Origin of the sequence: Paraburkholderia sp. J76 (assembly GCF_905220295.1) — a bacterium.
Taxonomy (GTDB): domain Bacteria; phylum Pseudomonadota; class Gammaproteobacteria; order Burkholderiales; family Burkholderiaceae; genus Paraburkholderia.
Genome location: NZ_CAJMZJ010000011.1, coordinates 169,484 through 227,154 on the forward strand (window position 1 = coordinate 169,484; position 57,671 = coordinate 227,154).

Below are 57,671 nucleotides of genomic sequence, written 5' to 3' on the forward strand. Positions count from 1 at the left end.
CGGCGTTTCGGGCAACTGGCCGTACTTCTTCTGCCAGACGGCGCGGGCGCGCGTGAGTTCGGTCTCGCGCAGTTGCGTGTTCACTTCTTCGATGAGTGCGTCGCCCACCGCGTGCCGCTTGAGTTCGCTGACGATACGCCCTGCCCCCACGCGCGCCGCGCGCCGGTGCACGACGCTTTCGGCAAAGCGCGCGTCGGAAAGCCAGCCTTCGCGCTCGAGCGAATCGAGCAGCGCTTCGAGTGCGCCAGCGTCTTCGGTGTACGGCACGAGCTTGCGCGAGAGTTCGGCGCGGCTGTATTCGCGGCGCGAAAGATAGCCGAGCGCGCGGCCCTTGAGGGAGCGCTCGGGGCGCTGCTTCGCGGCGGACGATTGTTCGCGCGCGCTGGCGCGCGCGGCGCGGGTGGCCGAACTGCGCTCGTATTGGTCGGCGTGCGGTGAGCCGGATTCGCGCGTTGCTTCTGCGGGCGCGCGCGATGTGGATAAAGACGAACGCTTGAACGATGTTTCGAACGACGGCTCCGGCGGCGCGTTTGCCGTTTCATCGTCTGCGCTGAAGAAGGCTTCGAACGGCACTTCGAAGACCGCGCCGCCATCGTCGCTGAGATCGGCGGGCGAAGAATATGCCGCGCCGGAAGGCGCAAAGCCGCGATCGCCCGCCTGGGCGTCGCGGCTTGAACGGTTCCGTGAGTCGGCAGGCTTCATGGCAGGACGCCGCTCGGCGCCCCTTTCCATGGTTGAGCCCGCAGGCGAACCCGCACGCGAGTTAGCCTGCTCGCCGGAAGGCGAGGACGTAGATGACTCGCCCTTGCGCATCAGCTTGCCTTATCTACGAGAGCCCGAAGGGCTTACTCTTCGTCAGCGACTTCGACTTCGCCGGAATCTTTGACGCCGTCCGGCATCGTGCTTACGCCGAGCGATTCGCGGATGCGGTTTTCAATCTCACGAGCGATATCCGCGTTTTCGCGCAGGAATTCGCGTGCATTGTCCTTGCCCTGGCCAATGCGCTCGCCGTTATAGCTGTACCACGCACCCGCCTTGTCGACGATCTTGGCCTGCACGCCGAGGTCGACGATTTCGCCCTGACGCGAAATGCCCTCGCCGTAGAGAATGTCGAACACGGCTTCGCGGAACGGCGGCGAGACCTTGTTCTTCACGACCTTCACGCGCGTTTCGCTGCCGATCACTTCGTCGTTCTTCTTGATCGAACCGATACGGCGAATGTCCAGGCGCACCGACGAGTAGAACTTGAGCGCGTTGCCGCCCGTGGTGGTTTCCGGGTTGCCGAACATCACCCCGATCTTCATGCGGATCTGGTTGATGAAGATCACCATGCAGTTCGTCTTCTTGATCGTGCCGGTGAGCTTGCGCAGCGCCTGCGACATCAGACGCGCCTGCAAACCCGGCAGCGAGTCGCCCATTTCGCCTTCGATTTCGGCCTTCGGCACGAGCGCCGCGACCGAGTCGATGACGATCATGTCGATCGAGCCCGAGCGCACCAGCGCGTCGGTGATTTCGAGCGCCTGCTCGCCCGTGTCCGGCTGCGAGATAAGCAGCTCCGGCACGTTCACGCCGAGCTTGGCGGCGTATTGCACGTCGAGCGCGTGTTCCGCGTCGATGAACGCCGCCGTGCCGCCGAGCTTCTGCATTTCGGCGATGACCTGCAGCGTGAGCGTGGTCTTGCCCGACGATTCCGGACCGTAGATCTCGACCACCCGGCCGCGCGGCAAACCGCCGACGCCGAGCGCGATGTCGAGGCCGAGCGAGCCAGTGGAGACTACCTGGATGTCCTCGACCGCTTCGCCGTCGCCGAGTCGCATGATCGACCCCTTGCCGAACTGCTTTTCGATCTGCGCGAGCGCGGCGGCCAGCGCCTTGCTCTTTTCAGCAGTCAGCCCAGCCGAGCCTTTCTTGCTATCTTCCATGAATCGTCCTTTGCTATGATGAACGGCGTCTCGTGACCATGTGCACGCCTCATTCGGGCTAATGCACACGAACGCAGACACTGTATAAAAAAACAGTGGTTTTGGCAAGCCTTTCTGGCTTTCCAGAACCGCGAATTTCGGGAGACCGCCGCGCGTCGCCCGGCCGCGCCTTCAAGGACGCGGCGCGGCGCGGGTGTTACGAGTTCAAAAGCGAGGCCCAGACACCTCGAAGGCGACGCCGGCGCAACATGCGAATCCTCATTGCCGAAGACGACAGCATACTCGCGGACGGGCTCGTAAGATCACTCCGCCAATCGGGCTATGCCGTTGATCACGTGCGTAACGGCGTGGACGCCGATACCGCCTTGTCGATGCAGTCGTTCGACCTCTTGATCCTCGATCTGGGCCTGCCGAAAATGCCGGGCCTCGAAGTGCTGCGCCGTTTGCGCGCGCGCAATTCCAGTCTGCCCGTGCTGATCCTCACCGCCGCCGACAGCGTGGACGAGCGCGTGAAAGGCCTCGACCTCGGCGCCGACGACTACATGGCCAAGCCCTTCGCGCTCAACGAACTCGAAGCGCGCGTGCGCGCGCTTACGCGGCGCGGCGCGGGCGGCGGCCCGACCGTCGTGCGTCACGGCGCGCTCGCGTTCGACCAGGTGGGGCGCATCGCGCGCATCAACGACCAGGTGCTCGATCTTTCGGCGCGCGAACTGGGTGTGCTCGAAGTGCTGCTGCAGCGCCTGGGGCGCCTCGTCTCGAAGGAACAGCTCGTCGATCACCTGTGCGAATGGGGCGAGGAAGTCAGCAACAACGCCATCGAGGTCTACGTGCACCGGCTGCGCAAGAAGCTCGAAGCGGGCGGCGTGCGCATCGTGACGGTGCGCGGACTCGGCTACTGCCTCGAAAAGGAGGCAAAGGAAACGCAGACCGGCGCCAGCCAGCCGAACGCCCGGACCGAGGCCGGCGCGCCCGGCGCCGCGCCGACGATGCCCGCCAGCCACTACTTCAAGTAGGCGGGGTCGACGATGGCCGGGCGTCCCTCCATCGCGCGCGCCGTGCCGCCCAAGGGCGCCGCGGGCGCGGGCGGCCGGCCCGGCGACACCGCCCCGGGCGCGTCGACATTCGCGGCCGACGCCCTCGACGACGACGCGCGCGACGCCCGCTACGCCAACCCGTTCGCCCCGCCCGACGAAGCCGAAGCCGCCGCCGAGGCGCGCCCGCGCTCGCTCTTCGGCGAGATTCTCGACTGGATGCTCGCGCCCTTGCTGCTGCTCTGGCCGATGAGCATCGCGGTCACGTATCTCGTGGCGAAGTCGATCGCCAACGGCCCCTTCGACCGCGCGCTCGAAACCGACGCCTATGTGCTCGCGCGCCAGATCCAGCCCGTGAACGGCGTGGCGGAGCTGACGCTCCCGGCCTCCACGCGCGACTTCCTGCGCGCCGACAACGTCGACAGCGTGTTCTACCAGGTGCTCGGCAGCCGCGGCGAGCTGATCGGCGGCGATCGCGACATGCCGCTGCCGCACGACGACGACCGCCCGCCACCGGGTCTCGTCGAATTCCGCGACGACACGCTGCGCGGCATCGACATCCGCGTCGCCTATACGACGGTCGAGCCCACGCATCTCAGCGCCGGCGACCGCCAGGGTCAGCCCGTGCTCGTGCAGGTCGCGGAAACGCTCGACAAGCGCCGCCAGCTCGCCAACGACATCATCAAGGGCGTAATCCTGCCGCAGTTCGTGATCTTGCCGCTCGCGATCCTGCTCGTCTGGTTCGGTCTCTCGCGCGGCCTCGCTCCCTTGCACGCGCTGCAATCGAACATCCGCATGCGCCGCCCCGACGACCTTTCGCCGCTCGAAGCGCGCCGCGCGCCGCCCGAAATCGAGCCGCTCGTCACCTCGTTCAACGATCTGCTCACGCGGCTCGAACAGAACATGGAGCTGCAAAAGCGCTTCATCGCCGACGCCGCGCATCAGATGAAGACCCCGCTCGCGGGCCTGCGCACCCAAGCCGAACTCGCGCTGCGCCAGGACGCGCCAGCCGAAGTGCACCGCTCGCTCGAACAGATCGCGACGAGTTCCGAACACGCGGCGCGGCTCGTCACGCAGTTACTCGCGCTCGCGCGCGCGGAAAACCGCATGTCGGGGCAAATTTTCACGCCGGTCGATGTGGCGGACGTGGCGCGTCACGCCGTGCGCGACTGGGTGCAGCCGGCGCTCGCCAAACAGATGGATCTCGGCTACGAAGGCCCCGAAACGGCCTACGCGAGCGACGAGGACGACGGCGATGCGGCGGCGCGCGTGGAAGTGGACGGCAACCCCGTGATGCTGCGCGAAATGCTCTCGAACCTCATCGACAACGCTATCCGCTATACGCCCGCGGGCGGCCGCATCACCGTGCGCGTGCGGCCGGAGCCCGCGGCGGGCGTGGTTCATCTCGAAGTGGAAGACACGGGCATGGGCATTCCGCCCGCCGAGCGCGAACGCGTCATCGAGCGCTTCTACCGCATTCTCGGACGCGATGGCGAAGGCAGCGGACTCGGCCTCGCGATCGTGCGCGAGATCGCCACGATGCATGGCGGCACGCTCGCCATCGCAGATCACGTTTATCAGGACGCGCCGCGCCTGGCCGGGACGCTCGTGCGCGTGACGCTGCGTCTGCGCGGGCAAGGACAAGGGCAAGCTTGAGCGGCATGTCAATGCCCGTGCGTCGAAACCGCCGTGAAACTGACGGAGGCGCTTCAGAAAGCGGGATGGGACTTACCCTTATCCGCAACCCAATACGGGATGCCGAATTCGCTCGTTAGGAGATATTAGAGGATCGATAAGATATTTTCGCACCATATTCGGCGAATTTAACCCATCAAACCCCACTCCGATACGTCGCTCAGAAACCCACACGCGCGTCAGAAGCCCGTAAGTTTCCATTCCAATAATGCTCCCCAGGACCGCGGGTGTCTGCCTCCCCTGCCCGACGGACCACACGCATATCAATACTGGAGACATATATGGCAACCGTTGGCGGACAAGTCTCGCACGCGCCGATGACCAGCGACGAAAAACGCGTGATCTTCGCGTCGTCGCTCGGCACCGTGTTCGAGTGGTACGACTTTTACCTGGCCGGATCGCTCGCGGCCTTCATTAGCAAGAGCTTCTTTTCAGGCGTCAATCCCACGGCCGGCTTCATCTTCACGCTGCTCGGCTTCGCCGCCGGCTTTGCGGTGCGTCCGTTCGGCGCGATCGTGTTCGGCCGCCTCGGCGACCTCGTGGGCCGCAAGCACACGTTCCTCGTCACGATCGTCATCATGGGCGTCTCGACCTTCGTGGTCGGCTTCCTGCCAGGCTACGCGGCGATCGGCATTGCGTCGCCCGTGATCTTCATCGGCATGCGCCTGCTGCAAGGTCTCGCGCTCGGCGGCGAGTATGGCGGCGCCGCGACCTATGTTGCGGAACACGCGCCGCCCGGACGCCGCGGCTTCTATACCTCGTGGATCCAGACGACCGCCACGCTTGGCCTGTTCCTCTCGCTGCTCGTGATCCTCGGCGTGCGCACCTTCGTCGGCGAAGAACAGTTCGCCGCATGGGCCTGGCGCATTCCGTTCATCGCGTCGATCCTGCTGCTCGCCGTGTCGGTGTGGATCCGCCTGCAACTCGACGAATCGCCGGCATTCAAGCGCATCAAGGCGGAGGGCAAGGTCTCGAAGGCGCCGATCAAGGAAGCGTTCGGCCAGTGGAAGAACCTCAAGGTCGTGCTGCTCGCCCTCTTCGGCCTCACGGCCGGCCAGGCCGTGGTCTGGTACACGGGCCAGTTCTACGCGCTCTTTTTCCTCACGCAGACGCTCAAGGTGGACGGTTCGAGCGCCAACATCCTGATCGCGCTGGCACTCCTGATCGGCACGCCGTTCTTCCTGTTCTTCGGCGCGCTTTCGGACAAGATCGGCCGCAAGCCCATCATCATGGCGGGCTGCCTGATCGCAGCGCTCACCTACTTCCCGATCTTCAAGGCGATCACGCACTACGCGAACCCGGCGCTCGAAGCCGCGACCGCGCGCGCGCCGATCGTCGTGATCGCGAACCCGGCCGAGTGCTCGTTCCAGTTCAACCCGGTCGGCACCTCCAAGTTCACGAGTTCGTGCGACATCGCCAAGAGCGCGCTTTCGAAGGCGGGCCTGAACTACGAGAACGTGGCGGCTCCCGCTGGCACGCTCGCGCAGATCAAGGTGGGCGACACGACCATCGACACCTTCGACGGCCGCGCGCCGGGCGCGAAGGAAGCCGGTGCGCTGTTCGAGAAGACGCTCGCGGCGACGCTCAAAGCAGCGGGCTACCCGCTCAAGGCCGACCCGGCGCAGCTCAACTGGCCGATGACCGTGGTGATGCTGACGATCCTCGTGATCTTCGTGACCATGGTGTACGGGCCGATCGCGGCGATGCTGGTGGAGATGTTCCCGACGCGCATCCGCTACACGTCGATGTCGCTGCCCTATCACATCGGCAACGGCTGGTTCGGCGGCTTCCTGCCGGCGACGGCCTTCGCGATCGTCGCGGCGCGGGGCGATATCTACTCGGGCCTCTGGTATCCGATCATCATCGCGCTGGCCACTTTCGTGATTGGCATGCTGTTCGTGAGGGAAACCAAGGACTCGGATATCTACGCGCAGGATTGAGTCTGCGAGCGCCGCCGGGCGGGACCTTCGGCCCGGCGGCGAACTTCCCCTCAAAAAAAGATGACGAAGGGAGTTGACAGACTCGGCCTGCACCGCGATAATTCTTTTCTTCGGCGAATTAGCTCAGCCGGTTAGAGCGACGGAATCATAATCCGCAGGTCCGGGGTTCGAATCCCTGATTCGCCACCAGTTGCAAAAGAAAGCCGCTGTCCCACAAGGACAGCGGCTTTTTTCATTTCCGCGCTCCGCGTTCGCGCGCGACGAACCACGTTCAACCCTCGCGTTCACCCCTCGATACGCTCTCGCGTCACCCGCAACAGCGCGGCCATCGCGCGACTCGCCGCATAGGCGTCGCGGTTCGCGATCGCGTCGTACACAAGCGTGTGGTCGGGCAGCGCCGCGTTGAACACGTCGGCGCGCTTCGCGTTCACGCGCAACTGGCCTTCGAGCGTGCGCTCGATCAGCGTGCCGAGCGGCACCAGCAACTCGTTGCGACAGGCGCCCAGGACCGCGAGATGAAAGCGCAGGTCCGCGCGCACCCATTCGTCCACGTTGCGCGCCTCGACCATGGCTTCGTGCGCGGCGGCGAGCGACGCGAGCGCATCGGCGTCGCGCGCGTTCGCGGCGAGTCCTGCCGCGAACGGCTCGATCATTTCGCGCATTTCCTGGAGCTTGAGCGCGAACCCGAGCGGCGGCGCCACGCGCGCGTACCAGTCGAGCACGTCGGCATCGAGCAGGTTCCACGCTTCGCGCGCACGCACGCGCGTACCCACGCGCGGGCGCGACTCCACGAGCCCTTTCGAGGTGAGCGTGCGCAGCGCCTCGCGCAGCACCGTGCGGCTCACCTCGAACGTCGCCATCAGTTCGGCCTCGCGCGGCAGAACCGTCGAAGGCGGGTAGTCGCCGCGCAGGATCGCGCTGCCTAGTTCGTAGGCCACCGTGCCGTGCAGATCGCGTTGTATCGCCGTTCTCCTGGATATTGGGAAGCGTCCGGAAATAATACTATTAATAGCACTTAAAGGCGAATTTTGCAGTAGCATGTGCGGTTGAAGACGTTGCCGCTCGCGCGTGGCGCGAGCGCCGCCCTACCGCTCAAGGTCATGGAGACACCGCATGAAAATCACCAGGCTCGAAACCTTCGTCGTCCCGCCGCGCTGGCTCTTTCTGAAGATCGAAACGGACGAAGGGATCATCGGCTGGGGCGAGCCCATCGTCGAAGGCCGGGCACACACGGTAGCCGCGGCCGTCGATGAACTCGCCGACTACCTGATCGGCAAGGACCCGCTCCTCATCGAAGATCACTGGCAGGTGATGTATCGCGCGGGTTTCTACCGCGGCGGCCCGATCACGATGAGCGCGATTGCCGGCGTCGACCAGGCGCTGTGGGACATCAAGGGCAAGCATCATGGCGTGCCCGTTCACGCGCTGCTCGGCGGCCAGGTGCGCGACAAGATCAAGGTGTATTCGTGGATCGGCGGCGACCGTCCGAGCGATGTCGCCAACAACGCGCGCGCCGTGGTCGAGCGCGGCTTCAAGGCCGTGAAGATGAACGGCTCGGAAGAACTGCAGATCATCGACACCTTCGACAAGGTGCAAGGCGTCATCAACAACGTCGCCGCCGTGCGCGAGGCCGTAGGCCCGAACGTCGGCATCGGCGTGGACTTCCATGGCCGCGTGCACAAGCCCATGGCCAAGGTGCTAGCGAAGGAACTCGATCCGTTCAAGCTCATGTTCATCGAAGAGCCGGTGCTCTCCGAGAACGTCGAGGCGCTGCGCGACATCGTCAACCAGACCAGCACGCCTATCGCGCTGGGCGAGCGTCTTTATTCGCGCTGGGATTTCAAGCACATTCTCGCGGGCGGCTACGTCGACATCATCCAGCCCGACGCCTCGCACGCGGGCGGCATCACCGAGTGCCGCAAGATCGCCGCGATGGCAGAAGCCTATGACGTCGCGCTCGCGCTGCATTGCCCGCTCGGGCCGATTGCGCTCGCCACCTGCCTGCAGATCGACGCGGTGAGCTACAACGCGTTCATCCAGGAGCAGAGCCTCGGCATCCATTACAACAAGGGCAACGATCTGCTCGACTACATCCGCAATCCGGAAGTGTTCAAATACGAGGACGGCTTCGTCTCGATTCCGCAGGGCCCGGGTCTTGGCATCGACGTGAACGAGGAGAAGGTGCGCGAGATGGCGAAGACCGGTCACCGCTGGCGCAATCCGGTGTGGCGTCACGAAGATGGCAGCGTCGCCGAGTGGTGATGCAAAACTGAACGCCAAACGCGCGGCGCGCAACGTAACGTGACACACGCAATGCCGCGCGTTTCGGCGACGTAACATTTCTCGCGGCTTTGCGCGCCCCGGCGCGCTCGCTCGCAATCCGCGCGACCGGCTTATGTCGCTTGCGCACACAGCCAGTTCATGAAAAGCCGCGCCGTTCAAGGCACGACATAGTCGAGCGCGCGCTTCGCGAGCAAACGCCGCCCGCTGGCCCGCGCCTTGCTGATTCCTTTGCAACCCAACCTTGGTCTTGCAAAGGGACTCCATGGACGCGTCGCTCCCCGACTACCTCATCCGCGAACAGGCCGCCGTGGGCGCGCTCGTCGCCTTCGGCTTCATGCGCGTGCTCGCGGGCGCCATCGCCTTCATGCGCGGATGGCGCATCGGCTGGGTGGAGTACGCCGGGATCGGCGCCGCGGTGTTGTGGTGCGCGCCGCAACTGTTCGCGCTGATCGCGAATCCTGCGTCCGTGCCCGCGCTCGCCGAACTCGAGGGCAACGTCATGGGCTGCGCCGCCGCCCTCTTTTGCGCACCGATCCTCAGTCACCGGCTCGGCTACGAGTAAGTTCCGCGGACGACGTTTCAGCCCTGCAACACGTAGCCCGGCACGCTGTGCGCGAGCGCGGCCGCCGTCACGAGGATGCCGATCATCACGATCGCTTCGAGATGGATCACGTTGACGAAGCGGCGCGCGGCCGCGGTCGACGCCGCGCGCCGCAACTCGGGCATCGCGACGAGCCGGTTGAAGCCGCCCATCGCCAGTGCGAGCACGACGAGCGCGATCTTGAGCAGCAGTACGCGGCCCCAGGTGCTGTCCACGATGGCGTCGAGCGAACCGCCGCTGCCGCGCAGGGCGTTGAACACGCCCGTCGCGATCACGAAGCCCACCGCGAAGAACGCCACGTTCGAGACCTGACCCGCTGTACGGATCAACACGCCGCGCGCCGTCGATGCGCCGAGCGCCGGCAGAACCGCCAGTCCGCCCGCCATGACGATGCCGCTCCATGCGCTGGCGCTCAGCACGTGCAAGGTATGGAGGCCGAGCGCGGCCGACGCGAAGCCCGCATCGGCGGCATGCCCGAGGCCCGCGCGCCCCGCCGCGACGGCGACGAGCGCGAGCCACAGCACGCCGTCACGCACCACGCTCGCCGCGGCGAACGCGCAGCCGGCTAGCACGAGCGCGCCCGCGAACGCGACCGACCACGCGTGGCCAACGTGCGTTTGCGAGAGCACCGTGCCGACCACGCCGAACGCGCCGGGCAACGACTCGCCGCTAACCGACGCGCTTTCGTAAAGCATCCACATGAGAAGCGCCGCGATGAGCACCACCGCCGAGGCGCGCAGCGAGCGTTGCGCGCGCAGCCATGCGAGGCGCGCGGGCGCGATGGCCGTGCGGCCGTCTTTGTCGAGCCACGCGCCATAGAACGCCGAGCCGAGCGCGAAGGCGTAAGCCACGTTGACGATGGCCGCCATGGCGACCTGTCCGATCCAGAGCCAGTCAGCTTTCATCGGACCTCGCCCTCCCGCGTGTCGCGAGTCGCGCGGGCCTCGCGCGAAGGGGAACGGTCGGCTTGATGCAACGATAGGGAAAGTGCAATTGGAGTCATCGAGACAAGTGGCAAGGAAACAACATGAAAACAGCTACGGCAGGACGCCGGCGCATTACATCGCAGCGCGCTGCGCGTCCGCAAGGGTGCCTGCTTCGATAGCCGCCGCGCAGATCAGTTCAATGCAGCGTTGATGCGGCTTCGATGCGGCTTTCATGCGGATTCGACGCAGGTTCGACGCGCGTTCCATGCACGAGCGTCGAGCCAGCGCACGAAACACGATACGGCTGCGCCATGCGCCCGGCATGAAGCGATGCATCGACCCGGCAACGAGCGGCTCGCCGAGTGTGGCGCGGGTGCGGGACAACCCCGTGTCACCGATCGGCGAACAGGTGCAGAATCATAACCGGCACCGCCGCGACCATCAGCCGCAAGCACGTCGCGATGGCGCCTCGAAGGCGTCGGTGGGCTTTCGTGACGCATGTGGCAAATGGTCACTACCCGTTCCCGATGCTAGAATCTGCTGCGTCGCCGCAGCGCGCACGGTCTTCTGCTTTCATCGCGCGCAGCCTAAAAGCCGGGCCGTTCGAAGCCTGGTCAGGTCCACGATAAAGATGGAGTTACGCGTGTCCCCAAGACGTATCTTCCGACCGCTCATTCCGCTCGTCGCGCCTCTGGCAGCAGCACTTTTGCTCGGGACGACCGGCGTTCTCAGCGCTGCACACGCCCAGACAGCCGCTTCGGCGCCGCAGGCCGCCGCCCCCGATACGATCGCCGCTCGCGTGCAGGGCTGTACCGCATGCCACGGCTCGCATGGCCAGGGCACCGACAACGACTACTTCCCGCGTCTCGCCGGCAAACCGGCCGAGTACCTGTTCAACCAGCTAATGAATTTCCGCGAGGGTCGCCGCAAGTACCCTCCGATGAATTATCTGGTCACCTATCTCTCCGACGACTACCTGCACGAGATCGCGACGTTCTTCTCGCAGCAGCGGCCGCCCTACCCGCCGCCCGCGAAGCCCGCGGTCAGCAGCGACACGCTCGCGCGCGGCCAGCAGATCGTGCTGCACGGCGACACGGCCAGGCAGGTGCCCGCCTGCGCGGCCTGCCACGGCGCGAAGCTCACCGGCATGGAGCCGGCCATTCCGGGTCTCGTCGGTCTGCACAGGGATTACATCAGCGCGCAGATCGGCGCCTGGCGCTCGGGCTCGCGGCATGCGAAAGCGCCCGACTGCATGCATGAGATCGCCACGCGCCTCACCGACGAAGACGTGAACGCGGTCGCGGCCTGGCTCTCGACGCAGAGCGCGCCGCAGAACCCCGTGCCGGCGCCGGCTGGCTCACTCAAGACGCCGCTTGCCTGCGGCAGCGAACCGCAATAAGGCGCCGGGGGAGACAGCCAATATGAACCGCAAGTCCCTGTTCGCACTTTCCGCCGTCGTGGTGGCCGCCGCCGCGGCCCTCGTCCCGGTGCTCTGGTCGGGCACCCACTATCTGCAAAATGGCGCAGCGCTTGCCGCCACGCCCGTGGACCAGAACGATCTCATCAAGAGGGGCGAGTACCTCGCGCGCGCCGGCGACTGCATTGCCTGCCACACCGTGCGCGGCGGCCAGATGTTCGCGGGCGGCCTGCCCATGGCAACGCCCTTCGGCACGCTCTACACGCCCAACATCACGCCCGACGACCAGTACGGCATCGGCAAGTGGAGCGCCGACGACTTCTATCGCGCCATGCACACGGGCCGCTCGAAGGACGGCAGCCTGCTCTATCCGGCATTCCCGTTCGCGAGCTACACGAAGGTCACGCGCGCCGACGCCGACGCGATCTTCGCCTATCTGCGCTCGGTGCCGCCGGCCAACGTGCCCAGCCGTCCGCACGAACTCAAGTTCCCGTTCAACAACCGCAACCTGCTGATCGGCTGGCGTACGCTGTTCTTTCGCGAAGGCGAGTACAAGCCCGATCCGACCAAGTCGGTCGAATGGAACCGCGGCGCGTATCTCGTGGAAGGCCTCGGCCACTGCGGCATGTGCCACACGTCCATCAACGCGGTGGGCGGCCCGGTCAACTCGGCGGCTTTCGCGGGCGGCCTGATCCCGCTGCAGAACTGGTACGCGCCGTCGCTCACGGGCAGCGAAGGCGGCCTCGGCGACTGGGACGTCAGGGACATCGCGAGCCTCCTGAAGACCGGCGTTTCCCAGCGCGGCGCCGTGTTCGGCCCGATGGCGGACGTGATCCACAACAGCCTGCAATACCTCTCGGACGACGACATCCACGCGATGGCCTCGTACCTGAAGACCATCCCGCAGAAGAAGGAAGCGCCCGAAACGATGCAGATGGAGACTTCGGAGGCGTTCGGTGGCGAACTCTTGCAGCAAGGTCAGAAGATCTACCATGACCAGTGTGCGAAGTGCCACGCGGAGAACGGTCTGGGCATGCCGCCGAACTTCCCGCCGCTTGCGAACAACCAGTCGATCCAGATGCATTCGGCCGTGAACCCGATCCGCATGGTGCTCAACGGCGGCTATCCGCCGAGCACGGTGGGCAACCCGCGTCCGTACGGCATGCCGCCGTTCGCGCAGGCGCTCTCGAACCAGGAAGTCGCGGCGGTGGTGACGTTCATCCGCATGTCCTGGGGCAACAAGGGCACGCCGGTGTCCCCGCAGCAGGTCGCCGACCTGCGCTCGTCTCCGCTCGACTGAGGGCCGTGTCGACCGGAGTTAGCGCTTTAGCGCTTACTCCGGTCCCATGCAGAGCACTCCGGTCCCATGCATAGCCCGCCACCGCCGATAGGGCTTCCGCCCTTACGGCGGTCCCACGCAAGTGGTTACTGCTATAGTGATGGTTGCCTGATAAGGGCGCAGTCTGCGAAGAGCGGGCTGCGCCCTTCGCTATTTGGCGCCGGGCCGTGCGGTGAAGGCGGTTCCGTGGCCCGTCAGGCCTGGTTTTGAACGCTGCGGTCGAGCACCGCGCCGCATGGGGTGGAACATTGTTCCACCTGCGCGCGTTGCGCTCAAGAAGAACAAGGAGTGGTCGTCATGCACGCCGGTGAGCGTCTGAACAGCATTACTCACCTCGTGGGCGCGATGTTGTCGATAGCGGGCCTCGTCTCGCTCGTGACGCTCGCGGCGCTGGATCACGACGCTTACAAGGTCGTGAGCTTCGCGGTTTACGGGGCGATGTTGTGCGCGCTGTACACGATCTCGACGCTGTATCACGGCGTGCGCGGCCTGCGGCTGAAGGCGGTGCTGCAAAAGTGCGACCACGCGGCGATCTATCTGCTCATCGCGGGAAGCTATACTCCGTTCACGCTCGTGACGCTGCGCGGGCCGTGGGGCTGGTCGCTCTTCGGCGTGAGCTGGGGGCTCGCGGCTCTCGGCATCGTGCAGGAACTCACGCTCGGGCGCCGCACGAGAGTGCTTTCGATGGTGCTCTACGTGGTGATGGGCTGGCTCGCGGTGGTGGCGGTTCGCCCGCTCGTCGAAGCCCTGCCGCCCGCGGGCACGGCGTGGCTGCTGGCCGGCGGCGTCATATACAGCGTCGGCATTTATTTTTTCGTCAATGACGAGCGCATCCGGCACGGACATGGAATCTGGCATCTGTTCGTGCTCGCCGGGAGCGTCTGTCAATTCGTGAGCGTCGCGCGCTACGTTGCGTGACGCGTCAATGCGAAGACATCGTACGGCCGCCGCAGTGTCCGCGGCCGCACGATGCAACTTGACGCCAGACGACGTGTCTTGATTGACGCGTGCGTTCCATGAAGAAAAAACGCGGCGTGCGCACTGGCGCGCCGTCCGAACAACGCGAAAAGGCGGCTTCGCCGGGCGCCTTCGAACCCGGCAACACTGCTTTGGCCGCGCTGCGCGCCCTCGGGCCGCGAAGCAACGCCCGCGCTACTGCAATACAACAGGTGTTTATGTCTTTCGATTCTCTCGGCTTGTCCGAACCGCTGGTCCGCGCAGTCAACGAACTTGGGTACAGCACGCCCACGCCCATCCAGGCGCAGGCAATTCCCGCCGTGCTCGGCGGCGGCGACCTGCTCGCCGGGGCGCAAACCGGCACCGGCAAGACCGCCGGCTTCACCCTGCCCATCCTGCAACGCCTCACGGACATGCCGCCCGCGGCTACGGCGAAGCGCGTGGTGCGCGCGCTCATCCTCACGCCCACACGCGAGCTGGCCGCGCAGGTCGAAGAGAGCGTGCGCGCCTACGGCAAGTATCTGAAGCTCAAGTCCACGGTGATGTTCGGCGGCGTGGGCATCAATCCGCAAATCGACGCGCTGCGCCGGGGCGTGGATATCGTCGTGGCAACGCCGGGCCGCCTGCTCGACCACATGCAGCAGAAGACGATCGACCTGTCGCAGCTCGAGATTCTCGTGCTCGACGAAGCCGACCGCATGCTCGACATGGGCTTCATCCACGACATCAAGCGCGTGCTCGCGAAGCTGCCGCCCAAGCGCCAGAACCTGCTCTTCTCGGCGACTTTCGCCGACGAGATCAAGGCGCTCGCCGACAGCCTGCTCGACTCGCCCGCGCTCATCGAAGTCGCGCGCCGCAACACCACGGCGGAAACCGTGGCACAGAAGATCTATCCCGTCGACCGGGACCGTAAGCGCGATCTGCTCACGCACCTGATCCGCCAGCACAACTGGTTTCAGGTGCTCGTGTTCACGCGCACGAAGCACGGCGCGAACCGGCTTGCCGAACAGCTCACGAAGGACGGCATCAGCGCGCTCGCGATTCACGGCAACAAGAGCCAGTCGGCGCGCACACGCGCCTTGAGCGAGTTCAAGGACGGCACGCTGCAGGTGCTCGTGGCCACGGACATCGCCGCGCGCGGCATCGATATCGACCAGCTTCCGCACGTGGTCAACTACGATCTGCCGAACGTGCCCGAGGACTACGTGCACCGCATTGGCCGCACGGGGCGCGCGGGCGCGACCGGCGAAGCGGTGTCGCTCGTATGCGTAGACGAGCATCAATTGCTCAAGGACATCGAGAAGCTCATCAAGCGCACGGTGCCCCAGGAAGTCATTCCGGGCTTCGAGCCGGACCCGCACGCGAAGCCCGAGCCGATCCAGCGCCGCAGCCAGCCGCAAGGCCGCTCGCCGCGCCAGGGGCAAGGCCAGGGCCGAGGTGCATCGAATGGCGCGAATGCCGCGAACGGCGGACGCCCCGCGCAGACGCGTGAAGCGCGCGAACCGCGTGAATCGCGTGAATCGCGTGAACCGCGCGGCGGTAATCGCGAAGGCGCACGCGAGGGTGGCCGTGACAGCGGTCGCGAAAACAACCGCGCTCATGCAGCCAATAGCAGCGGTAAAAGTGGTAATGGCGGCAACGGCGGCCAGCGCCCGGCCAAGCCCGCCTCGAAAGGCGGCGGCATCCGCACCACCCAGCCCGTGAAACAGCAAGGCGCGAATCACGGCGCACAGGGCGCGCGCGGCGAGCATACGCGTCGTGAAAGCCAGCGCGGCGTTTCGCACGAAAGCGCACTGGGACGCCCCCAGCAACGCAAGCCGCAAGGCAATCCGGGCGCGCTGCTCGGCGGCCGGCCAGGCGGCAACTCGCGCCGCGACGGCAACGGCCAGCGCGATCGCTGATCTTCGCCTCCATAAGCAAAAAGCCCGCTCCAGCAGCGGGCTTTTTCGTTTTCGCGCGCGGGCGCCGACGCCTTAGCGGAAGAAGACGTGTTGCGTGATCTTCGCGAGCGGATAGTGCACGCCGGGGCGGATCTTCGCGGGCAGGTTGAGCGGCTTGAGCAGCATCTTCACGCACATGTCGGCGGAAAGATTGTGCCGCACCAGCTTGTTCACGCGCGCGGTGAGTTCGCGGCTATACGCCTCGTCGCGCACGCGGTCGGGGTAGCGGCCCGCGTACACATGGCGCAATGCGATCTCCGAGTCCTCGTTCTTGATCTCCATCACGCGGCGCATGAGCGCGCCGAGCACGGCGAGACGCCCGTGCCCTTCAATCTGGTTGTACTTCTTGAAATAGTTGAAAAAGTGCTTGTAGTGGCGCACTTCGTCGCTGCGAATGTTGTCGGTGATTTCCTTGAGGACGGGCTCGTCCGAGTACTCGCCGATCGCGCGGTAGAGCGTGGCGGTGCCCGTTTCGACCACGCAGCGCGCAACCATTTCGAGCGCTCGCGTTTTCTCGAATTCCTCGAACGAGCAGGTCTTCGAATACTCTTCGATGAAGCTCTGAAAGGCCGCGTCCCAGTCGAACTCGGGCCACACGTACTGGATATACGTCTTCAAGGCGCGCCCGTGCTGAAGCTCCTCGGGCTCCCATTCGCGATTGAGCCATTCGGAGACCTCGGGGTCGCCGTTGAAGAAGACATTCAGGTTGCTGGTGTAAAGGTCGGAACCGCTTTCGATGAACGATGAAGCGGCGAGAAGCAACATCAGGTCTTCATTCGCGGCGGCGCGTTGACGGTCGATGCGGGTGAGATCGATGTCTTCGATGCGCCAGGGCATGACGTGGCGAGGCTCATTTTCGTTGCGCATTGTGTCCTACTCCCGAAGCGGCGTTTTACGCCCGCAACGCGTGGCACCTGACCGGAAGCCCCGAGGCCCGGCGAGCGGCGCCAGTCACGCGTAGCGAGCATTACTGGCCATCCCTGTTTCAATCTTAGCGGTAGTTTCGTGTATCTGCAGTCACAAAGCACAGACCGGGCCCGGCCCTCACAGTTCCGGAAACAGACGACTTCCAGGCATTACGTCATGTGACGCTCAGCCGCGACGGCGCAAACGGAATACCCACGCGGGATACCCGGTTGATGCGCAGCGGATCGAGGCCGGACCGCTCACTCAGTGCCGCGGTGCGGTAAGAACTTCAAGTAAATTCGTGAATCGGGACGGCTCCCGCCACCGCTGCGCGCGGGCTCGAATGTCAAAGGGAATATTTTTGGGGTGTGGTTTGTACAACGCAGTGACGTTGACTACACTCCAGTTCCCCGAGGTAGATCCCCGGCTGGATGCCGTTTTGGCCGCGCGCAAGCGGGCGAGGCGGCCGGTCCCTCCGGCCAGTCGATCTGCACGGTCGCAGGCTTTCGCTCATACCACCGCATTCCTGTCGCTGCGCCGCCCTGCGGGCCGCAACCGGCGACCTCTGATGCGGCAACACGGAGAGAACGATGCTGAGTCCGCATGAATTCGCCACCCTGCTGCTAGTACAGGACGCCCCCAACCAGCTCGACATGGAGCGAGAAGAACTGGACGCCTTGCTCGAACGACAGCTCGTCCAACTGGAGCGCCTTGCATCCGGCCTTCAGCAATGGCGACTAACCGAAATCGGCGACTCTGCGTTGCGCGCCATCAAACGGTGTTCGTAGCCTGCCGACCGGGCGCTAACACGGCCGCAGGCTCCTTTAGCTTTTATCGATTCGCGCGGGCGCATGGGTCGTCCGCCAGCCCGCCTTGTCGGGCACGTCCCCGATGCAGGCGCACGGCAGTAGACGTCCGCGCCTGCAGTGCATGGTCACGCGGACCCGCGCGCTTCATGCCCGCGTGACCATTTTTTTACGCTTTCGTATTTTCTTGCGCCTCGCGAGCGTCGGCTCGCGCCCGCGCGTTCTTTCTCGTTCGCGCGCCCCTACCCCGCGCGCAGCGTGGGGTCCGCCGCCGCCCGCCAGCTCAGCGCCTGCGCGCGCTGTGTATTGAGGAAGTTCACCCACTCGCCTCGCGCCTGCGCATCGCCGCTCGTGCCGAGCGTGGCGTATTGCTGAGCGAGTTGTGCCTGGAAGCCGCAGAACTGGTCTTGAGGCAACCTGCCGCGCCGATTGGCAACCCAGGCGTCGAACATGGCCGCGTAGACGCCCGGTGCATACGCCCCGAAATCGACCACCTGCGGCCCGCACATCTGCTGCAAAGCCGCGAGCGACGGCGCGCGCGCGCCGCCTTCCGGGCCCGGCGGCGCGCCCACGCACCCCGCAAGCAGCACGGCCGCGCCGAACATCGCAATTCCACGCATGAGATTGCCTCGATATCGTTTTCGACTGTTTGGGACTGACAGGAACGACCGCATCCCGACCCGGTCATTGTCGCACCGAGCCGCGCGAGCGACACCCTGGCCGTTCGGCCTGTTCGAGCGCCACGACGCGACAGACAACTTCTGAACGCCGTGGCCCGCGAGTGCGCGGCGTCCAGGAAAGCAAAAGCACGTATGATTGGGGGTTTCCACCTTCCCGCCTGCCTGGCAGGTGCACGCAAGGCGCACGCACGGGCCCCGCGTCCTGCGCCGCCCGGCCTCTCGTTTCACGCATGATCGACCATCTCATCTGCGACTGTGACGGCGTGCTCGTCGACAGCGAAGTCATCGCCGACCGCGTTCTCTTCGATACGCTCAGCAGCACTTTTCCCGGCATCGATTTTCACGCCGCCGTGAACGCGGCGTTTGGCCAGCAGACCTCGCGCTTTCTCGCCGACATCGCAGCTCGCTTCGACCTCACGCTGCCCGAGCACTTTCTCGAGACCATCGAGCATCGTTGCGAAGCAGCCATTGCCGAGTCGGTGAGCCCGATCAACGGCGTGCGCGACGCCTTGCGCCGGGTCACGCTGCCCGCCGCCGTCGTTTCGAACAGCCGTCTCACGCGCGTGCACGCTTCGGTTCGGCGCGCCGGGCTCGATACGATCTTCGGCGAGTGCATCTTCAGCGCCGAGCAGGTCGCGCGGCCCAAGCCTTATCCGGACGTCTATCTGCACGCCGCGAAGCAGCTCGGCGTGGAGCCGGCGCGATGCATCGTCGTCGAGGACAGCATTTCGGGTTTGAACGCCGCGCGCGCGGCGGGCATGAAGACGATTGCGTTCGTGGGCGCGAGCCACATCCCTTCGGGCTACGCCGACGTGCTGCGCGAGATGGGCATCACGCGCATCATGACGCACATGAAAGAACTGCCGGCACTCGTCGAGGCCGGCATGCGCGGCGAATTCGGCGACGTGCAGTCGTAACGCCACGCCCGCGCCAATCACACGCGCCGGAATGAAAACGGGACGCGGCGCCCCTCGGCGCCGCGTCCCTTAGTGCGTTCCTGGCGCGTTATTCCGCGCCTCAGGCCGGCTCGGCGCAACGCTCGCGCGCCACGGCAAGCGACTCGCGAAACGCCACGAGTTCGGCAATCGAGAGTATCGGCAGGTTGTGCAGCTTCGCGAAGTCGTCGACCTGCTTGCCGCGCGCCATCGTGCCATCGGGGTTCATCAGTTCACACAGCACGCCGGCGGGCGCAAGGCCCGCGAGCACCGCCAGATCGACGGTGCCTTCGGTATGGCCGCGGCGCGCCAGCACGCCGCCCTGCTGCGCGCGCAGCGGGAACACGTGGCCGGGGCGCACGATATCGTCGGGCCTCGCGTTCGGGGCGATCGCGGCGCGGATAGTCGTCACGCGGTCGGCCGCCGAAACGCCCGTGCTGACGCCCTCGCGCGCTTCGATCGAGACCGTGAACGCGGTACGGTTGCGGCTTTCGTTATGGGCCACCATCGGCGGCAATTCGAGCGCGCGCACTTTCTCCTCGGAGAGGCACAGGCACACGATACCGCTGCATTCGCGGATGAAAAGCGCCATCGTTTCGGGCGTGAGGCGTTCGGCGGCGACGATCAGGTCGGCTTCGTCCTCGCGGTCGTGGTCGTCCTGCAGCACGACCGGGCGGCCTTCGCGCATGGCTTGCAACGCGGCGGCAATGCGCGGCGGCACCGGCTCGGAATCGATGAACGGGAGATCGGCGGCGGCGTCGAGCGGCGCGCCCTGGGATGAAGCGAGAGTGGTACTGGCAGTAAAGGACATGTGAAACGCTCCTCGCGGAAGTTAGGCGAAAAACGTTTCAGGGCATTGCAAACAGACAGGAATTCCCGGCACGCTTCGATTGGCAGGCGTGCGGCACGCCCCGAAAATGGGGACGCACGCACATCGGCCAAAACGCTGCGGCAAACGGGCAGACATGACCATCTGCACATCTTCTTTCATCCGGACTCTAACCGTCGGCTCTGGCTTCGCACCAGATCTGCTGACCCTGCGCACGACACAATAAGGCTCGCGCAGGCGCTCGCGGGCTCGTCGGCCTGGCCTTTCGGCGCGGCCGGCATACCGCCGGTGGGGAATTTCACCCCGCCCTGAAGACGCACTGATTACCGGATCAACCGGCGGGCAAAGGATACAACAGAGTGCGCCACCGTGCAGCGCGAAAAAGTACGACTAGACAATTTTCTCAAAATGGGTTTTGTGCGGCGCCGCATCGCTGGCAGCCGGCGCGGCCGGCACGTCCCAGCGCGGCGGCGTCTCGGCGTTGAGCGTTACGCGAAAGACGCGCGCCTCGGTGTCGCCGGGATTGCGCAGGCTGTGCGGCTGGTCGGCGTCGAAAAGAATCGCGTCGCCCGTGGCGAGCAGTTGGCGCCGATCGTGCACGCTCACTTCGAGCGTGCCCTCGCTCACGACGAGGTTCACCGTTGTGCCGGGCGGACGGCGCACGCCGGGCTCCGTGTGCAGCGGCGCGATGCGCAACTCGTGAAACTCGGCGGCGGCGGGCTCCCCTTCCGGATAGAGCGCGCGCGCCGAATAGCGGCCGTCGGCGGAAACGAGGCGCGGCGCACGCTCGGCGGGCAAATGCTCGAAGCCGTTCACGGCATGACGCCGCAGGAACGCCGAAACCGAGACCTTGAGCGCCGCGGCGACCTTGCACAGCACCTTGATCGACGGCACGCTGCGGGCCGATTCGACCTGGGCGAGCATCGCGCGCGAGACGCCCGAGGCGCGTGCGAGCGCGTCGAGCGAAAGCTGGCGTTCGGCGCGCAGGCGGGCGAGGTTCACGCCCACGAGATGTTCGAGCGCCTCGTAAGATCCTTCGGTGTGCGCAATATCGGGCTGCGTATTGAGCTGTGAGTCGTGCTGTGATTCGCGCACGAGCGCGAGGGGTGAATGCATGGTTGCCTCCAGGTGCGCCGCTACGCTGCGGCGCATGAGCATGAATGGAGGCAAGACTAGCATCGCGATTTGCCGCGCCCAACGAAGTTATCTTCACACTGTTATCAGCATTGCAGAGCGCGAATCCGGGATTGCTTTCGCGCGCCGCGCATAAGGCGCTCACAGGTTCTGGCGCACGGCCACGCTCGCATTGCGCACCGGTGCGCGGCGCGCGTCGAGCCGCGCGGCCGCCCATGTAAGCACGAGCGCCGCCACCGAAACAGCCGCGGCCACCCACGGCAGCGAGTCGAGCGCCACGCCGTGCGCAATGGCGAGACCGCCCATCCACGCACCCATCGCATTGCCCACATTGAACGCGCCGATGTTCAGCGTCGAAGCGAGATTCGGCGCGGCCGCGGCCTTCGCGACCACGCGCATCTGCAACGGCGGCACGGTCGCGAACGCGGCGACGCCCCACACGAACACCGTGATCGCGGCAGGCCACGTGGCGTGGCTCGTCTTCGTGAAAACGGCCATGACCACGGCAAGCATCACGAGAATGCCCATGAGCGAAGGCATCAGCGCGCGGTCCGCGAGCTTGCCGCCCAGCGTGTTGCCGAGCGTGAGGCCTACGCCGAACAGCACGAGCATCAGCGTCACGCCGCGCGGCGAGAAGCCGCCCACCTGTTCGAGAATCGGCGCGATGTAGGTGAACACGACGAACACGCCGCCAAAGCCCAGCACGGTCATGCCGAGCGCGAGCCACACTTGCGGGTCGCGCAGCACGCGCACTTCGTGGCCGAGTCCGGCCGGGCCGCTGTCGTGATGATCAGGAACGAGCGCGGTCACGCCGATCAGCGAAATCACGCCAAAGCCGCTCACGATCCAGAACGCCACGCGCCAGCCGAACTGCTGCCCGATGGCCGTGCCGAACGGCACGCCCAGCACGGTCGCGAGCGTGAGGCCCGTGAACATCAACGCGATGGCGCTCGCGCGCTTTTCCTGCGGCACGAGCGAGGCCGCCACCACGGCTCCGATGCCGAAGAACGAGCCGTGCGCGAACGAAGCGACGACGCGCGCGAGCATCAGCAACGAATAGTTCGACGCGACGGCGCACATCACGTTGCCGACGACGAACACGCCCATCAGCAGTTGCAGCGCGCGCTTGCGCGGCATGCGGCTCGTGAGCGCGGCGAGCAGCGGCGCGCCGGCCGCCACGCCGAGCGCATAGCCGGTCACGAGCAGACCGGCGGCGGGAATCGACACGTTCAGATCGCGCGCGACGTCGGGCAACAGGCCCATGATGAGGAACTCGGTGGTGCCGATGGCAAAGGCGCTGATGGCTAGCGCGAGCAAGGGGATAGGCATCGAAATCTCCGAAAATCAGCCTGGATTGAAGCGGGATCAGTTCGCCGCGCCAGCGGGCATCGACGTCACGAACTCCACGGCCACGCCCGGCGCGAGCGCAACGAACAACTGCACTTGCGCGCTTGCGGGTACGTCAGCGAGTTCGTACGGCACGCGGTGCGCGGCCAGTCGCTCGACCAGTGCGCGCCACGCTTCGCCGGGCGCCACGCGAAACGCCACGTGATCGATGCGCGGCGCCGCGAGCGCGGACGAGCCGCCGCCCATGCGAGCGGGCGCGGTTGCATCGACCAGATGGACGACCGCGCGGCCGTTCGCGTAGAGCCAGTGACCGTCCACGCGAAACGGCGGACGCGGGCCGTCTTCAAAGCCGACGATGTCGCGAAAGAAGCGGCATGTGCCTTCGAGGTCGGGCGTGACGAGGGTGACGTGATCGAGTTGCATGGCGCGGCGGTTGTTCTGAAAACACGCGCATTGTCGCGGCTACAATCAAATTTGATAATTGGCGTAGCATTTGAATCATTTTCAATGACTTTCTAATAATCGTGCGATGGACAACCTCGGTGACGTGCGCCTTTTCGTGGAGGCAACCCGCCTCGGCAGCCTTTCCGCGGCGGGCCGCAAGCTCGGCCTCACGCCCGCGGCGGCCAGCGCCCGGCTCGCGCGGCTCGAAGCCGAACTGAGCGCGCGTCTATTCGATCGCACCACGCGCCAGTTGCGCCTGACCGACGAAGGCCGCCTTTACCTCACTTGCAGCGAGCACGCGCTGCGCGCGCTCGACGACGCCAAGGCGGCCTTGCAGGAGGGCCAGAACGCGGTACGCGGCAAGGTGCGCATTTCGGCGACGTCGGATTTCGGCCGCAATCTGCTGATGACATGGCTCGACGAATTCCGCGCTCTGTACCCCGACGTGCGCTTCGCGCTGAGGCTGACCGACACGCTCTCGAACCTCGTGCTCGAAGACATCGATCTGGCGATCCGTTTCGGCACGCCGCAGGACAGCTCGCTCGTGGCGCGCTGGCTCGCGCCGAACCGCCGCGTGCTGTGCGCCTCGCCCGCTTACCTCGCGCGCTGCGGCGAACCGCATGAGCCCAACGATCTGGCGCGCTTCGACTGCATCGTGATCGGCTCGGCGGCGGGGCCGGTGAATGAATGGCGCTTCACGCGCGGCGACGAAACGCAAACCTACACGGTGCCGCTCGACGGCGCGCTCGAATCCACGGATGGCGAAGTGGTGCGCCAGTGGGCGCTATGCGGCTATGGACTCGCGGTGAAGTCGATCTGGGACGTCGCCGACGATCTGCGCGCCGGGCGGCTCCGGACGGTGATGCCCGAGTGGCGCTACCCCGACGCCCCATTGCACGCGCTCTATCACCGCAACCGCTTTCTCGCGCCGCGCGTGCGGGCGCTGCTCGATTTCCTCACCGAGCGGTTCGCCCAGACTTCGGGCGAACTGGAGGCGCTCGTGCCCTGCCCCGATCCAGCCGCTGCGACGCAAAGCCGAAGACGCAAACGGATATAATGCTGGATTGCGCGGAAAGCGACCCGCAAACGCGCGAGGCAAAGGCGGCGTCGGCAAAAAGAAGCGAAAAGCAAAGCTGAACGTCCCACGTCGCCAAACGTCGCCCCACGCGCAATGCCAGAAACAGGATGCCAACGCCGGTCACATCGCCCGACTTCCCGCACCCCGATTCAGCCCCATAAAACACCGTAGTCCTGACGTGCAGACCGTGCATTACGCGCGTGCATCAAGCGGACAACGCCCCCAGGTCAACCACTGCGAACGGCGAAACCCGATGACCAAGAAAGTTTATGTAAAGACCTTTGGCTGCCAGATGAACGAGTACGACTCCGACAAGATGGTCGACGTACTCGGCGCCGCCGAAGGCCTGGTGAAGACCGACACACCCGAAGACGCGGACGTCATTCTCTTCAACACCTGCTCGGTGCGCGAAAAGGCGCAGGAGAAGGTCTTCTCCGACCTCGGCCGCGTGCGCGAGCTGAAGGAAGCGAACCCGAACCTGCTGATCGGCGTGGGCGGTTGCGTGGCGAGCCAGGAAGGCGCGGCGATCGTCGCGCGCGCCCCGTACGTGGATCTGGTGTTCGGCCCGCAAACGCTGCACCGCCTGCCGCAGATGATCGACGCGCGCCGCGCCTCGGGCCGCGCGCAGGTGGACATCAGCTTCCCCGAAATCGAAAAGTTCGACCATCTGCCGCCCGCGCGCGTGGAAGGCCCGAGCGCGTTCGTCTCGATCATGGAAGGCTGCTCGAAATACTGCAGCTACTGCGTCGTGCCCTACACGCGCGGCGAAGAAGTCTCGCGCCCGCTCGATGACGTGCTCACGGAAATCGCCGGCCTCGCCGACCAGGGCGTGCGCGAAGTCACGCTGCTCGGCCAGAACGTGAATGCCTACCGCGGCGCACTCACCAACGGCTCGCACGACGTGGCCGACTTCGCCACGCTCATCGAATACGTCGCGGAAATCCCCGGCATCGAGCGCATTCGCTATACGACCTCGCATCCCAAGGAATTCACGCAGCGCCTGATCGACACCTACGCGAAGGTGCCCAAGCTCGTGAGCCATCTGCATCTGCCGGTGCAGCACGGCTCGGACCGCGTGCTCATGGCGATGAAGCGCGGCTACACCGTGCTCGAATACAAGTCGATCATCCGCAAGCTGCGCGCGATCCGTGCGGACCTGTCGCTCTCCACGGACTTCATCGTCGGCTTCCCCGGCGAGACCGAAGAGGACTTCCAGAAGATGATGGCGCTCGTCGACGAGATGAGCTACGACACGAGTTTCTCGTTCATCTACAGCCCGCGTCCGGGCACGCCCGCAGCCAATCTCGAAGACGACACGCCGCGCGAAGTGAAGCTCAAGCGTCTGCAACACCTGCAGGCCACGATCGAAGAGAACGTGGCGCGCATCAGCCAGTCGATGGTCGGCCGGGTCGAGCGCATTCTCGTCGAAGGCCCTTCGCGCAAGGATCCGGGCGAACTGTCGGGCCGCACGCAGAACAATCGCGTGGTGAACTTCCCGGCGCCGCTCGCTTCGCACGCGCGCCTGATCGGCCAGATGATCGACGTGAAGATCAACCACGCGTACCCGCACTCGCTGCGCGGCGAACTCGTGCTCGCGCACGAAGACGCCTCGACGCTTGCGCATTAATTGACGCATTAATCGCGTACCCAGCCAGGAATTCAGGAGTTCAGAGACACCTTGAAGCCCAATCAGCAGCATCTGGAATTCACCGCGCCGCGCGACGACAACGCGCGGCTCGCCAACCTCTGCGGCCCGCTCGACGAAAACCTGCGGCAGATCGAGCAAGCGCTCGACGTGACGCTCGCGCGGCGCGGCCATCGCATCGCGATTCGCGGACGCGGCGCCAGGCTCGCACTCGCCGCGCTCGAAAACTTCTACAACCAGGCGCGCGATCCGCTTTCCGTCGACGACATTCAGCTCGCGCTCGTCGAAGCACGTCATCCGGCGAACTTCGGCGGCAATTCGGCGAACGACCCGCGCGGCAATGGCAACGGCGGCGTGCGCGGTAACGCGGGTGGCGCCAACGGCGGCAACGACGCCAGCGAGATCGATCCGCGCTTTCGCGGCGACCCCGATCATCCGTTCGACGAACCCGCGCGCGAAGGCGTCGATGTCGAAGAACTCGGCCCGAAGCTCTACACGCGCCGCGCCGACCTGCGCGGCCGCACGCCCGCGCAGCGCGAATACCTCAAGCAGATCATCTCGCACGACGTGACGTTCGGCATCGGGCCCGCGGGTACGGGCAAGACCTATCTCGCAGTGGCGTGCGCCGTGGACGCGCTCGAACGCGATCAGGTCAAGCGCATCGTGCTCACGCGTCCGGCCGTGGAAGCGGGCGAGCGTCTCGGTTTCCTGCCGGGCGATCTTTCGCAGAAGGTCGATCCGTATCTGCGCCCGCTGTACGACGCGCTCTACGATCTGCTCGGCTTCGACAAGACGGCGAAGATGTTCGAGCGCCAGATGATCGAAATCGCGCCGCTCGCGTACATGCGCGGACGCACGCTCAATCACGCGTTCATCATTCTCGACGAGGCGCAGAACACCACGCCCGAGCAGATGAAGATGTTCCTCACGCGGATCGGCTTCGGCTCGAAGGCGGTCGTGACCGGCGACACCACGCAGATCGACTTGCCGCGCGGCCACAAGAGCGGCCTGATCGAGGCGCAGCATGTGCTGAAGGACGTGCGCGGCATCGCCGTCACGCACTTCACGAGTGCGGACGTCGTGCGTCATCCGCTCGTCGCGCGTATCGTCGAGGCTTATGACGCGCATTCTAAAAAGGACGAGAGCGCGGGCGCCGGGCGCTAACGCCGCCGCCTGCGTCGCTTCATTGCTTTGAGCCCATGCCCCGCGCACCCAAACTCAAACTGACCGTACAGTTCCCCGCCGCGAAGGCGTTCCCCGAGCACAAGGCCGCGCTGCCGCGCGCCACCGTGGCGGCGTGGCTCAAGGCCGCGCTGTTCGCGGACGCGGAACTGGCCGTGCGCTTCGTCGACGCCGAGGAAGGCCGCACGCTCAACCGCACGTATCGCGGCAAGGACTACGCGACCAACGTGCTCACCTTCGCCTACGCGGAGAGCGAGGACGATCCCGTCACGGGCGACCTGATCCTGTGCTGCCCCGTAGTGGAGAAGGAAGCCGCCGAGCAGGGTAAACCGCTCGCCACGCACTACGCTCACCTGCTCGTGCACGGCGCGCTGCACGCGCAAGGCTACGATCACGAGGACGAGGCCGAAGCCGAGGAGATGGAAGGCATCGAGACCGAGGTGCTCAACTCGCTAGGCTTTCCCGATCCGTACAAGTAAGCCCCCGCCATGAACGACAAACGCACGCCCGATTTCACCGAACCCTCAGCACTGCCCGAGGCGGGCGATGCGGGCGTGCCCTGCCCCGGCTACCCGCCGGCGCTCGGCGAGTCGACGCTCCTGAGCGACGACGAACTGCGCGACTCGCTCGACTGCACGCTAAAAGTGAAAGGCTGGGACGGCGCAAGCGACATCTGGCTTTTCGGCTATGGCTCGCTGATCTGGAACCCGGGCCTGCCCACCGCCGAGAACGTGCGTTCGCGCGTGCACGGCTACCATCGCGGGCTATATCTGTGGTCGCGCGTGAACCGCGGCACGCCCGAGCAACCGGGCCTCGTGCTCGCGCTCGATCGCGGCGGCTCGTGCGCGGGCGTCGCGTTCCGACTAGCCGCCGAAGGCGTCATGCCGCACCTCGAAGCGCTCTGGCGCCGCGAAATGCCGATGGGCTCGTACCGCCCCGCGTGGCTGCCCTGCGTGCTCGCCGACGGCCGCCGCGTCGACGCGCTCGCCTTCGTCATGCGGCGCGACGTCTCGTCATACACCGGCAAGCTTTCCGAGGCGACGGTGCGCACCGTGTTCGGCTGCGCGTCGGGCCGCTACGGCACGACGCTCGACTACGTGCGCCGCACCGTCGACGCGCTGCGCGAAAGCGGCATGCGCGACCGCGCGCTGGAGCGCCTGCTCGCTCGCTGCACCTGAAACCGATGAAACCGGGCTCGGGGGAACGGCGCCCGCCTTTTTCGTCCACCGCGCGGCCATGCGGCATCTGCGTTAGGATTGATCCGCCAGTGTGTGCCGTGCGCGCGCCGCGTGCGCCACGACACGGTCGCGCCACAGGCATGTTGTATCCTTAACCCTCCGCAACAGCGCGCCCGGCCCAGGCGGCAAAGGGCGCACCACCATGAACGACTCCTATCCCAGTCGACGCCAGACCGACAAACCGCAGGAAAAGCGCTCCTTGCTTGAGCGGCTGACCGACTTCATCTCGCCCGAGCCCGACTCGCGCAGCGAACTTCTCGAAATCCTCCAGGACGCGCACGCGCGCAACCTGATCGACGCCGATTCGCTTTCGATGATCGAAGGCGTATTCCAGGTGTCCGAGCTTTGCGCGCGCGACATCATGATCCCGCGCGCCCAGATGGACGCGCTCAACATCGCCGAAAGTCCCGACGAATTCATTCCGTTCGTGCTGGAAAAAGCGCACTCGCGCTATCCCGTGTACGACGGCAACCGCGACAACGTGATCGGCGTGCTGCTCGCGAAAGACCTGCTGCGCTATTACGCCGAAGAGGAATTCGACGTGCGCGGCATGCTGCGCCCGGCCGTGTTCATCCCCGAGTCCAAGCGCCTGAACGTGCTGCTGCACGACTTTCGCCAGAACCGCAATCACATCGCCATCGTCGTGGACGAATACGGCGGCGTGGCCGGCCTCATCACGATCGAGGACGTGCTGGAGCAGATTGTCGGCGACATCGAGGACGAATACGACTTCGACGAGGAAAGCGGCAACATCATCGCCTCGCCCGACGGGCGCTTCCGCGTGCGCGCGTTGACCGAAATCGAGCAGTTCAACGAGGCGTTCGGCACCCATTATCCGGATGAGGAAGTCGATACGATCGGCGGCTTCGTCACGAACCATTTTGGACACGTGCCGCATCGCGGGGAAAAGGTGCGCATCGACGACCTGATCTTCGAGGTGCTGCGCGCCGACGCGCGCCAGGTCCACATGCTGCTCGTGCGGCGCGACCCGATGGCGGGGCGGCGCGAAGCCGCGCTGCAGCCGCCGGGCACCTGACGCAGCGCCAGCGCCTCTTGTGCGCCGATGACGCCAGCCTTCTTCAGGCTGGCGTTTTTGCTTCGAACGCGCCGACGCCGTGATCCGTCCCCGGAGCGTCTCCCGGTAGCGACGCGCGAAAATGCTATCGTTGCCCTCGTCGCGCACTCCGCGCTCGCGCTTTTCAGCGCGCCTTTACCGCATTCACAGCACCGCATGGCCGAACCGATCGACACCCGCCCGCGCACCGAAACGCTCACCGAGACCGCGCGCCGCGCACTACCCTTCTGGCACTATCTCGCCGCCGCCGCGCTGGGCGCGCTCAACACGCTGTCGTTCGCGCCCACGCCGCACGGCGGCTGGCTCGCCATTGCGGTCTTCGCGCTGTTTTACTTCTGGCTCACGCGCACCACGGGCTGGAAGAGCGCGCTCTTCACGGGCTGGGCGTTCGGCTTCGGCAACTTCGTGAGCGGCGTGTGGTGGCTGTATGTGAGCATGCACTTCTACGGCGGCATGCCCGCGGTGCTCGCAGGCGCGGCGCTCGTGCTGTTCTCGCTTTACCTCGGGATGTATCCCGCGCTCGCGGCGCTCGTCTGGTCGTTCTGCGCCGGGCATGCGAAGAACGGCCGCAGCGGCGGGTTGCCGTTCTCGCCCACGTGGCACGGCGCCTTCGCGTTCGCAAGCGCGTGGGCGCTCGGCGAATGGGCGCGCGGCTATGTGTTCACCGGCTTTCCGTGGCTGTCGAGCGGTTACTCGCAGGTGGACGGACCGCTTGCCGGTTTCGCGCCGATCGTGGGCGTGTTCGGCGTGGGCTGGGTGCTCGCGCTCGTCGCGGCGCTCATCGCGCAGGCAGTTTTGCGTGTGCGCGGTGCGAATCGCGAGGCAAGCGCTGCGCCCTCGCGCGGCGCGGTTGCGACGCCGGCGCTGATCGCCGTCGCCGTGATCGCGGCCGGTCTGCTGCTCTCGCTCGTTTCGTGGACACAGCCCTCCGGCGCGCCGATCCACGTGCGTCTGCTGCAAGGCAACGTCAAGCAGGACATGAAGTTCTCCGAGGCCGGCTTCACCGACGCGCTCAACGAATTCCAGAAGCTCATCACCGAAAAGCCCGCCGATCTCGTCGTCACGCCCGAAACCGCTGTGCCGGTGCTCGTGCAGGAGATTCCCGAGAAGTTCGGCCGCGATATCCGCGCGTTCGCCGACGGCACCAACACGGCCATCCTGTTCGGCGCGGTGGGCGGCACGATCACGCCCGATGGACGCGTAGTCGATTACACCAACAGCCTCTTCGGCATTACGCCGGGCCAGAACGGACTCTATCGCTACGACAAACATCACCTGGTGCCCTTCGGCGAGTTCGTGCCGTGGGGCTTCCGCTGGTTCGTCAATCTCATGAACATCCCGCTCGGCGACTTCGCGCGCGGGGCGCCCGTGCAGCCGCCCTTGCGCGTGCACGGCGAACTCGTGGCCGTGAACATCTGCTACGAGGACATCTTCGGCGAGGAGATCGCGCGCACCGTGCGCGAGAGCCCGGCGTCGCCTGGCATCCTCATCAACTCGACGAACCTCGCGTGGTTCGGCGACACCATCGCGCTCGACCAGCACTTGCAGATCGCGCGCATGCGCTCGCTCGAAACCGGCCGCCCGATGCTGCGCGCGACCAACACGGGCGCGACCGCCGCCATCGACGCGAACGGCCGCGTGATCGCGCGCCTGCCCACGTTCACCGTGGGCTCGCTCGACGTGAAGGTAGAAGGCACGAGCGGCTTCACGCCCTACGTGACGAGCGGCAACAACACGGTGATCGCCATTTCGTTGCTGCTGCTGGCGCTCGGCTTTGCGTTCGGACCGGCCTTCAAGGGCGCGAAGAAACGCACGCCGGCGAACGGGAAATAAGAGGCACGCAACGCAGCACCACGGGCGGCAACCACGCCGCTGCCGGGCGCCGGAACCTCGTCCAGGTCTCAAGGCTCCGGCAATCCGGTAAAATTCAACGTTTTAGCACCTGGCCGCCTCCCGGCCCGGGCCACGCAAGGGAAAGGGCGACGCGGAAAAACGCTGGTATGGCCGCCGCGCTCGCCGCTCGCCCAGGCTCCGGCCGCCGGATTCCGCCCCCGAAAGCCCGAAAGACACTGCAGGCACACATGCTCACGTTTCAGCAAATCATCCTGACGCTCCAGTCTTACTGGGACAAGCAGGGCTGCGCCCTGCTCCAGCCGATCGACATGGAAGTCGGCGCCGGCACCTCGCACGTCCACACCTTCCTGCGCGCAATCGGCCCCGAGCCGTGGCGCGCGGCCTACGTGCAGCCCTCGCGCCGCCCGAAAGACGGCCGCTACGGCGAGAACCCGAACCGTCTGCAGCACTATTACCAGTACCAGGTCGTTCTCAAGCCCGCGCCCGAGAACATTCTCGACCTGTACCTCGGCTCGCTCGAGGCGCTCGGCTTCGACCTGAAGCAAAACGACGTGCGCTTCGTCGAGGACGACTGGGAAAACCCCACGCTCGGCGCCTGGGGGCTCGGCTGGGAAGTGTGGTTGAACGGCATGGAAGTCACGCAGTTCACCTACTTCCAGCAGGTGGGCGGTATCGACTGCAAGCCGGTGCTCGGCGAAATCACCTACGGTCTCGAGCGGCTCGCGATGTATCTGCAGAAGGTCGAGAACGTCTACGATCTCGTCTGGACCGAGTGGGAAGAGCAAGGCCCGAACGGCCCTGAAGTGCGCCGCCTCACCTATGGCGACGTCTATCACCAGAACGAAGTCGAGCAATCGACCTACAACTTCGAGCACGCGAACGTCGACCTGCTGTTCACGTTCTTCAACGCGTACGAGAGCGAAGCGAAGCGCATGATCGACCTGCAGCTCGCGCTGCCCGCCTACGAGCTTGTGCTCAAGGCCGGCCACACGTTCAACCTGCTCGACGCGCGCGGCGCGATCTCCGTGACGGAGCGCGCGGCGTACATCGGCCGCATTCGCGCGCTTTCGCGCAGCGTGGCGCAGTCGTACTACGAGTCGCGCGAAAAGCTCGGCTTCCCGATGCTCGGCAACCCCGTGCACGGCGTGCCCGGCCTCACCACCGACGAACAGGACGCCGCGATGCCCGCCTGGGCGCCGCCGCTGAAGGTCGAACGCAAGTTCGACGAGGAATGACCGGATCTCAAGAACAATGACGCAAGCTCATCACGCCACTCTCCTCGTCGAACTGCTGACCGAGGAACTGCCGCCGAAGGCCCTCGCGCGCCTTGGCGACGCGTTCGCCGAAGGCATCGCGCAACGCCTCGCCGCGCGCGACCTGATCGAAGGCGATCTCTCGTTCGAACGTTACGCTACGCCGCGCCGCCTCGCTGTCACGATCAGGAACGTGCGCAGCGTCGCGCCCGAAAAGCAGGTGCGCGAAAAGGTGCTGCCCGTTTCGGTCGCGCTCGACGCAAGCGGCCAGCCCACCGCGCCGCTCGCCAAGAAGCTCGCGGCGCTCGGCTTCCCCGACTTCCCCGTTAGCGACCTCGAACGCGCGAGCGACGGCAAGAACGAAGCGTTCTTCCTGCGCTATTCGGCGCCGGGCGCCACGCTCGCCGACGGCCTGCAAGCCGTGCTCGACGAAGCGCTCGGCAAGCTGCCGATTCCGAAGGTCATGACGTATCAACGCCCGGACGGCAGCAACGTGCAGTTCGTGCGCCCCGTGCACCGCCTCACGGTGCTGCACGGCGACCAGATCGTGCCGGTCACGGCATTCGGCGTGGACGCCGACGACACCACGCGCGGCCACCGCTTCCTCTCCGAAGGCTTCATCGCTATCCAGCATGCCGACGAGTACGCGCACACGCTTCAGCACAAGGGCTTCGTGATCGCGAGCTACGCCGAGCGCCGCGAGTCGATCCGCGCGCAACTCGTCGAACAGGCCGGCGGCGACAAGGTCGTGATGCCGGATTCGCTGCTCGACGAAGTGAATTCGCTCGTCGAATGGCCGGTTGTCTACGCATGCAAGTTCGAGGACGAATTCCTGCAAGTGCCGCAGGAATGCCTGATCCTCACGATGCAGACGAACCAGAAGTATTTCGCGCTCACCGACGACGAAGGGCGCCTGCGCTCGCGCTTTTTGATCGTCTCGAACATCGCGACGCAAACGCCCGACGAGATTGTCGAAGGCAACGAGCGCGTGGTGCGCCCGCGTCTGGCCGACGCGAAGTTCTTCTTCGAGCAGGACAAGAAGAAGCCGCTGGCCGACCGTGTGCCGCTGCTCGCGAACGTGGTGTATCACAACAAACTCGGCTCGCAGTTGCAGCGCGTGGAGCGCCTCGAAGCGCTCGCAGGTCAGATCGCGTTGATGTGCAGCGCCAATATCGCGCTCGCGGAACGCGGCGCACGCCTTGCGAAGGCCGACCTGCTGACCGACATGGTGGGCGAATTCCCCGAGCTGCAAGGCACGATGGGCACGTACTACGCGCGCCACGACGGCGAGCCCGAAGAAGTGGCGATTGCGTGCTCCGAGCACTATCAGCCGCGCTTCTCCGGCGACACGCTGCCCGCCACCACGACGGGCACGATCGTCGCGCTCGCGGACAAGCTGGAAACGCTCGTCGGCATCTGGGGCATCGGCCTCGCGCCGACCGGCGAGAAAGACCCGTTCGCGCTGCGCCGCCACGCGCTGGGCGTGCTGCGCATTCTCGTCGAGAAGCAATTGCCGCTCGATCTCGTCGACCTGCTGCGCGCCACGTACGCGCAATTCGCGGGCATCGAAGCCGTGACGGAATCGACTCAGGCCATCTACGAGTTCTGCATGGACCGCCTGCGCGGCATGCTGCGCGAGCGCGGCTACGCGGCCACCGAAGTCGACGCGGTGCTCGCGCTAAACCCCACGCGTTTCGACGACATCGTCTCGCGTCTGGACGCGGTACGCGAATTCGCGGCGCTCGCGGAAGCGGCCTCGCTCGCGGCGGCCAACAAGCGTATCTCGAACATCCTCAAGAAGTCCGAGGGCGCCGAAGACGCCGGCGTGCAGATCGCCCTTTTCGTCGAAGCCGCCGAGAAGGCGCTTTACGCGCAGCTCGAACAGGTCGCGCCGCGCGTGGAAACGCAACTCGCCGCACGCGAGTACACGGGCGCGCTCACCGCGCTCGCGGCCCTGCGCGAAACGGTGGATACGTTCTTCAACGACGTGATGGTCAACGCCGAAGATCCGGCGCTGCGTGCGAACCGCCTCGCGCTGCTCAAGGCGCTGCATCGCCAGATGAACAGCGTCGCGGACATCTCGCGCCTCGCTGCATAAGCCGAACCGAGCGGAACCGACCAGAACGCCATGCCGAACAGCACTACCAGAAAACTCGTGATCCTCGACCGCGACGGCGTGATCAACGTCGACTCCGACGCGTTCATCAAGTCGCCGGACGAATGGGTTGCGATACCCGGCAGCCTCGAAGCGATCGCGCGCCTGAACCAGGCGGGCTATCGCGTCGCGGTGGCGTCGAACCAGTCGGGCATCGGGCGCGGACTGTTCGACATGGCCGCGCTCAACGCCATGCACGCGAAGATGCACCGCCAGGCCGCGGCCGTGGGCGGACGCATCGACGCCGTGTTCTTCTGCCCGCATACCGCGCAGGACCATTGCGAGTGCCGCAAGCCGCAGCCGGGCATGCTCAAGATGATCGCGGAACGCTTCGAGATCGATCCCGCCGATACGCCGGTGGTGGGCGACTCGCTGCGCGACCTGCAGGCGGGCGCGGCGCTCGGCTTTCGCACGCACCTCGTGCGCTCGGGCAAAGGCGAAAAAACGCTCGCCGCCGGCGGCTTGCCCGAAGGCACGACGATCCACGACGACCTGCGCGCCTTCGCGCTCGACTTTCTCGCGAACGCCGCCGCGTAAAAGCGCAGGCGGCTCACGCGAACATTAACCCGGCTCGACCGATGCGCTTTCTCCGCTCCCTGCTGCTGTTCATCTACTTCATCGTCTACACGATGCCGTATGCAACGGCTTGCTTTATCGCGTTCCCGTTCATGAATGCGACCCGGCGCTACTGGATGGCCGTGGGCTGGTGCCGCTCCACGCTCTTCGTCGCGCGCCACCTCAACGGCATTCGCTACCGCATCGAAGGCATGGAGAACCTGCCTAACGGGCCGGCCGTGCTGCTCTCGAAGCACCAGTCCGCCTGGGAGACGCTCGCGTTTCCCGCGCTCATGCCGCGACCGCTGTGCTACGTGTTCAAGCGCGAACTGATGTTCGTGCCGTTCTTCGGCTGGGCGCTCGGCATGCTGAAGATGGTTCACATCAACCGCAAGGAAGGCAAGAACGCGTTCACCTCGGTGATACGCCAAGGCAAGCTGCGCATGGCGGAAGGCGCGTGGGTGATCATGTTCCCCGAAGGCACGCGCATACCGGTGGGCAAGACCGGCAAGTACAAGACCGGCGGCCCGCGCTTCGCCATCGAAACGGGCGCGCCCGTGGTGCCGATCGCGCACAACGCTGGCCACGTCTGGCCCCGGAACTCGTTCATCAAATATCCGGGTATAGTCACGGTGTCGATCGGCAAGCCGATCGAGACGACCGGACTCACGCCCGACGAAGTGAACACGCGCGTGGAAAAGTGGATCGAAGCGGAAATGCGGCGCATCGATCCTGAAGCGTATCGCGAAACGGATGACGCAGCGGCGAAAGCGGCGGGGATTTGAGGCGCGGATGCTGGAAGTGCTGGGTCGCGTTGCGCGCGGAGTTGGCGCGCGATTGCGGGCGTTGCTTGCCGCACGGCTGAGCATGCCGCGCAACGCTGCTGCGCCCGAAGCACCACGCAAACGCCCCGCGAAAAATGGCAACCGCCCACGTCGCGCACGCGCATCCGCACCAGGCCTGACGATGCAGAAGTCCTCCCCGCTGTGCCCACTTGCGGCACTTGAAAACCGGCAGCTCGACTTGCCGCTCTTTGCTGAACCGGCGCCTGTTGCGGCGCCTGATGCACCTTCTCCCTCTCTCGCACCTCAGGCTGCGCCTTCGCCGTCGCCCTCGCCTGAAAAGCCGGGCAAGGCGCCGCTCGCGCCAGACGGCACGCGGCTTCGCACTCTCACGCTTGGCGCGCGCACGCTGCATTACCGGCTCAAGCGCTCGTCTCGCAAATCGATTGGATTCGTGATCGACGGGACTGGGCTTAGCATCACGGCGCCCAGGTGGGTCACAATCGCGGATATCGAGACCGCTATCGCCGAAAAGCAGCGGTGGATCTTCGCCAAGATTGCCGAGTGGCAGACGCGCACGGAGCAACGGGCATTGCCGCGCGTGGAATGGAGCGATGGGGCTGAACTGCCTTATCTTGGCACGCCGATTACGGTGAAGCTCGGAGCTTCTTTGCTCGCGTTCGATGAGGTGACGCGTGTACTTGCGTTGCCGTTGCCTCCGCTTGCCGAGGCCCAGCAGATCAAGGATCGCGTGACTGGGTGGCTTCAAGGCGAAGCGACGCGGGTTTTTGGCGAGCGGCTTGACGTGTATGCGGAGAAGCTTGGGGTCTCGTTTCGGTCCTATGCGCTTTCTTCGGCCGCTACAAGGTGGGGGAGCTGTTCAAGCGAAGGACGGATTCGCTTGAACTGGCGGTTGATTCATTTTCCGCTTTCGGTTGTGGACTATGTTGTCGCGCATGAACTCGCGCATTTGCGGGAGATGAATCATAGTCCCAGGTTCTGGCAGACGGTGGAGTCGATTTTTCCGGAGTTTCGGGAGGCGAGGAAGCAGTTGAAGCAGCATCCGGTGGAGATGTGAGAATCTGCTACTCCGTGCTACCCGCACAGAGGATGAGCTAACGCAGAAATTCAGACTGTTTCAGACGCCTCTGATATCGCTATTGGCGGTAAAGGCGATAGGGTGAATGCCCCGGTTCGGGACGTCCTTAGTGCGAAGACTTCCGCGCGTGACGCGATAGCACTTCTCGAGAATCGGGGGTGGGCACACCGTTGCCCATTCATTTCAACACCCGATTTCCCGGAGGCTTCTGGATTCATGAAAGTCACTATCGTTGGTAGCGGCTACGTTGGCCTGGTTACAGGGGCGTGTCTTGCCGAACTTGGCAATCACGTGCTGTGCCTTGACGTTGACCAGTCCAAAATCGACCTGCTCAACAATGGCGGCGTGCCCATTTACGAACCCGGACTTGGTGAGATCATCGCGCGTAATCGCGAGGCGGCCCGCCTGGAATTCTCGACCAACATCGAACACGCCGTGATGCACGGTGACATCCAGTTCATCGCCGTTGGGACGCCTCCGGACGAAGACGGCTCCGCAGATCTTCAGTACGTCCTCGCAGCGGCGCGCAACATCGGCCAATACATGACTGAGTTCAAGGTCATTGTCGATAAATCGACAGTCCCGGTCGGCACGGCCGACAAGGTGAGCAGCGTCATCGCAGAAGAGTTGGCGAAACGTGGAGCAGCATCGCAATACGCAGTGGTGTCGAATCCGGAGTTCCTCAAGGAAGGGGCAGCCATAGAGGATTTCATGCGGCCAGACCGGATCGTGATTGGTCACGAGTCCGACGTGGAGGGTCTGCGCGCGAAGAGTCTCATGGAGCAGCTCTATGCGCCTTTCAATCGGAACCATCAACGCACGCTGCACATGGACGTGCGCTCGGCCGAATTCACGAAGTACGCGGCCAACGCCATGCTAGCCACGCGAATTTCATACATGAACGAACTCGCGAATCTTGCCGACAGAATCGGTGCAGATATCGAACAGGTGCGGCGCGGCATTGGATCCGATCCGCGGATAGGGTATAGCTTCCTTTACGCAGGATGCGGCTATGGCGGGTCCTGCTTCCCGAAGGACGTGCAGGCACTTGTACGCACCGCTGAAGACGCCGGCATGGGGCTGAAGATCCTCACAGCCGTGGAAGAAGTGAATAATCGCCAGAAAACCGTGCTGGTCGACAAGATTAATCACCATTTCAATGGAAATCTAAAAGGCAAGCACTTCGCCGTCTGGGGACTCGCTTTCAAACCGAACACCGACGATATGCGTGCTGCTACCAGCCGCCTGCTCATCGCTGCATTGGTTCGTGGCGGAGCCTCGGTGAGCGCCTACGATCCCGTTGCACTCGACGAGGCACGGCATCGCCTCGCGGAAGACCTCGGTCCGGACGATTTCGAACGCGTCAGGTTTATGCGCGAACGAGATGCCGTTCTGAAGCACGCCGATGCGCTGGTGATACTCACGGAATGGAAGGAATTCCGGTGCCCGGATTTCGAAAGCATGAAATCAATGCTCAAGGAGCCCGTCGTATTTGATGGGCGGAACCTGTATGAACCTGCGGCGATGCGCTCGAATGGGTGGACCTACTACACGATCGGACGGGACGCGGCGCCAAGTTTAGCGTTTTGACACATGAGAAAGCTCACTAGAGTAACTTTCGTCGCGGCACTGGTATTCGTCAGTTCGGCGGCGATGGCGGATTCTGGAGACCAACTGTTGCCCTCGTATCGCGGTCGCGATAGCTCGCAGGCCATTGGTGAATCAGCAGGGTCAGCGGACCATGGTAGCCGGCTGGGTGGCTCGTTGGGCACCGCAGGGTCGGCGCTGCCTGACGGAGGCAGTTCCGATCAGGACGCGATGAAAATGGACCCGCTGCTGGGTGCGCCCGATGACTATGAGGCTCGCTACGCGTCCTCGACAAGTTCGAAGCTTGAAGATCGCTTGAATGGGCTGGATAGTGAGCCCTCCCAAACCTCGCCCTCCCGGTCGGGAAGGTCCACCAATATGTCGAAGTCTCCCATGACAAAGGGGACGCTCAAGCGCAACTCTCGTGCCATGCAAGCCGGCAATTCACTGACGCCCTTGAAGAGTTTTAATGCCTATCGTTCGTCTTGGTGACGTTGCCAGCTTTTGGAACCCGAGGCCGGAATTGAACCGCCCTATCTCGGCACGATCTCATTAGCACATATCGCGCCTTCGAGACGCTATGTACCGCCTAAACCGGCCCGCCTCAGACATGATTGCGGTTCGCCGGCGACAGACGAACCTGACTTAACGAGGCTTAGGCCAGCCGAATTCCGTCCCGGTTTTAGTTGGAAATTATCGGCTCGTCTGTGCGCCGAGGCGGCCCAGTCGGCGCACTTGTGGCGAAATCTGCTGGCGTCATCAGCTGCAATACTGACTGAGGGCGTGCCTCGTTAAAGTACTCGCAGCCAGACCTCGATTACGTCTGGCGTCGGCTAGTGACAAGAACCAATGTAAGCGTGAAGTTAATGCCCTCTCGAAGCGGCTGAGTTACCGGTTTCCACAACGGAGACTTACGTAGCAGCCTAGGATTGGCAGCATTCAGATTGAGCAGTCGACCCGCCGAAAGCAGACATCGACTGGACGACCGAGCGACGCAAGCCTGCCGACGTCTCATGTTATGAGTTACCGCCCCTTTGTAGTGGTCAACTCACGCCGGACACCGAGTTAAGTTTTTCTTCTGCGACTGCCGGCGCTAGACCGTCATTGAATTGGTGCGGTCGAGTCGTTTATCGCGGCATCAGGTAATAGCTGATGCCGCGATGCGCTTCTCCAGCACTCATGTATCCGGAGGTCGGTACCCACTCCGTTTTCAGGCTGCGAAACAGGCGTTCCATCGGGCTGTTATCCCAACAATTTCCCCGCCGCCTCATGCTCTGCCGGATTCGATAACGCCACAGTCGCTGACGGATCTCGCCTAAATTGGTGTCCGGGGAGATTAGACCACTACATCCTGGGATTGCAGGAACCTCGCCGACTAAGGTTAGAGTCTTGCATTCGTCGACGATGTGAGAGGAGGTCCGAAGAGGCGAGTTACGAGAGAGTACCCGGACTATCGCGTGATGAGTTAGCGACGTGCCGCTTCGTACAGTTCGAGGTAGTCGTCTGCCATCTTGCCCGCGGAAAAACGCTCAATTCCTTTCCTTGCTTTACGCCTGGCTTCGGCAAGCGCTTGTGGGCTCCCCAGTAATCGACTCAATTGCGCCGCCAATGCCTGCACATCGCCGGGCGGCACCAAGATACCGCTCGTGCCGCCGCCGAGCGCCTCCGGAATGCCGTCGACATCAGACGCGATGACGGCGCAACCCGCCTCACGCGCCTCAAGCACCGCAAGACCAAACGGCTCACGGCGCGACGCCAGCACGAACACATCGGTCTGCTTCAGGTGTGCCATGACATTTTCCTTGAAACCGAGAAAATGGACACGCTCATGCAATTTTAACTCCCGCACGATGGTCTCGAATGCGGCCCGGTCCCGGCCTTCGCCAATAACATACAGGTGTGCACCAACCTCGATCGCCCGGCTCGCCGCAAACGCGCGGATCAGCACATCAATGCCTTTACGATGAAACAGCCCGGCAACCGTCGCCACGCTCGGTCTGAACATGGCGATCGTCGTGGCCTTATCTGCATTTTCTCTGAAGCGCGGTGTGCCCAGCGTTCCATTGTGGATCGTCGCAACTCGGCCCGGCCGCACGCGCCGGCGAAGCATAGAATCGGACACCGCCCGGCTAACACCCACAACGCGATCGGCCATCCCCATGTATCGCGCAGACCGGTTGAACTCATTGTGGACCGTCGAAACGAGCGTATAGTCTTTCACTGCCTTCCCCATCTTGCCGAGAAAGACACCCGTTACCATATGCGCGTGGACGATATCGGGACGCTCCTTGAACAGGATGCCCATAAATTTCATCGCCATAACGGGAAGCATCACCTTCGGTAGCGGGCGTTGCTGGAGCGCAATGTGGCGCACACCGTGCCGTTCGAGCAGTCCGACATATTCGCCGCCGCCGGAGGCAACAACGACCTCGTGTCCTCTTTTGGCCTGATTACACGCCAGATCGACCAGCACGTTAATAATGCCATTTCCGCTTTCGCGCACATCATTGGCCAAATGCAATATTTTCATTTGTCTTTTCCCATCAGGCTTGGCTGGACCGCACCTCAAGACCGAACCAACTGCCCCTTACTGAATTTTTCTCACAATGGACACTCCGCCGGCGAGCGCGTTGCCGTTGGCACTGACGCCTTCAATTTTCATTTGAACGTGCCCGCGCTCCAGAATCGGTGCGCCCACCTGCTCATTCACTACCAGATTCCTGACAACAATCCCCGAACTGTCGCTCACCAGCACCGGGTTGCCGCCATCGATCGCGGTTGATTCCATCTCGACATCCCTTGCGCCACTCACCAGCACCGAATTGGTTCCCTTCGAAGGATTCACAGTTGCTATCCGATTGCCCTTCAGCCTCGCGCCAAAGGGACGGTAGGTGTCGTAGGTCGACTCGTAAGCGACGGCAATCCCATGCCCACGCGGATTCCTGATCGTGTTATTGAATATTCCGCAATGGCTCGCTCCGATACAGGCAACTCCTCGCGCGTGCGACGAAATGCTCGTGTTGCCTGATATGACCACGTTGTCCGTCTGCTTTGGCCAGCTTGCGTACGCGACAGCGGAAAACGAATCGTCGCCGGTATTTGAGGCCGAATTGTTCTCGACAATCACATCAGCGGAACCGTTTACGACATGAATACCGTCTGCCAACGTATCCTCGATATGGTTTCCCGAGATAGCCACCCCATGGCTGTTCGCGATCAAGATGCCGACTGACGCACTGCCCTCTATCGAAATATTTCTTATGAAACAGTTTTCCGCGTGATCCATCACAAGGGCTGCGGAATTCTGCTCGTGAAGTCGCGTCTTTGCCTCAGTGACGAATCGAAGATCTTCTGCGCCGCACTGGGTGGCATTCATAAAAACGAGGGCCGCTCTCGCAGGCGCGAGTGCTTTGAGCACGCTTGCAGAGCCCGTACCGTACACCTTCACGTGCCCGCTAACCGTGATTTCCTCGCTGTGCAGATACGTACCGGCTGGAAAATACAACTCCCCGCCGCCAGCCGCATTCAATGCTTCGATCGCGCGCTGCAATGACGCAGAGTCGTCAGCCTGGCCGTCCCCTGCCGCACCATAGCTCCGGACGTTGACCACGAGCGGCGCCGCAACGACTGACGCAGAAAGCGCGAACACGACGAGCGCCCGAGTGGCCCTCAGAAAGGATTGCATCACGACCGCGAGACGCGCTTTTCGGCGCCCCGTGCTCGTTAGCCTTTCCGGGCAAGATTGCCCGGTCCGGTGGACCGGCAACATACTCCTCATTCCTGAATGACCGGTTTCATGAGTTGACTAACACGCGCGCTCGCGGCAAATGCTGCCATTGCCCCGACGCTCACTACGGCGCACACGATCTGCGCAAGTAACGAAAGGTCCTTTGCGGCAAGCGCGTAGTTCAGTGCAAGGCATGTCGCCGAAATTACGGCAGAAAGCGCGCCACCCGCGATGAGACGGCCGCGCCAGAGCAACACCAGCGCGTCGCACAAATTGCGCAGTACGACAACGATCGCCACTCCGGCGAGGCCGAAGTGCAACGCGGCGAACCAAATCGCCAATAGCAGCACGGGCGTTTCGAACAGGCTAAGCTTGGCCACAACGTTTGGCTGTCCGGTTGCTTGCAGATATGCAACAACGATCACGGCCTGACCGGCCGCCCATACACCAAGAATAAGCAGACGGACAACTGGAATCGCGCCCGTCGCGAACGCATGACCTACCCAGAGAATCATAAAAGGTTTGACGACCCAAAGGGCAACCACAAGGCAGGCGGTGTAAATGTACCCATGGATCCGCAAGGCGTGCAGGCAAAGACGTCGTGCGTCATCTGGAGCGCTGCTGGAAAAGCGGGGAAACATCGTGCGAGCGAGCGCGTTGGGCATCAGCATGCAGCGAACGATCAGGTTCTGAGGCACACCATAGGTGCTAAGCGCTGCGGCGCCGATGATCGAACCAACCGCGAACCGGTCGGCGTTATCCGCCAGAACTCTCACTGACGATGAAGTCACGACCCATTTTCCGAAGTGAAGCAGATCGAGCGCCCGTGCGCGCGAAAACTGCCCGAGCCCTCGCAGTTCGAACGCATCGCGCACCACCACTGCGAGCATTACACAGGTAACGATGCGCGCGATGGTCGCTGCGGGAACCACGACATCCAGCGACGGGTCGACCATCAACCCGGCAAAGAGCGGCAACGTTTGAACGCCCAACGTCCCGACGAACTGTACGCCGTTGTAAATACCGAACCGCTCGGCCCCTTCGAGCGCACCGCCGAGCACCGCGGAAAGATTCACGAACGGAATGGCCACTGCGATCCAAAGAACCGATCGCACAATCTCCAATTGATACGACGCCGGCGCTTTTACGAGACGATGCAAAATCCAGTCCCCGCCGAAATAAAAGACAATCCCGCCAATCAAGCCGAGCGCCGTGTTTAGATAGATCGCACTCCAAAGGACCGAGTGAACCTCGTTCATGTCACGGTGCACAGCCTTCGAAATCCGGTTTGCGGTAGCTCGGCTTATCCCAAGGTCCAGAATGCCGAAATAGCCCACCAGTGTCCAAACGAACGTCAGAATGCCATATCTGACCTCGCCTAGATGGTGCAAATAAGCCGGCACCGTAATAAGCGAAACCGCAATTGGCAGCGCAGATCCGCCTAGGTTGAATCCAAAGTTCTTGAGTGTATGCTTGAGCTTCACGAACAAAATCCGATCGGGAGAAGTGGGCCCTCCATGTCATGCGGCTTCGTCATGCAGTCTGCTCCGGTTGGGCCTGGCGCGCCGCAGGCGCTGCCTGCACACCACGACCGCGCCGCTTAACCAGCGTATGGGCGGCGCCGTTGAGACGCGGAGCCAAAGTGACTACTACCAAAAGCGATACCCCGATTTGCGGAAATACCGCATTGAGGGACCCACGCAAAAGAATGAACAGAAATCCTGCAATGGTGCCGACCAGCAGGCGGTCGAGCCCGATCACACGCTGCTTGAGCGACGTGTCATATCGGCCATCGTACCTGGCAGCAAGCCAGCCCATGGCGGCAAAGAACACCACTACGCCCAAAAAGCTCAGTCCGCTAAATGCCTCGCCTACGAGCGGCGCGGACAGATTCGAGTACTCGTAGCCGACATAATCGGCGGCCAACGCACCAGTGATCGTCGCTTTCCCGGCCCAAAGCGAACGCGGCACCCAGAAAAAAATCGCCGAGAGAAAGTTGCTACCCCAAGATATGCCGACACCTTCGGTCATACGAGCGATATTGGCGAGTTGCTGCAGGCCGTCGAAATCGACCCCACCCATTAGATAGGCGCCAACGTCGGGCAACAGATTGCCCTGGTGCGACATGACCTCACCCAGATTTTTTACGACAGGAAATAGGGTGTAGAGGAACACTGGCGCCACCGCCCACACGACTATACGTACGCCCCTTTTGCGTAGCGGTCGAAGAACGAGTAGCGCGACCAACATCATTCCAAGAAAATGGAATCGCGGACTAGACAGCGGATTGTTCACAAAAACGGCGACGACTGCGCAGATCGCGGCAAACATCGTAAGCATCGACAAGTAACGCTTGCGTTGGGACGTGGATCGCACGTGGCGTGAGTTTTTCACGTAGGTGGCTAGCGTGATGGCTACGCCGAATACCGAGAACTTCGCCGCGTTGTAGATGAGCGCCAAAGTGTCGGATTGATAGACCAGCTCGCCCAACGCACTGCGTTCCTGCAAGAAGCTCGCGGGTCCGACAATCGCGATCAATGCGCCTGCGGGAATGGTGGCCGCTAGTGCAAGCATGACCTTGAGTGCATTTATGCGTGTTGAAGAAATCCCTTCGGCGGGCGCAGCAACATTACTCACGCGCCCTTTTCTCAAGCGATATGTAATCGAGAACGACCAGAGGCCGAGAACCACGGCGCATAGTGCGTACTCCATATCGGCATCCGTAGCTATGCGTGCCCACGGATAAAAGTTGTTGGTCACCTGCAGCCAGCCCGGAATCAACAGAAAAAAGGCGTGATAAAGCCAGAAGACCGTCGCGATCGGTCTAGCCTCTCTCGACGCAATCGCCTCTCCGAACTGGCACACGGAATAAACCACGCATGCAAACAATACCGGCCGAACGGCGTCACTATCGATAAGAAGGATCAACAGGACCAACATCCCCAGAAGCAGCTCTAGCATCGCCTTCAACTTCTTGTCTACCGACGTTCGACTCACGTTCCACTCGCCTTCCTGAATTGCACCGCACATCCGTAACGCACTTGAACCAGGTTCATCTGCCCATAGCCCCGCATCTGAACGCCGCGTATCCGTCGCTCACGAAGCGCTCAAAGCGGTGCTTGAAGGAGTCAGCCGAAAAGCGAAGCGCGTTCTCGCGGCATACGTGAGGGTCAAAGCGCTCCCGGTTTAGTTCAAACTGCCGTACCGCACTCGCGATGCTCATTGCATCCTGAGCGTCGTAGAAGACACCAGTAGGCGAGCCTTCGCTGCCATCGCGCACCGATTCGCACACGCCGCCCTGCCCGTACGCGATCACGGGCGTCCCGCAGGCCTGCGCTTCGACCGGCACAATACCGAAGTCCTCTTCCGCGTTGAAGACGAATGCGCTTGCGCGCTGCATTAGTGAAAGCAGCGTTGCGAAAGGCTGATAGCCGAGAATCTCAATGTTAGGAGCTGAAAGTGACTTGACGAGCTGCAACTCTGGGCCCGTGCCGACTACAACGAGCTTTTTGTCCGGCATCTGTCTGAACGCCTCCACGATGGCCGGTACCTTCTTGTATGGCACGAGTCTCGATGCAGTCAAATAAAATGGCTCCTTTGGCACATGTAGGGAAAACGCGTCTGTGTCGACTGGCGGATAAATCACGGTGGCCTGTCGTCGATACGACTTGTTAATACGGCGGGCGATGAAGTTCGAATTTGCGGCAAACGCATCGACGCCAACTGCAGTCCTCGCATCCCACATCCTCACTTTGTGCAACATCCAGCGCGCAAATACCGTCCTGAGTCCGCGGTTCAGCCTCGCTTCGCGCAAATACTGGTTCTGCAAGTCCCACGCATATCGCATCGGAGAGTGCACATAGGACACGTGAAACTGATCCGGGCCAACCAGCACAGCCTTTGCCACCGCGTGCGAACTGGAAATGACGATGTCATATCCCGAAAGATCCAGTTGCTCGATTGCGAGCGGCATGAACGGAAGGTAAGAGCGATACTTTGATCGCGAAAAAGGCAGTTTCTGGATGAAGGTCGTGCGAGAACGCTTGCCCCCGATGAACTGGCGGTCGGCATCCGAGTAATGATCGACGACTGTGAAGACGTCCGCATCAGGAAATATCTCGACGATCTTCTCTAGCACCCGCTCAGCCCCACCGCGAGCGACGAGCCAGTCGTGAACGATCGCGACTCTGCGTCCCGAGAGAATGCTCATGTCATGCTCCCAGACCGTTCACCAGGTCCATCATCCGGCTGGTTCTGCGTTCGTACGTGTATTCCTGCGCCAGCGATATGCGCGCGGAGCGTTCTTCCGCCGAGTCCACCAAAGCACGCTCCACGCCAGCGACGAAAGACGCGTGGTCGTTTGCAAGCGTGCATACGTCGGTGAAATCCGCGAGCGCATGCAAATTGGTAGCGACGACGGGCTTGCCAGCCGCTAAATACTCGAAGAACTTCATTGGAAACATCCCACGCGTGTATTCATTCAGGCGACTAGGCAAGATAGCTACGTCAATGCCCTTCAGATAGGCCGGCAAACACTCGTAAGGCCGAGCGCCAAGTAGATGGACATTTGGCAACGCCTCGACCTTCGAAACAGTCGTGGAGGGATCGCCTTCCCCAACGCGTCCGATTAACACGATCGACCATTCGGGATGCTCGCGCGCCATGCGGGCCAGCAACTCGAAGTCCACCTTGTATTCGCTGATCGCTCCAATGAAACCGACGCGCGGCCCCGGAATCGCGTTGAGATCGTCGGGAACAGCAAGTCCACGATCCATCGCCGAGGCAAAATGCTCATAGTCAGCCACATTCGGGAAGTAGTAAGTCTCGGGCTTCCACTCCTTTCGCGTCGCCAGAAGATGCTCGGAGGTAACGAAGCAGATCTGGCAAGACTGTGTCAGTTCCTTTTCCGCAATTTCCACGACCTCGCACGGTACACCCGGTTGAGCTTTCACCTCGTCCACGCAGTGGTATACGAGCTTTTTGAAACTCGACAAATCGAAGAACTGCGTGGTCAGCGGGTTATACGTCCAACCGATCGGACGCCTGAAGCGGAGATGCGTCGTGCATGCCGCTAGCCCTAGCGAAAGAAGCATTCGATTGAAGAAGCGCACGATATTGTATTGGTGCATGGGAATAGCGATCGGCGACCAGACCCAGATCCGCTCCTGTACCTGCCGCGCGCCCTTAATGCTCTTTGCGATGCGTCGCACGATGCGACGTATATCGCCCGACGACGCGGACGGCTGGCGCAAGCCGATCGAATCGACATAAAGGACGCGGTGGCCTCGGCGCGCCAGTTCGACTGCCACATGTTGCTTGTTCGTCCAAAAAGGGTTGTCCCAGTCCGCAGTAGATAGGAGTACGATATCTTCACATTCCACAGTGCCTCTCCAGCAGGAAATCAATTAACCTGCGCGCCTTTATCCGATCGCAACCGATGTCGCCGGTATAGCTCGTCGATCACAGCCTACATTTGCACAAACAAAGTTCTGTTATTACGCCGGATATCGACCATTCGTACGAAGCTCCCGAAACAGTTCGATGTATCGGCTCGCACAGTGATCGATCGAACGCGCCATATCGAGCACGCTGCGTCCACCACCCTTGGCATGATCCAACGCCCGCTGCAGCGCCTGCCCCGCAGCTTCGGGGTTCTGCGCATCAACGCCCCAGACCGCCCGCCGATCCGGAACACGACTCATAAGATGGTCCGAGACGACACATGGCAAGCCGACAGCCATCGCCTCTAGTAGATTGAGCGGCGCGCCCTCGGCACGCATCGAGAGAAACGCGAACACGTCACCCGCATTCAGGTAACGAGCTACCTCCTCCCTTGGGAGCGCCCCGGTGAAGTGAACGCTTCGTGCAAAACCAAGTTCGGCGACGAGACCTTCCAAGCCACCTTTGTCCGGTCCGTCGCCCACCAGAATCATCCGCACGGCGGGATTGCATTTGTGCAGGATTGCAAAGCTGTCGATCAATTGCGCAACGCCCTTTTCCACGTGCATGCGGCATGCGCAGACGATTACGGGGGCTGTGCCCCAGCCCAGTTTTGTACGAATTGCGTCACGTGCATGAGGATCCGGAGCGAACAATAGCTGGTCGATACCGTTGTCAATGACCAGCATGCGACTGTCATCGGCGCCGAGGCGCGATAGTGGATGCAACAACTCATGCTTGACGACTTCGGAAACGCATACCGTCGCGTCATATCGTGCGCGGACTGCGCGGTCCTTGAAAAGCCAAACCATGTTTCGCACGGAGGCAGCCATCGATCTGGCCGACGCTGTCTTCCATTTCGTTCGGATTTCGCCGAGGCTGCTGCCGTGCGCCTGCATCACGACGGGCTGATCGCGCTGCGCCCCCATCATCGCCACCTCTCTGCCCGCCGCGCTGACACCGAGTACTCCGAGCTGCCTGCTGGTTCTCACTTCAAGGAAAAGTTCTCGCGTACCTTGCCAGAATTGCCTCGAATAGCGCCCCGAGGCTGCGCCTGCGATCGTCTGGACACCTACGCCATCCTGCTCGAACCGGGCCGGCATCCCCGCTATTTCGGTCGTACCTACGATAACCTCCACACCCTGGCGCGCGATCGCCTTGGCCAGATCCCATGTCATGACCTCCAGCCCTCCGATACGATGCTGCGGAATCGACCGGGATAGGATCAACAGTCGTTCCGTTCTCATCTCGCTTCCACAATCTCGCGGTAAATATCTTCGAGCACAGCGCACTGTTTGACCACGTCGAAATTCCTTTCCACATGTAACCTTCCATTACGTCCCATTCGTGATCGAGCCGGTTCGTTTTCCACGAGAAAAGTGATCGCGTTGGCTAGTGCCACGGCATCCCGCTCTGGCAGCAACATACCGGTTTCACCGTCGACAACCGCTTCGGGGATCCCCCCGTGCCGCGTCGCTATAACTGGCACACCACTCGCCGCCGCCTCCAGGACTACCATGCCCAGGCCTTCCGCATCGCCATTGGCTGCTGTTACGCTGGGTAGACACAGGACATCGGCAGTCGCCAGGATCTCGCGCACGTCGTACTGACTCCTGGTACCGTGAAACGTCACGTTCCCGCCGATTCCATTTTGCAAAACCATGTTTTCAAGTTGCTCGCGCAACGCCCCTTCGCCGATGATGTCAAGGTGAACGTGGATACGATCGCGCTCCGGCAAGCGACACAACGCTTCAAGCAAATAGCGCGTCCCCTTTTTCTCGACGAGCCGCGCAACGTGCAGGATGCGGAATGTTTCGGCGCGCGTGCGCAGCGTCGGCGTGAACTGACTCAAATCGATGCCGATGTAATGCGTCAGCAGGTTCTCCTCGGGGAACCCGAAGTCGATCGCCTTCCTACGAATGAACTCGGATACGCACAGCAAGCGCTTCGCCGATTTCGCAAGGCGCCAATGCAACAACCCATATCGAATCAACGCAGGTGAACCCGACATCAGGAGCTCTGATCGCCGCACTGTTACGTCGAAGCCATGCAGCGTCGCAATCAGCGGAACGCGTAACGAATGCGCAAGCGAGGCGCCGTACAGCGCATCCACGCCAAAATGCGCATGGACAATCGACGGTCTGGAACGTGCAACCTCGCGGTTCAACCCCGATGACCGTCCCGATACTGCATGAACGAATTTGCCGATCTGTTCGCGCGACTCGATCGCGATGCTATGCAGCCCTTCAGGCGATGCACCCAATCGTTCGCGCCCGACGAACACCGGTTCAAATGACGAGAGATGGCGCGCCTGAAGAGCTATGAAAGGCTCAGAGGGCTTGAACAGCTGGTTGCGGTAAATCGCCACAACACGCTTCTCGGCCGGTGTGCCACCATGAAAATACGGGGGGATCGCTATCATTCCGACACACTTTCATAGCCGTAGTAGGTCGCTCTACCGCGAGTACCACGAGGCACATCGGTAAGCACCGCGCCTTTCAGCGTCACGCCGGCGTTGCGGAGCCGGGTAGCCGCTTCGACAAGTTCCGGCATCGGATGACAGCCGTGTCGCGCCACAAGCAACGTCGCGGCCGCATGACGCCCGATCAGGGCCGCGTCGGTAACGGCAAGGATCGGCGGCGTGTCGATAATCACGAGGTCGTATCGACTGGAAAAATCCTCAAGCAGCGTTTCGAAACGCGTGCTCATCAATAGCTCCGCCGGATTCGGCGCAATGGCTCCCTTAGGCAACACGTCGAGGTTCGGCAAAGTCTCACGGACGATGGCTTTGTTGACGTCGAAGCCGGCGATAATGTTGGAAAGGCCCGGCTGACGTGCGATCCCACACTGGCGATGGATATCACCTCTTCGCATATCGCCGTCTACAAGCAGTACGCGTCGCCCACCCGCGGCCAATATCGCCGCGAGATTGACCGCTGTAAAAGATTTGCCGATACCAGGGCTAGGCCCTGTAACAACAAATATATTGTTTGACGTTCCAAGCAATCCAAATTGAAGCGCTGTACTCAGACTACGAATTCCCTCGATCGCCACATCGTTTGGCGCCCTGGCTGCAAGCATCTGTTTGACGTTCTTTCCGTAGCTTCGGTCCGTCTCTTTACTTTGCTCCTGCACGTCGCTATGAGGAATCGTCGCGTAAACCGGCAGCCCCAGCACATGTTCGATCTCTTCACTATCTTCAACGCCGCCGAACAACGAATGACGCGCAAAGACAGTCGTAACACCCGCCACAAGACCAAGAAGAAGCGCCAGCGTAATCACTAGTGGACGCTTGGGCTTCACAGGCTCAATCTGTGCAACCGCGAAGTCAACGACACGCACCGAACCCGTTTGGCCCGCTTTCAAAATCCGCAACTGTTGGGCGTTGTTTAAGAGGCTTGTGTACAACTGCGTATTGACACGAACGTCCCGCAAGAGACGCAGTGCAGATTGCTCCGTGTCCGGCAATGTGCCGACGCGCTTACCTAGTTGCGCCTGCTGCGCTTCCAATGAAGAAATCTGCGAATCGAGCGCCACGACGGCCGGGTGCGACTCGGTAAAGCGCTGTATCATCTCGATGCGCTGCTGCTGAAGATCGACGAGCTTGGTCTTGTTGTCAACGATCTGCTGAAGAAGCAACCGACTCTCTTCAGTTAGATCAACGGTGCCGTTCCTATTTCTAAATGCGTTGTAGCGGTCCTCAGCTTCGTCGAGTTGCTTACGCAGATCAGGCAACTGCTGCTGAAGAAACCCCAGCGTATGCTCTGCTTGGGCCGACTTTCTATCTATATTTTGCTGAACGTATGCAGAAGCTACTGTATTAACAATTTTCGCGATCTTCTCACTATCAACTCCATCGAGCGTTACGCCAACGATTCCGGATAATTTCGTCTTTTCGGCAACGACCATCTTCTCCTGGAGCTTGCCGATTGTGTCTAACGTCGACGCGCGTTGCAGTACAAATTGCGTCCCGGGGCGAGCAACCAGGCGATCGACTTTCAGGGCAATTCCACTTTCACCCTGACCGGCGCGCGCGATCGATCCAACGTGACCTTTGAGCGCGGTTTGACCATCATCGTCCTTCAGTTCATACGCCCCGTCCTGCAATGCCACCAGTGTGAACTTCTCGTCGTAGTTTTCCTGCGGAACATCGAACCGCGAAACACCAATCTGCTCTCCGCCCCAAGCAAATTGGCCCAATCCAAACCAAGGGGTCGCCAGTGTCGATGCGTCAGCTTTGCGTGCGACCTTTGCGCCAAACAACGGGAAATACCGCGGCTTTGCGCTGATATCCAGATGCATCGCCTGAACCACCTGGCCGACCACGAGCCGCGAGCGTATCAACTCGATTTCAGCAACGGCAGTTTGCTTGGTGTCGAAAATCGACGCGAGTTGACCGAGCGCGTCATTCGCCGTGCTTGTGCCATCCTCAATCTGGATCATCGCGTCGGCACGAAAAACCGGCGTCGCGAGAAATGCATAAAGAATGCCGACAACCAGGAATGCGGCTGCGATAGCCACAACGAGACGCCACCCATCACGGATGATGTTGATGTATTCTGCGAGATGAACCTCATCGCTCTCGGGCAACTCAATTGTCTTGCTTTGCATCGACTGAATCATTTCATCACTTTCTTAAGCGGTTGATCGAGTCAACCCAATAGCCCGCTCCGCGTTCGATCTGCGCCAGAGACGTTTCAAATACCGCGCGCCCCTTGCGATAAGGGTCAATCACATCTTCTCCATCATGCGCGGAGTAGAGAAAAACGCGCCCTTTAGAGAACGGGTATCTCTTCTCGATTTCCTTCTTCTGTTCCTGCGTCATCGTAAGAATCAGTTGCGATCTACTTGCGTGTTCAATGTTCAAATCCGTGGCTACGTGCTTGCTGATATCGATCCCGCGGTCAGCCATCAATTCGATTGCGACTGGATCAGCGGCCTTTCCGGCAAGCGCGCCACAACCTGCCGATATCACGGACACCTGAGAAAGACGATGGGCAAGAATTCCCTGAGCCATCGGACTCCTACAGATATTTCCTTCACATACTACGAGGACGTGGTCGATCAACTCGGTCGCTCCTATTCTGATAACACCCGCACGATTAAGCCCACTCGTCGCTCGACATAACGCTCTTTTGTCAGCCTCGTCCGTACGTGTCGGCAAATCGCGCGATGTCGTCCTCGCCGAGATAAGACCCCGACTGCACTTCGATCATTTCGAGTGGCATTCGCCCCGGGTTCTCAAGGCGGTGCATTACACCAAGCGGTATGTATGTCGATTCGTTCTCACCGAGCAAAAACTGCTCTTCGCCACGAGTAACGCGCGCGGTCCCGCTCACAACGATCCAATGTTCCGCGCGGTGGTAATGAACCTGGAGTGAGAGGGATGCGCCAGGTTGCACAACGATGCGCTTGACCTGGAACCGCTCTCCCTTATCGATAGCGTCGTAGTAGCCCCAAGGCCGGCGAACCTTGCGGTGCGCGTCTGCCTCCGGTGCATGTTGATCGCGGATATGTCCGACTAGCTGCTTGATTTCCTGAACACGCGACTTGTTAGCGACAAGAACTGCATCGGGCGTCTCGACAACAACAATGTCGTCAACGCCCACACAGGCAATCAGGCGTCCTTCGGAGTACGCAATGCTTGACCTCGTACCCTCGAACACCACGCGTCCACGCGCGACGTTTCCGTTTTCGTCCTTATCGAGCACATCCCAAACCGCATCCCACGAACCGAGATCGGACCAACCTGCATCCAGAGGCACAACGACGCCTTGCGCTATGTCGGCAGCCGAACCAAGATGCTCCATCACCGCATAGTCGATCGAATCGCCAGGCGACTGCACAAACGCTTCGGCGTCGGGCGCAAAGTACGCGCTCGTCGTGGCTCCTTGGGAATATGCCGCAGTACAAGCCTCGTAGATCTTCGGCTGCAAACGACGAAGCGTCTCGAGCCAGACACTCGCACGCATGACAAAGATTCCACTGTTCCACCAATACTCGCGGGACTTCAAATACTGTGCGGCCAATTCGACCGGCGGCTTTTCCATGAAGCCCAGAATCTTGTGCGCACCGTCCTGAAACTTGTCACCGAGCCGGATGTAGCCAAAGCCGGTTTCGGGGCGCGTCGGAGGTATGCCAAGCGTCACGATGTGGCCTGCCTGCGCATTGCGCACCGCGGACGCAATGGCTTTCTGAAACGCATCCACATCGGCGATCGCGTGGTCTGCCGGCATCGCGACGATGATGGCGTCGTCCTTCTGCGCAGCAGCCGCCAAGGCGGCTAGCGTGAGTGCCGGCGCGGTATCGCGACGATCGGGTTCCACAACGATGCGCGAACGAACGCCAAGCTCACGTAGCTGTTCAGCGATCGCGAACTTGTGCTCATCACCACAGACGATAATGGAATCGGCACAGACGCCGGATTCGCAACGAAAACCCCGCATTCGGCTTACCGTGGCCTGAAGTAGTGAGCTGTCGCCAAGCACGTCGATCAGTTGCTTGGGGTATTGCTCGCGCGACAGCGGCCACAGCCGCGAGCCGGCGCCTCCCGCCAATATAACCGGGACGATACTCGCCTGACCCACTTCGGTTTCCGGACGCGCGCGAGCCATTCCGGGCTCCGCTTCATCGGCATGTTGATTCATTGTTGCTTCGCGCTCCAGAATGCTCATAGTTAGCTTTCCTTGTCAGTTCCCGTCGATGTGGCGCGAGAGCTCACTACTTAGCCAGGATACCCGCCGTCATACCGGCGTTGATTGCAGGAAGCAATAAGCTCAGCACGCGGCTAAACCGGACAAGACCGCTTCCGTCCACATAAACGACATCCTTCGGCTGCAGATCGAACTCCTTCGCCACCAGCATTGCCACGGGCGAACGGCCATCGAGGTGGAACACCTGCGGTTTGCTGTCAAGCGCGCCACGAATTACGAACATCTGGGCAGCATCCGCCGTCGTTGCGTTGACACTACCGGCCTGCGACAGCGCATCGGCAAGCGTAATGCGACCGTTGCGCTGCGGGATCGCCGAAATGGGCTTGTTGACTTCGCCCATGACGTACACATCGTTCTCATCGCGCGCTGTCACGCGCAACATGTCGCCCGCTTTCAGGTAGAGACGCGATGGCGCCAATCCACTCGCGAGCATCTGGGTCATATTGATGCGATGCGTCTCGCCGCCACGAACCAGCACGAGGTCGCTCTGGTCCGCTGTATCCGCAAAGCCACCGGCGCGCGAGACTGCTTCATACAGCGACATCGGCACATCGTTCAGGGCTACGGAGCCTGGCGTGTGGACCGCGCCATCCACATAGACTTCGTGGGCGCGATACGAAGCCATGCGCACCGTCACTTGCGGCTTGACGAAGTATTTGCCAAGTGTGGCCACCAGGCGTTTTTGCACTTCCTCCGGTCGCAACCCGACTACGTGAATCGTGCCGGCATAGGGAAACGTGATATCGCCCGATTGATCGACGACGAAACCTGGACTCGGATCCGCCGGACGCGATTGCGACTGCGAAGGCGCTACCGCCGATGCCGCAGCCAGTTCCGGATGGTCCCAAACGACGACCTGCAGAACGTCGCCGATACCGATCGCGTACGGCGACGGCACATTGCCAAGCAGCATTGCCTGCTGATGCTGTGTCGCGACTCGCTCTTCGCGAAGCCGCTTGACGACCCCAATGTCGAGTTCGGTAACGGGCACTTCAGGCGTCGCCTGTGTCGCATCGGCCTTTTGTGACGAGTTCGAAGTCGCTTCGTCCGCCGGATTTCCGGAGGAAGATTCACCACTGGCTGGCGCAGCAGAGGCACCCGATTTTCCGGCTGTCTCCTTTACTCCGGTCGAAGCGCCAGTTGCCGACGTGGACATGCGCATGCCAGGGGCGATCATGCATGCTGCGAGCGTCATGCAAAGCGCCGCGGCGACACCGGTGCTCAAGAAGCGCACCGCACATTTTCCCCACCCTCCGGTATTTCCACAGCGCTGCGATTCTGTCAATCTCACTGCCACTTCCGCTCTCCAGCCTTCAATATGCATTGCGATGAACCAGTCCTTTAAAAATCGTGGCAACGACAATCCGGATGTCGAACCAGAATGACCAGTTGCTGAGGTAATAAAGATCATGGGCAACACGTCCCTGCATCTTCTCGATGCGATCGGTCTCGCCACGAAAACCATTGATCTGCGCCCATCCGGTAATACCAGGCTTGATGCGATATCGATGGATATACCCATCCACGATGTCCTGATAAAGCTTGTCATGCTCGATGGCGTGAGGACGGGGCCCGACGACGGACATTTCACCCCGAAGAACATTGAGGAACTGTGGAAGCTCGTCGAGACTTGTACGCCGTAGAAACGCTCCAACACGTGTCACGCGCGGGTCGTTGCGCGTCGCCTGTTTCACAAGGCCACTGGCCTCGGCGTGCACATGCATACTTCGGAATTTGTAGATGCTGAAGATCTTTCCGTTGGCTCCCTTGCGACGCTGCGTGAAGAACACAGGCCCTGGAGAAGAGAACTTGATCGCAACGGTTACAGCAAGGAAAACCGGTGCAAGTACCAGTAATGCGAACAGCGCGAAGATCCGGTCAAAGGCTTCCTTCCCGACGAGCAAATGCGAAGGTGTTGGCGAGGCCACGAGATTAATCGCGGACGTACCCTCAAGATCGACCGTCCCCGCGTGAAAGACGGAAAGCCCGCTCACGTCGGGAATGAATCGAATGTTGATCAGATCGTTGCGAAGCATTTCTATGAACGGAACGATCGTCGACCCTTCCGAAAGCGGCACTGCCAGCCAAACTTCCTCAATGTGAGAGTTGCGCACATATTCGACAAACGCCTCGCGATCGCAGAACGTCGGCAGGCCGAGCGGTACGGAATCGACACCGGGGTTTGTGTTGAATGCGGCTGTTATGCGATACATGGAGTCTCGCGTCGTCCCGACCTTGCGCATGAGTTGGCGGCAATTGGCGTTATTGCCGACAACGGCGACCGTAGCGGTGCGCGCATCTTGCCGGGCCAGTCGCAAATAGATTGCATGTGCTGCAACGCGCGAGAGCACCACCCCAACCGACGAAACGAACGCCCACTCTCTAAGCCAGTCGGTTGCAGGGTGATATGTGCGATGCAGCACCGTGACAACCGCACAAGATGCGCCCAGGACGAAGAGCCAAGCCAGCACCGGCACACAAACACAGCGCCAGAAAAGACGCCATCGTGCGATCCGATACATTCCCCACGACGGGAAGAGCATCAGCGCCAGCAACATGGAAAACGCTACCAAAGCGCTGTCATAACCCGACCCATCGGAGATTCCAGGTGCTCGCACTGTCAGAAGCGCGCCGCCGGCAATCGCGACCACATCGGACAGACGCGCCAGCATGCCGCCATTTCGGATTGCTACTGAAGCATCAGTGTGAGTAGTCGAATGCATAGGCTCTTTATCGCCGAGGCAACGTTCGCTGTAGGTACGATGAAACGGGTTCGGATTTCAGCGAGCGTAGGCGACAAACACACATGGCAACCAACCAGAGCCTGATGCGTATAGATGTACCACGCCGTGAAATAAGCAAACAGGCTCGCTCACGGAACAAACGATAACCTTCGCGTACCTGCGCTCATAGGCTCGTACGCGCTTTGCCGATCCAGTTTTTTCGTTTGGTTTGGACGCGCAGTTTCGTTTATTGGCGAACTTCCGTATATAGGATCAGTCTTAAATGGACTCTCAAGGGCACTGTCAGACAATCCTAACGTATCTCAAATTCCGCTTCGACTCGCGAATGATAAGAGATTTAACGATGCCCGATATCGCATAATTCGTAGTGCAGATTAGTTGTTTCAATATGTTTCATCTGGCAAATGACAGAT

The 57,671-nt window shown here is 62.6% G+C and carries 47 protein-coding genes, 1 tRNA gene, 3 pseudogenes and 1 riboswitch (1 of these 52 cut by a window edge); of the genes and pseudogenes, 25 read left to right on the forward strand and 26 right to left on the reverse strand.

What is annotated here, in order from left to right:
• Both recX and recA read right to left on the reverse strand, forming a co-directional pair.
• A protein-coding gene (gene recX / locus U5768_RS21490) for a recombination regulator RecX (RefSeq protein ID WP_322032409.1) crosses the window boundary here: on the reverse strand, nucleotides 1–702 show its 5' portion. The gene continues 105 nt to the left of window position 1, outside the view; only the first 702 of its 807 coding nucleotides appear in the window; its start codon is at nucleotides 700–702; its stop codon lies beyond the left edge, outside the window.
• 143 nt (nucleotides 703–845) lie between these two features.
• Nucleotides 846–1,922 (reverse strand): recombinase RecA, encoded by a 1,077-nt coding sequence (gene recA, locus U5768_RS21495; RefSeq protein ID WP_069262865.1) that lies wholly within the window; start codon nucleotides 1,920–1,922, stop codon nucleotides 846–848.
• Between the two features lie 248 nt (nucleotides 1,923–2,170).
• On the opposite strand from recA, the gene U5768_RS21500 reads away from it, so the two are divergent.
• From U5768_RS21500 to U5768_RS21515, 4 genes are all read left to right on the forward strand, one after another.
• Nucleotides 2,171–2,935: a response regulator transcription factor gene (locus U5768_RS21500; RefSeq protein ID WP_322032410.1), complete on the forward strand. Its 765-nt coding sequence runs from the start codon at nucleotides 2,171–2,173 to the stop codon at nucleotides 2,933–2,935.
• Between the two features lie 12 nt (nucleotides 2,936–2,947).
• Nucleotides 2,948–4,609 (forward strand): sensor histidine kinase, encoded by a 1,662-nt coding sequence (locus U5768_RS21505; RefSeq protein WP_322032411.1) that lies wholly within the window; start codon nucleotides 2,948–2,950, stop codon nucleotides 4,607–4,609.
• Nucleotides 4,610–4,929: 320 nt separating this feature from the next.
• Complete coding sequence (locus U5768_RS21510; RefSeq protein WP_322032412.1) at nucleotides 4,930–6,588, forward strand: MFS transporter; 1,659 nt, start codon at nucleotides 4,930–4,932, stop codon at nucleotides 6,586–6,588.
• Nucleotides 6,589–6,700: 112 nt separating this feature from the next.
• Nucleotides 6,701–6,777, forward strand: a tRNA-Met gene (locus U5768_RS21515).
• A 95-nt stretch (nucleotides 6,778–6,872) separates the two neighbouring features.
• Here U5768_RS21515 and U5768_RS21520 read toward each other — a convergent pair.
• Nucleotides 6,873–7,628 carry a FadR/GntR family transcriptional regulator gene (locus U5768_RS21520; protein ID WP_322032413.1) on the reverse strand — a complete coding sequence of 252 codons (756 nt, stop codon included), beginning with the start codon at nucleotides 7,626–7,628 and terminating at the stop codon, nucleotides 6,873–6,875.
• 73 nt (nucleotides 7,629–7,701) lie between these two features.
• Here U5768_RS21520 and dgoD point away from each other — a divergent pair, with 73 nt between their 5' ends.
• Nucleotides 7,702–8,850: a galactonate dehydratase gene (gene dgoD, locus U5768_RS21525; protein ID WP_322032414.1), complete on the forward strand. Its 1,149-nt coding sequence runs from the start codon at nucleotides 7,702–7,704 to the stop codon at nucleotides 8,848–8,850.
• Between the two features lie 283 nt (nucleotides 8,851–9,133).
• On the forward strand, nucleotides 9,134–9,433 hold the full coding sequence (locus U5768_RS21530) for a hypothetical protein (protein WP_322032415.1): 300 nt from the start codon (nucleotides 9,134–9,136) through the stop codon (nucleotides 9,431–9,433).
• Nucleotides 9,434–9,450: 17 nt separating this feature from the next.
• Here the strand turns inward: U5768_RS21530 and U5768_RS21535 are convergent, their stop codons facing one another.
• Both U5768_RS21535 and U5768_RS21540 read right to left on the reverse strand, forming a co-directional pair.
• Complete coding sequence (locus tag U5768_RS21535) at nucleotides 9,451–10,377, reverse strand: copper resistance D family protein (RefSeq protein WP_322032416.1); 927 nt, start codon at nucleotides 10,375–10,377, stop codon at nucleotides 9,451–9,453.
• Nucleotides 10,378–10,530: 153 nt separating this feature from the next.
• A complete protein-coding gene (locus U5768_RS21540; protein WP_322032417.1) occupies nucleotides 10,531–10,782 on the reverse strand; it encodes a hypothetical protein in 252 nt (83 codons plus the stop codon).
• A gap of 247 nt (nucleotides 10,783–11,029) precedes the next feature.
• Here U5768_RS21540 and U5768_RS21545 point away from each other — a divergent pair, with 247 nt between their 5' ends.
• The 4 genes from U5768_RS21545 (at nucleotide 11,030) to U5768_RS21560 (ending at nucleotide 16,012) form a co-directional block, all read left to right on the forward strand.
• Nucleotides 11,030–11,797, forward strand: coding sequence for a c-type cytochrome (locus U5768_RS21545; protein ID WP_322032418.1), 768 nt, complete (start codon nucleotides 11,030–11,032; stop codon nucleotides 11,795–11,797).
• A gap of 22 nt (nucleotides 11,798–11,819) precedes the next feature.
• On the forward strand, nucleotides 11,820–13,115 hold the full coding sequence (locus tag U5768_RS21550; RefSeq protein WP_322032419.1) for a cytochrome c: 1,296 nt from the start codon (nucleotides 11,820–11,822) through the stop codon (nucleotides 13,113–13,115).
• Between the two features lie 336 nt (nucleotides 13,116–13,451).
• The gene (trhA, locus tag U5768_RS21555) at nucleotides 13,452–14,072 is read left to right on the forward strand and encodes a PAQR family membrane homeostasis protein TrhA (RefSeq protein ID WP_322032420.1); all 621 of its coding nucleotides are present in this window, start codon (nucleotides 13,452–13,454) and stop codon (nucleotides 14,070–14,072) included.
• A gap of 257 nt (nucleotides 14,073–14,329) precedes the next feature.
• Nucleotides 14,330–16,012: a DEAD/DEAH box helicase gene (locus U5768_RS21560; RefSeq protein ID WP_322032421.1), complete on the forward strand. Its 1,683-nt coding sequence runs from the start codon at nucleotides 14,330–14,332 to the stop codon at nucleotides 16,010–16,012.
• 72 nt (nucleotides 16,013–16,084) lie between these two features.
• On the opposite strand, the gene U5768_RS21565 is transcribed toward U5768_RS21560, so the two are convergent.
• On the reverse strand, nucleotides 16,085–16,918 hold the full coding sequence (locus U5768_RS21565; protein ID WP_322032422.1) for a ferritin-like domain-containing protein: 834 nt from the start codon (nucleotides 16,916–16,918) through the stop codon (nucleotides 16,085–16,087).
• A 629-nt stretch (nucleotides 16,919–17,547) separates the two neighbouring features.
• Between U5768_RS21565 and U5768_RS21570 the strand changes: the two genes are divergently transcribed.
• Nucleotides 17,548–17,745 carry a hypothetical protein gene (locus tag U5768_RS21570; RefSeq protein WP_028205977.1) on the forward strand — a complete coding sequence of 66 codons (198 nt, stop codon included), beginning with the start codon at nucleotides 17,548–17,550 and terminating at the stop codon, nucleotides 17,743–17,745.
• A 260-nt stretch (nucleotides 17,746–18,005) separates the two neighbouring features.
• Here U5768_RS21570 and U5768_RS21575 read toward each other — a convergent pair whose 3' ends face one another.
• Complete coding sequence (locus U5768_RS21575; RefSeq protein WP_322032423.1) at nucleotides 18,006–18,383, reverse strand: hypothetical protein; 378 nt, start codon at nucleotides 18,381–18,383, stop codon at nucleotides 18,006–18,008.
• Nucleotides 18,384–18,673: 290 nt separating this feature from the next.
• Here U5768_RS21575 and U5768_RS21580 point away from each other — a divergent pair, with 290 nt between their 5' ends.
• The gene (locus U5768_RS21580; protein WP_322032424.1) at nucleotides 18,674–19,360 is read left to right on the forward strand and encodes an HAD family hydrolase; all 687 of its coding nucleotides are present in this window, start codon (nucleotides 18,674–18,676) and stop codon (nucleotides 19,358–19,360) included.
• Nucleotides 19,361–19,460: 100 nt separating this feature from the next.
• Here the strand turns inward: U5768_RS21580 and ribB are convergent, their stop codons facing one another.
• The 4 genes from ribB to U5768_RS21600 all read right to left on the reverse strand — a co-directional run bounded on the left by ribB (nucleotide 19,461) and on the right by U5768_RS21600 (nucleotide 23,111).
• Nucleotides 19,461–20,189 (reverse strand): 3,4-dihydroxy-2-butanone-4-phosphate synthase, encoded by a 729-nt coding sequence (gene ribB / locus U5768_RS21585; protein WP_322032425.1) that lies wholly within the window; start codon nucleotides 20,187–20,189, stop codon nucleotides 19,461–19,463.
• A gap of 164 nt (nucleotides 20,190–20,353) precedes the next feature.
• A riboswitch (FMN riboswitch) is annotated at nucleotides 20,354–20,527 on the reverse strand.
• 70 nt (nucleotides 20,528–20,597) lie between these two features.
• A complete protein-coding gene (locus U5768_RS21590; protein ID WP_322032426.1) occupies nucleotides 20,598–21,323 on the reverse strand; it encodes an XRE family transcriptional regulator in 726 nt (241 codons plus the stop codon).
• Between the two features lie 159 nt (nucleotides 21,324–21,482).
• Nucleotides 21,483–22,670 (reverse strand): MFS transporter, encoded by a 1,188-nt coding sequence (locus U5768_RS21595; protein WP_322032427.1) that lies wholly within the window; start codon nucleotides 22,668–22,670, stop codon nucleotides 21,483–21,485.
• Nucleotides 22,671–22,706: 36 nt separating this feature from the next.
• Nucleotides 22,707–23,111 (reverse strand): VOC family protein, encoded by a 405-nt coding sequence (locus U5768_RS21600; protein ID WP_322032428.1) that lies wholly within the window; start codon nucleotides 23,109–23,111, stop codon nucleotides 22,707–22,709.
• 106 nt (nucleotides 23,112–23,217) lie between these two features.
• Here U5768_RS21600 and U5768_RS21605 point away from each other — a divergent pair, with 106 nt between their 5' ends.
• The 13 genes from U5768_RS21605 to U5768_RS21665 all read left to right on the forward strand — a co-directional run bounded on the left by U5768_RS21605 (nucleotide 23,218) and on the right by U5768_RS21665 (nucleotide 38,638).
• The gene (locus tag U5768_RS21605) at nucleotides 23,218–24,189 is read left to right on the forward strand and encodes a LysR family transcriptional regulator (protein ID WP_322032429.1); all 972 of its coding nucleotides are present in this window, start codon (nucleotides 23,218–23,220) and stop codon (nucleotides 24,187–24,189) included.
• A 274-nt stretch (nucleotides 24,190–24,463) separates the two neighbouring features.
• Nucleotides 24,464–25,837, forward strand: coding sequence for a tRNA (N6-isopentenyl adenosine(37)-C2)-methylthiotransferase MiaB (gene miaB / locus U5768_RS21610; protein ID WP_322032430.1), 1,374 nt, complete (start codon nucleotides 24,464–24,466; stop codon nucleotides 25,835–25,837).
• Between the two features lie 51 nt (nucleotides 25,838–25,888).
• Nucleotides 25,889–27,019, forward strand: a complete 1,131-nt coding sequence (locus U5768_RS21615) for a PhoH family protein (RefSeq protein ID WP_322032431.1) — start codon at nucleotides 25,889–25,891, stop codon at nucleotides 27,017–27,019.
• A gap of 35 nt (nucleotides 27,020–27,054) precedes the next feature.
• Entirely contained in the window at nucleotides 27,055–27,516 is a 462-nt protein-coding gene (ybeY, locus tag U5768_RS21620; RefSeq protein WP_322032432.1) for an rRNA maturation RNase YbeY, read from the forward strand.
• 9 nt (nucleotides 27,517–27,525) lie between these two features.
• Nucleotides 27,526–28,215 (forward strand): gamma-glutamylcyclotransferase, encoded by a 690-nt coding sequence (locus U5768_RS21625; RefSeq protein WP_322032433.1) that lies wholly within the window; start codon nucleotides 27,526–27,528, stop codon nucleotides 28,213–28,215.
• 202 nt (nucleotides 28,216–28,417) lie between these two features.
• Nucleotides 28,418–29,311: an HlyC/CorC family transporter gene (locus tag U5768_RS21630; RefSeq protein ID WP_322032434.1), complete on the forward strand. Its 894-nt coding sequence runs from the start codon at nucleotides 28,418–28,420 to the stop codon at nucleotides 29,309–29,311.
• Between the two features lie 195 nt (nucleotides 29,312–29,506).
• The gene (gene lnt / locus U5768_RS21635) at nucleotides 29,507–31,183 is read left to right on the forward strand and encodes an apolipoprotein N-acyltransferase (protein WP_322032435.1); all 1,677 of its coding nucleotides are present in this window, start codon (nucleotides 29,507–29,509) and stop codon (nucleotides 31,181–31,183) included.
• Between the two features lie 248 nt (nucleotides 31,184–31,431).
• On the forward strand, nucleotides 31,432–32,439 hold the full coding sequence (gene glyQ / locus U5768_RS21640; protein ID WP_322032436.1) for a glycine--tRNA ligase subunit alpha: 1,008 nt from the start codon (nucleotides 31,432–31,434) through the stop codon (nucleotides 32,437–32,439).
• A gap of 16 nt (nucleotides 32,440–32,455) precedes the next feature.
• On the forward strand, nucleotides 32,456–34,555 hold the full coding sequence (glyS, locus tag U5768_RS21645; protein ID WP_322032437.1) for a glycine--tRNA ligase subunit beta: 2,100 nt from the start codon (nucleotides 32,456–32,458) through the stop codon (nucleotides 34,553–34,555).
• Nucleotides 34,556–34,585: 30 nt separating this feature from the next.
• Nucleotides 34,586–35,149, forward strand: coding sequence for a D-glycero-beta-D-manno-heptose 1,7-bisphosphate 7-phosphatase (gene gmhB, locus U5768_RS21650; protein WP_322032438.1), 564 nt, complete (start codon nucleotides 34,586–34,588; stop codon nucleotides 35,147–35,149).
• A gap of 41 nt (nucleotides 35,150–35,190) precedes the next feature.
• Nucleotides 35,191–35,952 carry a lysophospholipid acyltransferase family protein gene (locus U5768_RS21655; protein ID WP_322032439.1) on the forward strand — a complete coding sequence of 254 codons (762 nt, stop codon included), beginning with the start codon at nucleotides 35,191–35,193 and terminating at the stop codon, nucleotides 35,950–35,952.
• A gap of 181 nt (nucleotides 35,953–36,133) precedes the next feature.
• Nucleotides 36,134–37,027: a SprT family zinc-dependent metalloprotease gene (locus U5768_RS21660; protein ID WP_322032482.1), complete on the forward strand. Its 894-nt coding sequence runs from the start codon at nucleotides 36,134–36,136 to the stop codon at nucleotides 37,025–37,027.
• Nucleotides 37,028–37,264: 237 nt separating this feature from the next.
• Complete coding sequence (locus U5768_RS21665; RefSeq protein ID WP_322032440.1) at nucleotides 37,265–38,638, forward strand: UDP-glucose/GDP-mannose dehydrogenase family protein; 1,374 nt, start codon at nucleotides 37,265–37,267, stop codon at nucleotides 38,636–38,638.
• A gap of 679 nt (nucleotides 38,639–39,317) precedes the next feature.
• Here the strand turns inward: U5768_RS21665 and U5768_RS21670 are convergent.
• The 15 genes and pseudogenes from U5768_RS21670 to U5768_RS21740 form a co-directional block, all read right to left on the reverse strand.
• Nucleotides 39,318–39,487, reverse strand: a pseudogene (locus U5768_RS21670) (integrase core domain-containing protein); the annotation flags it as partial.
• 191 nt (nucleotides 39,488–39,678) lie between these two features.
• Nucleotides 39,679–39,942 (reverse strand): annotated as a pseudogene (locus tag U5768_RS21675) (integrase core domain-containing protein); the annotation flags it as partial.
• 158 nt (nucleotides 39,943–40,100) lie between these two features.
• Nucleotides 40,101–41,165 (reverse strand): glycosyltransferase family 4 protein, encoded by a 1,065-nt coding sequence (locus tag U5768_RS21680; RefSeq protein ID WP_322032441.1) that lies wholly within the window; start codon nucleotides 41,163–41,165, stop codon nucleotides 40,101–40,103.
• 57 nt (nucleotides 41,166–41,222) lie between these two features.
• Entirely contained in the window at nucleotides 41,223–42,320 is a 1,098-nt protein-coding gene (locus U5768_RS21685; protein WP_322032442.1) for a glycosyl hydrolase family 28-related protein, read from the reverse strand.
• 89 nt (nucleotides 42,321–42,409) lie between these two features.
• Nucleotides 42,410–43,846: a flippase gene (locus tag U5768_RS21690; protein WP_322032443.1), complete on the reverse strand. Its 1,437-nt coding sequence runs from the start codon at nucleotides 43,844–43,846 to the stop codon at nucleotides 42,410–42,412.
• Between the two features lie 49 nt (nucleotides 43,847–43,895).
• Nucleotides 43,896–45,323 carry a hypothetical protein gene (locus U5768_RS21695; RefSeq protein ID WP_322032444.1) on the reverse strand — a complete coding sequence of 476 codons (1,428 nt, stop codon included), beginning with the start codon at nucleotides 45,321–45,323 and terminating at the stop codon, nucleotides 43,896–43,898.
• Between the two features lie 136 nt (nucleotides 45,324–45,459).
• Nucleotides 45,460–46,572: pseudogene (locus U5768_RS21700) on the reverse strand (glycosyltransferase family 4 protein); the annotation flags it as partial.
• Nucleotide 46,573: 1 nt separating this feature from the next.
• Nucleotides 46,574–47,671: a glycosyltransferase gene (locus U5768_RS21705; RefSeq protein ID WP_322032445.1), complete on the reverse strand. Its 1,098-nt coding sequence runs from the start codon at nucleotides 47,669–47,671 to the stop codon at nucleotides 46,574–46,576.
• A gap of 186 nt (nucleotides 47,672–47,857) precedes the next feature.
• On the reverse strand, nucleotides 47,858–49,048 hold the full coding sequence (locus U5768_RS21710) for a glycosyltransferase family 4 protein (protein WP_322032446.1): 1,191 nt from the start codon (nucleotides 49,046–49,048) through the stop codon (nucleotides 47,858–47,860).
• Nucleotides 49,045–50,223 carry a glycosyltransferase gene (locus U5768_RS21715; protein WP_322032447.1) on the reverse strand — a complete coding sequence of 393 codons (1,179 nt, stop codon included), beginning with the start codon at nucleotides 50,221–50,223 and terminating at the stop codon, nucleotides 49,045–49,047. Before U5768_RS21715 ends, U5768_RS21710 begins: the two co-directional genes overlap by 4 nt.
• Nucleotides 50,220–52,424 (reverse strand): polysaccharide biosynthesis tyrosine autokinase, encoded by a 2,205-nt coding sequence (locus U5768_RS21720; RefSeq protein ID WP_322032448.1) that lies wholly within the window; start codon nucleotides 52,422–52,424, stop codon nucleotides 50,220–50,222. Before U5768_RS21720 ends, U5768_RS21715 begins: the two co-directional genes overlap by 4 nt.
• Nucleotides 52,425–52,428: 4 nt before the next feature.
• Nucleotides 52,429–52,869 carry a low molecular weight protein-tyrosine-phosphatase gene (locus U5768_RS21725; protein ID WP_322032449.1) on the reverse strand — a complete coding sequence of 147 codons (441 nt, stop codon included), beginning with the start codon at nucleotides 52,867–52,869 and terminating at the stop codon, nucleotides 52,429–52,431.
• 70 nt (nucleotides 52,870–52,939) lie between these two features.
• Nucleotides 52,940–54,415, reverse strand: coding sequence for a mannose-1-phosphate guanylyltransferase/mannose-6-phosphate isomerase (locus U5768_RS21730; protein ID WP_322032483.1), 1,476 nt, complete (start codon nucleotides 54,413–54,415; stop codon nucleotides 52,940–52,942).
• 106 nt (nucleotides 54,416–54,521) lie between these two features.
• Nucleotides 54,522–55,709, reverse strand: coding sequence for a polysaccharide biosynthesis/export family protein (locus U5768_RS21735; protein ID WP_322032484.1), 1,188 nt, complete (start codon nucleotides 55,707–55,709; stop codon nucleotides 54,522–54,524).
• Nucleotides 55,710–55,827: 118 nt separating this feature from the next.
• Nucleotides 55,828–57,186 carry an undecaprenyl-phosphate glucose phosphotransferase gene (locus tag U5768_RS21740; protein WP_322032450.1) on the reverse strand — a complete coding sequence of 453 codons (1,359 nt, stop codon included), beginning with the start codon at nucleotides 57,184–57,186 and terminating at the stop codon, nucleotides 55,828–55,830.
• Nucleotides 57,187–57,671: the final 485 nt, after the last annotated feature.

What these genes read in the sequence shown, in the direction of transcription:
- recA (WP_069262865.1), bottom strand. Translation starts at nt 1,922, where the DNA reads ATGGAAGATAGCAAGAAAGGCTCGGCTGGGCTGACTGCTGAAAAGAGC.
- U5768_RS21500 (WP_322032410.1), top strand. Translation starts at nt 2,171, where the DNA reads ATGCGAATCCTCATTGCCGAAGACGACAGCATACTCGCGGACGGGCTC.
- U5768_RS21505 (WP_322032411.1), top strand. Translation starts at nt 2,948, where the DNA reads ATGGCCGGGCGTCCCTCCATCGCGCGCGCCGTGCCGCCCAAGGGCGCC.
- U5768_RS21510 (WP_322032412.1), top strand. Translation starts at nt 4,930, where the DNA reads ATGGCAACCGTTGGCGGACAAGTCTCGCACGCGCCGATGACCAGCGAC.
- U5768_RS21520 (WP_322032413.1), bottom strand. Translation starts at nt 7,628, where the DNA reads ATGCTACTGCAAAATTCGCCTTTAAGTGCTATTAATAGTATTATTTCC.
- dgoD (WP_322032414.1), top strand. Translation starts at nt 7,702, where the DNA reads ATGAAAATCACCAGGCTCGAAACCTTCGTCGTCCCGCCGCGCTGGCTC.
- U5768_RS21530 (WP_322032415.1), top strand. Translation starts at nt 9,134, where the DNA reads ATGGACGCGTCGCTCCCCGACTACCTCATCCGCGAACAGGCCGCCGTG.
- U5768_RS21535 (WP_322032416.1), bottom strand. Translation starts at nt 10,377, where the DNA reads ATGAAAGCTGACTGGCTCTGGATCGGACAGGTCGCCATGGCGGCCATC.
- U5768_RS21545 (WP_322032418.1), top strand. Translation starts at nt 11,030, where the DNA reads ATGGAGTTACGCGTGTCCCCAAGACGTATCTTCCGACCGCTCATTCCG.
- U5768_RS21550 (WP_322032419.1), top strand. Translation starts at nt 11,820, where the DNA reads ATGAACCGCAAGTCCCTGTTCGCACTTTCCGCCGTCGTGGTGGCCGCC.
- trhA (WP_322032420.1), top strand. Translation starts at nt 13,452, where the DNA reads ATGCACGCCGGTGAGCGTCTGAACAGCATTACTCACCTCGTGGGCGCG.
- U5768_RS21560 (WP_322032421.1), top strand. Translation starts at nt 14,330, where the DNA reads ATGTCTTTCGATTCTCTCGGCTTGTCCGAACCGCTGGTCCGCGCAGTC.
- U5768_RS21565 (WP_322032422.1), bottom strand. Translation starts at nt 16,918, where the DNA reads ATGCGCAACGAAAATGAGCCTCGCCACGTCATGCCCTGGCGCATCGAA.
- U5768_RS21570 (WP_028205977.1), top strand. Translation starts at nt 17,548, where the DNA reads ATGCTGAGTCCGCATGAATTCGCCACCCTGCTGCTAGTACAGGACGCC.
- U5768_RS21575 (WP_322032423.1), bottom strand. Translation starts at nt 18,383, where the DNA reads ATGCGTGGAATTGCGATGTTCGGCGCGGCCGTGCTGCTTGCGGGGTGC.
- U5768_RS21580 (WP_322032424.1), top strand. Translation starts at nt 18,674, where the DNA reads ATGATCGACCATCTCATCTGCGACTGTGACGGCGTGCTCGTCGACAGC.
- ribB (WP_322032425.1), bottom strand. Translation starts at nt 20,189, where the DNA reads ATGTCCTTTACTGCCAGTACCACTCTCGCTTCATCCCAGGGCGCGCCG.
- U5768_RS21590 (WP_322032426.1), bottom strand. Translation starts at nt 21,323, where the DNA reads ATGCATTCACCCCTCGCGCTCGTGCGCGAATCACAGCACGACTCACAG.
- U5768_RS21595 (WP_322032427.1), bottom strand. Translation starts at nt 22,670, where the DNA reads ATGCCTATCCCCTTGCTCGCGCTAGCCATCAGCGCCTTTGCCATCGGC.
- U5768_RS21600 (WP_322032428.1), bottom strand. Translation starts at nt 23,111, where the DNA reads ATGCAACTCGATCACGTCACCCTCGTCACGCCCGACCTCGAAGGCACA.
- U5768_RS21605 (WP_322032429.1), top strand. Translation starts at nt 23,218, where the DNA reads ATGGACAACCTCGGTGACGTGCGCCTTTTCGTGGAGGCAACCCGCCTC.
- miaB (WP_322032430.1), top strand. Translation starts at nt 24,464, where the DNA reads ATGACCAAGAAAGTTTATGTAAAGACCTTTGGCTGCCAGATGAACGAG.
- ybeY (WP_322032432.1), top strand. Translation starts at nt 27,055, where the DNA reads ATGCCCCGCGCACCCAAACTCAAACTGACCGTACAGTTCCCCGCCGCG.
- U5768_RS21625 (WP_322032433.1), top strand. Translation starts at nt 27,526, where the DNA reads ATGAACGACAAACGCACGCCCGATTTCACCGAACCCTCAGCACTGCCC.
- U5768_RS21630 (WP_322032434.1), top strand. Translation starts at nt 28,418, where the DNA reads ATGAACGACTCCTATCCCAGTCGACGCCAGACCGACAAACCGCAGGAA.
- lnt (WP_322032435.1), top strand. Translation starts at nt 29,507, where the DNA reads ATGGCCGAACCGATCGACACCCGCCCGCGCACCGAAACGCTCACCGAG.
- glyQ (WP_322032436.1), top strand. Translation starts at nt 31,432, where the DNA reads ATGCTCACGTTTCAGCAAATCATCCTGACGCTCCAGTCTTACTGGGAC.
- glyS (WP_322032437.1), top strand. Translation starts at nt 32,456, where the DNA reads ATGACGCAAGCTCATCACGCCACTCTCCTCGTCGAACTGCTGACCGAG.
- gmhB (WP_322032438.1), top strand. Translation starts at nt 34,586, where the DNA reads ATGCCGAACAGCACTACCAGAAAACTCGTGATCCTCGACCGCGACGGC.
- U5768_RS21655 (WP_322032439.1), top strand. Translation starts at nt 35,191, where the DNA reads ATGCGCTTTCTCCGCTCCCTGCTGCTGTTCATCTACTTCATCGTCTAC.
- U5768_RS21660 (WP_322032482.1), top strand. Translation starts at nt 36,134, where the DNA reads ATGCAGAAGTCCTCCCCGCTGTGCCCACTTGCGGCACTTGAAAACCGG.
- U5768_RS21665 (WP_322032440.1), top strand. Translation starts at nt 37,265, where the DNA reads ATGAAAGTCACTATCGTTGGTAGCGGCTACGTTGGCCTGGTTACAGGG.
- U5768_RS21680 (WP_322032441.1), bottom strand. Translation starts at nt 41,165, where the DNA reads ATGAAAATATTGCATTTGGCCAATGATGTGCGCGAAAGCGGAAATGGC.
- U5768_RS21685 (WP_322032442.1), bottom strand. Translation starts at nt 42,320, where the DNA reads ATGCAATCCTTTCTGAGGGCCACTCGGGCGCTCGTCGTGTTCGCGCTT.
- U5768_RS21695 (WP_322032444.1), bottom strand. Translation starts at nt 45,323, where the DNA reads ATGCTAGAGCTGCTTCTGGGGATGTTGGTCCTGTTGATCCTTCTTATC.
- U5768_RS21710 (WP_322032446.1), bottom strand. Translation starts at nt 49,048, where the DNA reads ATGAGAACGGAACGACTGTTGATCCTATCCCGGTCGATTCCGCAGCAT.
- U5768_RS21715 (WP_322032447.1), bottom strand. Translation starts at nt 50,223, where the DNA reads ATGATAGCGATCCCCCCGTATTTTCATGGTGGCACACCGGCCGAGAAG.
- U5768_RS21720 (WP_322032448.1), bottom strand. Translation starts at nt 52,424, where the DNA reads ATGATTCAGTCGATGCAAAGCAAGACAATTGAGTTGCCCGAGAGCGAT.
- U5768_RS21730 (WP_322032483.1), bottom strand. Translation starts at nt 54,415, where the DNA reads ATGGCTCGCGCGCGTCCGGAAACCGAAGTGGGTCAGGCGAGTATCGTC.
- U5768_RS21735 (WP_322032484.1), bottom strand. Translation starts at nt 55,709, where the DNA reads ATGACGCTCGCAGCATGCATGATCGCCCCTGGCATGCGCATGTCCACG.
- U5768_RS21740 (WP_322032450.1), bottom strand. Translation starts at nt 57,186, where the DNA reads ATGCTGGCGCGTCTGTCCGATGTGGTCGCGATTGCCGGCGGCGCGCTT.